The 55466-nt window shown below is 73.4% G+C and carries 60 protein-coding genes (1 of these 60 only partly in view); 25 read left to right on the top strand and 35 right to left on the bottom strand.

Annotation, left to right across the window (positions count from 1 at the left end; all coding sequences use genetic code 11):
* From ACPPVO_RS09265 to ACPPVO_RS09255, 3 genes are all read left to right on the top strand, one after another.
* Window positions 1–454: the end of a peptidoglycan DD-metalloendopeptidase family protein gene (locus tag ACPPVO_RS09265; protein WP_426510806.1), read on the top strand. It extends 680 nt beyond the left edge of the window; only the last 454 of its 1134 coding nucleotides appear in the window; its start codon lies beyond the left edge, outside the window; it ends in the stop codon at window positions 452–454.
* Window positions 455–700: 246 nt separating this feature from the next.
* Complete coding sequence (locus ACPPVO_RS09260) at window positions 701–1405, top strand: Clp protease N-terminal domain-containing protein (RefSeq protein WP_426510805.1); 705 nt, start codon at window positions 701–703, stop codon at window positions 1403–1405.
* Window positions 1402–2679, top strand: coding sequence for an asparaginase (locus ACPPVO_RS09255; RefSeq protein WP_426510804.1), 1278 nt, complete (start codon window positions 1402–1404; stop codon window positions 2677–2679). The genes ACPPVO_RS09260 and ACPPVO_RS09255 overlap by 4 nt, the downstream gene beginning before the upstream one ends.
* A gap of 540 nt (window positions 2680–3219) precedes the next feature.
* Here ACPPVO_RS09255 and ACPPVO_RS09250 read toward each other — a convergent pair.
* Window positions 3220–4230: a hypothetical protein gene (locus ACPPVO_RS09250; protein WP_426510803.1), complete on the bottom strand. Its 1011-nt coding sequence runs from the start codon at window positions 4228–4230 to the stop codon at window positions 3220–3222.
* A 65-nt stretch (window positions 4231–4295) separates the two neighbouring features.
* On the opposite strand from ACPPVO_RS09250, the gene ACPPVO_RS09245 reads away from it, so the two are divergent.
* Window positions 4296–4883, top strand: coding sequence for a TetR/AcrR family transcriptional regulator (locus tag ACPPVO_RS09245; protein WP_426510802.1), 588 nt, complete (start codon window positions 4296–4298; stop codon window positions 4881–4883).
* 157 nt (window positions 4884–5040) lie between these two features.
* On the opposite strand, the gene ACPPVO_RS09240 is transcribed toward ACPPVO_RS09245, so the two are convergent.
* A complete protein-coding gene (locus ACPPVO_RS09240) occupies window positions 5041–6015 on the bottom strand; it encodes a hypothetical protein (protein ID WP_426510801.1) in 975 nt (324 codons plus the stop codon).
* A gap of 322 nt (window positions 6016–6337) precedes the next feature.
* Between ACPPVO_RS09240 and ACPPVO_RS09235 the strand changes: the two genes are divergently transcribed.
* Window positions 6338–6478, top strand: coding sequence for a hypothetical protein (locus ACPPVO_RS09235; protein ID WP_426510800.1), 141 nt, complete (start codon window positions 6338–6340; stop codon window positions 6476–6478).
* Between the two features lie 50 nt (window positions 6479–6528).
* On the opposite strand, the gene ACPPVO_RS09230 is transcribed toward ACPPVO_RS09235, so the two are convergent.
* The 15 genes from ACPPVO_RS09230 to ACPPVO_RS09160 form a co-directional block, all read right to left on the bottom strand.
* The gene (locus tag ACPPVO_RS09230; RefSeq protein ID WP_426510799.1) at window positions 6529–6795 is read right to left on the bottom strand and encodes a diguanylate cyclase domain-containing protein; all 267 of its coding nucleotides are present in this window, start codon (window positions 6793–6795) and stop codon (window positions 6529–6531) included.
* A gap of 77 nt (window positions 6796–6872) precedes the next feature.
* A complete protein-coding gene (locus tag ACPPVO_RS09225) occupies window positions 6873–8078 on the bottom strand; it encodes a sensor histidine kinase (protein WP_426510798.1) in 1206 nt (401 codons plus the stop codon).
* The gene (locus ACPPVO_RS09220) at window positions 8075–8740 is read right to left on the bottom strand and encodes a response regulator transcription factor (RefSeq protein WP_360387718.1); all 666 of its coding nucleotides are present in this window, start codon (window positions 8738–8740) and stop codon (window positions 8075–8077) included. Before ACPPVO_RS09220 ends, ACPPVO_RS09225 begins: the two co-directional genes overlap by 4 nt.
* A gap of 80 nt (window positions 8741–8820) precedes the next feature.
* Window positions 8821–10200: a PQQ-binding-like beta-propeller repeat protein gene (locus ACPPVO_RS09215; protein ID WP_426510797.1), complete on the bottom strand. Its 1380-nt coding sequence runs from the start codon at window positions 10198–10200 to the stop codon at window positions 8821–8823.
* Window positions 10201–10218: 18 nt separating this feature from the next.
* Window positions 10219–11580, bottom strand: a complete 1362-nt coding sequence (locus tag ACPPVO_RS09210; protein WP_426510796.1) for a hypothetical protein — start codon at window positions 11578–11580, stop codon at window positions 10219–10221.
* Between the two features lie 12 nt (window positions 11581–11592).
* Entirely contained in the window at window positions 11593–13020 is a 1428-nt protein-coding gene (locus ACPPVO_RS09205) for a PQQ-binding-like beta-propeller repeat protein (protein ID WP_426510795.1), read from the bottom strand.
* Window positions 13017–14312, bottom strand: coding sequence for a PQQ-binding-like beta-propeller repeat protein (locus ACPPVO_RS09200; protein WP_426510794.1), 1296 nt, complete (start codon window positions 14310–14312; stop codon window positions 13017–13019). Before ACPPVO_RS09200 ends, ACPPVO_RS09205 begins: the two co-directional genes overlap by 4 nt.
* Window positions 14309–15703 (bottom strand): PQQ-binding-like beta-propeller repeat protein, encoded by a 1395-nt coding sequence (locus ACPPVO_RS09195; protein ID WP_426510793.1) that lies wholly within the window; start codon window positions 15701–15703, stop codon window positions 14309–14311. Before ACPPVO_RS09195 ends, ACPPVO_RS09200 begins: the two co-directional genes overlap by 4 nt.
* A 116-nt stretch (window positions 15704–15819) precedes the next feature.
* On the bottom strand, window positions 15820–17796 hold the full coding sequence (gene dxs, locus ACPPVO_RS09190; protein WP_426510792.1) for a 1-deoxy-D-xylulose-5-phosphate synthase: 1977 nt from the start codon (window positions 17794–17796) through the stop codon (window positions 15820–15822).
* Window positions 17797–17871: 75 nt separating this feature from the next.
* A complete protein-coding gene (locus ACPPVO_RS09185; protein ID WP_426510791.1) occupies window positions 17872–18432 on the bottom strand; it encodes a hypothetical protein in 561 nt (186 codons plus the stop codon).
* A gap of 98 nt (window positions 18433–18530) precedes the next feature.
* Entirely contained in the window at window positions 18531–19421 is an 891-nt protein-coding gene (locus ACPPVO_RS09180) for an ABC transporter substrate-binding protein (protein ID WP_426510790.1), read from the bottom strand.
* 70 nt (window positions 19422–19491) lie between these two features.
* Window positions 19492–20913 carry a hypothetical protein gene (locus ACPPVO_RS09175; protein WP_426510789.1) on the bottom strand — a complete coding sequence of 474 codons (1422 nt, stop codon included), beginning with the start codon at window positions 20911–20913 and terminating at the stop codon, window positions 19492–19494.
* 83 nt (window positions 20914–20996) lie between these two features.
* Window positions 20997–21713 carry a hypothetical protein gene (locus ACPPVO_RS09170; RefSeq protein WP_426510788.1) on the bottom strand — a complete coding sequence of 239 codons (717 nt, stop codon included), beginning with the start codon at window positions 21711–21713 and terminating at the stop codon, window positions 20997–20999.
* A complete protein-coding gene (locus tag ACPPVO_RS09165; RefSeq protein ID WP_426510787.1) occupies window positions 21710–22450 on the bottom strand; it encodes a type I 3-dehydroquinate dehydratase in 741 nt (246 codons plus the stop codon). The genes ACPPVO_RS09170 and ACPPVO_RS09165 overlap by 4 nt, the downstream gene beginning before the upstream one ends.
* A gap of 44 nt (window positions 22451–22494) precedes the next feature.
* Complete coding sequence (locus tag ACPPVO_RS09160) at window positions 22495–24204, bottom strand: TROVE domain-containing protein (RefSeq protein ID WP_426510786.1); 1710 nt, start codon at window positions 24202–24204, stop codon at window positions 22495–22497.
* Between the two features lie 65 nt (window positions 24205–24269).
* Between ACPPVO_RS09160 and ACPPVO_RS09155 the strand changes: the two genes are divergently transcribed.
* Window positions 24270–25031, top strand: a complete 762-nt coding sequence (locus ACPPVO_RS09155; protein WP_426510785.1) for an RNA ligase family protein — start codon at window positions 24270–24272, stop codon at window positions 25029–25031.
* An 80-nt stretch (window positions 25032–25111) separates the two neighbouring features.
* On the opposite strand, the gene ACPPVO_RS09150 is transcribed toward ACPPVO_RS09155, so the two are convergent.
* Together ACPPVO_RS09150 and ACPPVO_RS09145 are read right to left on the bottom strand one after the other, a co-directional pair.
* Window positions 25112–26293, bottom strand: a complete 1182-nt coding sequence (locus ACPPVO_RS09150) for a class I SAM-dependent RNA methyltransferase (RefSeq protein ID WP_426510784.1) — start codon at window positions 26291–26293, stop codon at window positions 25112–25114.
* The gene (locus tag ACPPVO_RS09145) at window positions 26290–28293 is read right to left on the bottom strand and encodes an APC family permease (RefSeq protein WP_360387683.1); all 2004 of its coding nucleotides are present in this window, start codon (window positions 28291–28293) and stop codon (window positions 26290–26292) included. The genes ACPPVO_RS09150 and ACPPVO_RS09145 overlap by 4 nt, the downstream gene beginning before the upstream one ends.
* Before the next feature lie 100 nt (window positions 28294–28393).
* On the opposite strand from ACPPVO_RS09145, the gene ACPPVO_RS09140 reads away from it, so the two are divergent.
* Both ACPPVO_RS09140 and ACPPVO_RS09135 read left to right on the top strand, forming a co-directional pair.
* Window positions 28394–29059 carry a potassium channel family protein gene (locus ACPPVO_RS09140; protein ID WP_426510783.1) on the top strand — a complete coding sequence of 222 codons (666 nt, stop codon included), beginning with the start codon at window positions 28394–28396 and terminating at the stop codon, window positions 29057–29059.
* The gene (locus ACPPVO_RS09135) at window positions 29056–29754 is read left to right on the top strand and encodes a potassium channel family protein (protein WP_426514587.1); all 699 of its coding nucleotides are present in this window, start codon (window positions 29056–29058) and stop codon (window positions 29752–29754) included. The genes ACPPVO_RS09140 and ACPPVO_RS09135 overlap by 4 nt, the downstream gene beginning before the upstream one ends.
* Before the next feature lie 160 nt (window positions 29755–29914).
* Here the strand turns inward: ACPPVO_RS09135 and ACPPVO_RS09130 are convergent, their stop codons facing one another.
* From ACPPVO_RS09130 to dut, 4 genes are all read right to left on the bottom strand, one after another.
* Complete coding sequence (locus ACPPVO_RS09130; RefSeq protein WP_426510782.1) at window positions 29915–30550, bottom strand: DUF3159 domain-containing protein; 636 nt, start codon at window positions 30548–30550, stop codon at window positions 29915–29917.
* A 96-nt stretch (window positions 30551–30646) separates the two neighbouring features.
* Entirely contained in the window at window positions 30647–31039 is a 393-nt protein-coding gene (locus tag ACPPVO_RS09125; RefSeq protein WP_426510781.1) for an OB-fold nucleic acid binding domain-containing protein, read from the bottom strand.
* Window positions 31040–31208: 169 nt separating this feature from the next.
* Window positions 31209–31994, bottom strand: coding sequence for a DUF3710 domain-containing protein (locus tag ACPPVO_RS09120; RefSeq protein WP_426510780.1), 786 nt, complete (start codon window positions 31992–31994; stop codon window positions 31209–31211).
* Window positions 31991–32470 (bottom strand): dUTP diphosphatase, encoded by a 480-nt coding sequence (gene dut, locus ACPPVO_RS09115; RefSeq protein ID WP_426510778.1) that lies wholly within the window; start codon window positions 32468–32470, stop codon window positions 31991–31993. Before dut ends, ACPPVO_RS09120 begins: the two co-directional genes overlap by 4 nt.
* Window positions 32471–32521: 51 nt before the next feature.
* On the opposite strand from dut, the gene ACPPVO_RS09110 reads away from it, so the two are divergent.
* A complete protein-coding gene (locus tag ACPPVO_RS09110; protein ID WP_426510777.1) occupies window positions 32522–32992 on the top strand; it encodes a DUF3093 domain-containing protein in 471 nt (156 codons plus the stop codon).
* On the opposite strand, the gene ACPPVO_RS09105 is transcribed toward ACPPVO_RS09110, so the two are convergent.
* On the bottom strand, window positions 32971–33813 hold the full coding sequence (locus tag ACPPVO_RS09105; RefSeq protein WP_426510776.1) for a hypothetical protein: 843 nt from the start codon (window positions 33811–33813) through the stop codon (window positions 32971–32973). The two genes, ACPPVO_RS09110 and ACPPVO_RS09105, sit on opposite strands and share 22 nt — an antisense overlap.
* Before the next feature lie 133 nt (window positions 33814–33946).
* Window positions 33947–34243, bottom strand: a complete 297-nt coding sequence (locus tag ACPPVO_RS09100; RefSeq protein ID WP_360387667.1) for a DUF4193 domain-containing protein — start codon at window positions 34241–34243, stop codon at window positions 33947–33949.
* Between the two features lie 382 nt (window positions 34244–34625).
* Between ACPPVO_RS09100 and ACPPVO_RS09095 the strand changes: the two genes are divergently transcribed.
* Entirely contained in the window at window positions 34626–35174 is a 549-nt protein-coding gene (locus ACPPVO_RS09095) for a LytR C-terminal domain-containing protein (protein ID WP_426510775.1), read from the top strand.
* A gap of 7 nt (window positions 35175–35181) precedes the next feature.
* On the opposite strand, the gene ACPPVO_RS09090 is transcribed toward ACPPVO_RS09095, so the two are convergent.
* Window positions 35182–35979, bottom strand: a complete 798-nt coding sequence (locus tag ACPPVO_RS09090; RefSeq protein ID WP_426510774.1) for an inositol monophosphatase family protein — start codon at window positions 35977–35979, stop codon at window positions 35182–35184.
* Between the two features lie 265 nt (window positions 35980–36244).
* Between ACPPVO_RS09090 and ACPPVO_RS09085 the strand changes: the two genes are divergently transcribed.
* On the top strand, window positions 36245–37933 hold the full coding sequence (locus ACPPVO_RS09085; RefSeq protein ID WP_426510773.1) for an RNA polymerase sigma factor: 1689 nt from the start codon (window positions 36245–36247) through the stop codon (window positions 37931–37933).
* Between the two features lie 305 nt (window positions 37934–38238).
* Window positions 38239–38472 (top strand): DUF7455 domain-containing protein, encoded by a 234-nt coding sequence (locus ACPPVO_RS09080; protein ID WP_360387657.1) that lies wholly within the window; start codon window positions 38239–38241, stop codon window positions 38470–38472.
* 83 nt (window positions 38473–38555) lie between these two features.
* On the opposite strand, the gene ACPPVO_RS09075 is transcribed toward ACPPVO_RS09080, so the two are convergent.
* Both ACPPVO_RS09075 and ACPPVO_RS09070 read right to left on the bottom strand, forming a co-directional pair.
* Window positions 38556–40280 carry a DEAD/DEAH box helicase gene (locus tag ACPPVO_RS09075; protein WP_426510772.1) on the bottom strand — a complete coding sequence of 575 codons (1725 nt, stop codon included), beginning with the start codon at window positions 40278–40280 and terminating at the stop codon, window positions 38556–38558.
* Between the two features lie 687 nt (window positions 40281–40967).
* Window positions 40968–41246, bottom strand: coding sequence for a DUF3039 domain-containing protein (locus tag ACPPVO_RS09070; protein ID WP_360387652.1), 279 nt, complete (start codon window positions 41244–41246; stop codon window positions 40968–40970).
* A 143-nt stretch (window positions 41247–41389) separates the two neighbouring features.
* Between ACPPVO_RS09070 and ACPPVO_RS09065 the strand changes: the two genes are divergently transcribed.
* Both ACPPVO_RS09065 and ACPPVO_RS09060 read left to right on the top strand, forming a co-directional pair.
* On the top strand, window positions 41390–42298 hold the full coding sequence (locus ACPPVO_RS09065; protein ID WP_426510771.1) for a pseudouridine-5'-phosphate glycosidase: 909 nt from the start codon (window positions 41390–41392) through the stop codon (window positions 42296–42298).
* 1 nt (window position 42299) lies between these two features.
* Window positions 42300–43163: a carbohydrate kinase family protein gene (locus ACPPVO_RS09060; RefSeq protein ID WP_426510770.1), complete on the top strand. Its 864-nt coding sequence runs from the start codon at window positions 42300–42302 to the stop codon at window positions 43161–43163.
* 197 nt (window positions 43164–43360) lie between these two features.
* Here the strand turns inward: ACPPVO_RS09060 and ACPPVO_RS09055 are convergent, their stop codons facing one another.
* Both ACPPVO_RS09055 and mscL read right to left on the bottom strand, forming a co-directional pair.
* Window positions 43361–43711 carry a DUF3099 domain-containing protein gene (locus ACPPVO_RS09055; protein ID WP_426510769.1) on the bottom strand — a complete coding sequence of 117 codons (351 nt, stop codon included), beginning with the start codon at window positions 43709–43711 and terminating at the stop codon, window positions 43361–43363.
* 38 nt (window positions 43712–43749) lie between these two features.
* Complete coding sequence (gene mscL / locus ACPPVO_RS09050; RefSeq protein WP_426510768.1) at window positions 43750–44199, bottom strand: large conductance mechanosensitive channel protein MscL; 450 nt, start codon at window positions 44197–44199, stop codon at window positions 43750–43752.
* A gap of 73 nt (window positions 44200–44272) precedes the next feature.
* Between mscL and ACPPVO_RS09045 the strand changes: the two genes are divergently transcribed.
* Window positions 44273–45106: a phosphotransferase family protein gene (locus tag ACPPVO_RS09045; RefSeq protein ID WP_426510767.1), complete on the top strand. Its 834-nt coding sequence runs from the start codon at window positions 44273–44275 to the stop codon at window positions 45104–45106.
* Window positions 45107–45312: 206 nt separating this feature from the next.
* Here ACPPVO_RS09045 and ACPPVO_RS09040 read toward each other — a convergent pair whose 3' ends face one another.
* From ACPPVO_RS09040 to ACPPVO_RS09025, 4 genes are read right to left on the bottom strand one after another with little or no spacing between them, the layout of a single operon-like run.
* Window positions 45313–45879 carry an HhH-GPD-type base excision DNA repair protein gene (locus ACPPVO_RS09040; RefSeq protein WP_426510766.1) on the bottom strand — a complete coding sequence of 189 codons (567 nt, stop codon included), beginning with the start codon at window positions 45877–45879 and terminating at the stop codon, window positions 45313–45315.
* Window positions 45880–45894: 15 nt separating this feature from the next.
* Complete coding sequence (locus ACPPVO_RS09035; RefSeq protein ID WP_426510765.1) at window positions 45895–46644, bottom strand: ABC transporter permease; 750 nt, start codon at window positions 46642–46644, stop codon at window positions 45895–45897.
* The gene (locus tag ACPPVO_RS09030) at window positions 46641–47612 is read right to left on the bottom strand and encodes an ATP-binding cassette domain-containing protein (protein ID WP_426510764.1); all 972 of its coding nucleotides are present in this window, start codon (window positions 47610–47612) and stop codon (window positions 46641–46643) included. Before ACPPVO_RS09030 ends, ACPPVO_RS09035 begins: the two co-directional genes overlap by 4 nt.
* A 31-nt stretch (window positions 47613–47643) precedes the next feature.
* On the bottom strand, window positions 47644–48690 hold the full coding sequence (locus tag ACPPVO_RS09025) for a thiamine pyrophosphate-dependent dehydrogenase E1 component subunit alpha (RefSeq protein WP_426510763.1): 1047 nt from the start codon (window positions 48688–48690) through the stop codon (window positions 47644–47646).
* Window positions 48691–48801: 111 nt separating this feature from the next.
* On the opposite strand from ACPPVO_RS09025, the gene ACPPVO_RS09020 reads away from it, so the two are divergent.
* The gene (locus ACPPVO_RS09020; protein WP_426510762.1) at window positions 48802–49281 is read left to right on the top strand and encodes a toxin-antitoxin system HicB family antitoxin; all 480 of its coding nucleotides are present in this window, start codon (window positions 48802–48804) and stop codon (window positions 49279–49281) included.
* Between the two features lie 8 nt (window positions 49282–49289).
* Here ACPPVO_RS09020 and ACPPVO_RS09015 read toward each other — a convergent pair whose 3' ends face one another.
* Window positions 49290–49700: an SRPBCC domain-containing protein gene (locus ACPPVO_RS09015; RefSeq protein ID WP_426510761.1), complete on the bottom strand. Its 411-nt coding sequence runs from the start codon at window positions 49698–49700 to the stop codon at window positions 49290–49292.
* Between the two features lie 62 nt (window positions 49701–49762).
* On the opposite strand from ACPPVO_RS09015, the gene ACPPVO_RS09010 reads away from it, so the two are divergent.
* From ACPPVO_RS09010 to ACPPVO_RS08970, 9 genes are all read left to right on the top strand, one after another.
* Window positions 49763–50230 carry a heme-degrading domain-containing protein gene (locus tag ACPPVO_RS09010; protein WP_360388644.1) on the top strand — a complete coding sequence of 156 codons (468 nt, stop codon included), beginning with the start codon at window positions 49763–49765 and terminating at the stop codon, window positions 50228–50230.
* Window positions 50231–50273: 43 nt separating this feature from the next.
* Complete coding sequence (locus tag ACPPVO_RS09005) at window positions 50274–50729, top strand: hypothetical protein (RefSeq protein WP_426510760.1); 456 nt, start codon at window positions 50274–50276, stop codon at window positions 50727–50729.
* Between the two features lie 27 nt (window positions 50730–50756).
* On the top strand, window positions 50757–51182 hold the full coding sequence (locus tag ACPPVO_RS09000) for a hypothetical protein (protein ID WP_360388650.1): 426 nt from the start codon (window positions 50757–50759) through the stop codon (window positions 51180–51182).
* 39 nt (window positions 51183–51221) lie between these two features.
* The gene (locus ACPPVO_RS08995; protein WP_360388652.1) at window positions 51222–51563 is read left to right on the top strand and encodes a hypothetical protein; all 342 of its coding nucleotides are present in this window, start codon (window positions 51222–51224) and stop codon (window positions 51561–51563) included.
* A gap of 17 nt (window positions 51564–51580) precedes the next feature.
* Complete coding sequence (locus ACPPVO_RS08990; RefSeq protein ID WP_426510759.1) at window positions 51581–53041, top strand: DUF7059 domain-containing protein; 1461 nt, start codon at window positions 51581–51583, stop codon at window positions 53039–53041.
* Window positions 53029–53451, top strand: coding sequence for a D-aminoacyl-tRNA deacylase (gene dtd / locus ACPPVO_RS08985; protein ID WP_426510758.1), 423 nt, complete (start codon window positions 53029–53031; stop codon window positions 53449–53451). The genes ACPPVO_RS08990 and dtd overlap by 13 nt, the downstream gene beginning before the upstream one ends.
* A gap of 118 nt (window positions 53452–53569) precedes the next feature.
* Entirely contained in the window at window positions 53570–54574 is a 1005-nt protein-coding gene (gene sigB / locus ACPPVO_RS08980; RefSeq protein WP_426510757.1) for an RNA polymerase sigma factor SigB, read from the top strand.
* Window positions 54575–54791: 217 nt separating this feature from the next.
* Window positions 54792–55145 carry a type II toxin-antitoxin system RelE/ParE family toxin gene (locus ACPPVO_RS08975; protein ID WP_426510756.1) on the top strand — a complete coding sequence of 118 codons (354 nt, stop codon included), beginning with the start codon at window positions 54792–54794 and terminating at the stop codon, window positions 55143–55145.
* Window positions 55142–55441, top strand: coding sequence for a helix-turn-helix domain-containing protein (locus tag ACPPVO_RS08970; RefSeq protein WP_426510755.1), 300 nt, complete (start codon window positions 55142–55144; stop codon window positions 55439–55441). The genes ACPPVO_RS08975 and ACPPVO_RS08970 overlap by 4 nt, the downstream gene beginning before the upstream one ends.
* Window positions 55442–55466: the final 25 nt, after the last annotated feature.

Raw genomic sequence — 55466 nt, 5'->3', positions numbered from 1 at the left:
CCGCTGGGTGAGCCCGCTGCCCGGCTTCTCGGCCCGCCCCGGCTTCCGCACCCCGACCAACCCCAACCACGTGGGCGTCGACATCATGTCGTTCGTCGGCACCCCGATCCACGCCGCCTCGGCCGGCACCGTGGTCGAGGTCGTGTGCAACATCGAGGCGGGGCACAGCTGCGACCAGACGGGAAGCGCCGCGATCGGCGGCTGCGGCTGGTACGTGAAGATCCTCCACGCCGGCGGCGTCTCGACCCTCTACTGCCACATGGTGCACCGGGGCGTGGTGAAGCCGGGCCAGAAGGTCGCGGCCGGCCAGGTGATCGGCTACGTCGGCAGCTCGGGCAACTCGTCGGCCCCGCACCTGCACTTCGAGGTCCACGTGAACACGCCGCCCACGTCACCGGGCAACGCAATCGACCCACTACCGTTCATGCGCACCCATGGCGCAGCAATCGGCTAAGGCTTTACTTACTGCTCGCTGGCGCTCGCGGGTGGGGGAGCTACGCTCCACCCACACCCCCTCAAGATCTACGCCGGCTCGTACCCCGCACGAACAGCGGCACGGTTCCATCGCGCCGACCGGACGCCCACGTCGGCGAACACTCACCGTCCACGAGCCGCCGCCGCGCGACGGCGCTCTCCGTGAGCCGCCCGACGCGGACGTGACCGACTCGACGTATAACCCCGATGGGGGTATACCTGAGGCGTGCCGAAAATCAACGTCTACCTGCCCGATGAGCTCGCGGAGGCGGTCAAGGCCGCCGGCGTACCCGTCTCGGCCATCTGCCAACGCGCCCTGGAGCAGGCCGTCCGCCGGGTGACCGCGATCCGCGAGACGGTCCTGGGCGACCTCGACGACGCCGCCCTGGCCGCGCGGCTGCCGCACTTCACCGCACGGGCCCGCACCGTGCTGCGCCTGGCTTCCGAGCGCGCGACCGCCGAGGCCGCTCCGGCGGTCGGGACGGCGCACCTGCTGGCCGGAATCCTGGCGGAGGGCGGCAACCTGGCCCTGCACGTCCTGCGCGCGATCGACGTCGAGCCGCCCCGGGTCACGGCCGCCCTGGCCGCCCAGTCCACAGTGGAGGCGCCGACCTCCGCCGCCCCGACCGCGGGCGCCCTCCGCTTCAGCACCCCGGCCGCGGCGGCCCTGGAGCTGGCGGTGACCGAGGCGACCGCGCTCGGACACAACTACGTCGGCTGCGAACATCTCCTGCTGGGCCTGATCTCCGAGCCCGACGGGGCGGCCGGGCAGGTGCTGCGCTCACTGGGCGCCGAGCTGCGCCTGACCCGCCGCGCGGTGACGGCCGCCCTGGCCGGCTACGTGCACCTGCAGGCCCAGGCCCCGTCGCTGGACTCCGCCCTGGCCCCGCTGCTGGAGCGCATCGAGCGGCTGGAGGCCCGCCTCCAGTGAGCCGCCGGGTCCTGCTACTGGCGACGAAGGACACCATCGCGTACCGCACCGGCTCGGTGGCCACGGGTGCCGAACTCCTGGCCGCCGCGAGAGCCACCGACACCGACGCGGCCCGCGAGGTCGAGGCCAGCCCCAGGCCCGACGCGCCTCATGGACTCGACGCGATTTCTGAGACCGACTCCGCCCGCGGCGACACGACCCACGGACTCGACGCGATTTCTGGGACCGACTCGGCCCGCGGCGACGCACCCCACGGACTCGACGCGATTTCTGAGACCGACTCGGCCCGCGGCGACGCACCCCACGGACTCGACGCGATTTCTGAGACCGGCTCCGCCCGCGGAGACACGACCCACGGACTTGACTCGACCTCCGGGACCGACGCCGCCCGCGGGACTGACGCGTACCCGGAGGACGATTCGGCCGGCGGGGTCGATGTGGTCGTCGAGGACGTCCTGGCCGAGCCCGGCTGGGACGCCTCCCCCGCGACGATGGCCGCGACCGCGCGCCGCGTCCGCGCGGCACTGGGCGAGGAGGGCTTCCACGGCGTCGTCGTCACGCACGGCGCGGACACCATCGAGGAGGCCGCCTACCTCACCGACCTCGTCGCCGGCGCGGCCGCGGCCCTGGGCGCGATCGTCTACACCGCCGCCCTGCTCCCCCTCGACGATCCGGACAGCGACGGCCCCGGCAACCTGGCCGCGGCCCTGACCGCGGCGGCCGACCCGGCGCTGACCGGCCTCGGCGCGGTCGCCTGCCTCGGTGGCGAACTGCACGCGGCGCGCTGGGTCCGCCAGGCCGCCACGTCGGGCCCGGGCGCGTTCACCTCCGCCCCGTACGCCCCGCTCGGCCACGTCACCGGCGGTCGCATCACCCTGACCGGAACGCCGCCCCTGCGCCCGCCGTCCCCACCGGGCGAGCCGGAGACGAATGTGGCATTGATCAGGGTATACCCGGGGATCGAGCCCACGCTGCTCACCGCGGCCACCGACGCCGGGGCGCGGGGCATCGTGCTGGAGGGCACGGGCGCGCTCAACGTCCCGGTCTCCCTCCTGGCCGCGATCACCGACCTGGTGGCGTGGGACATCCCGGTCGTCATCACGTCCCGCGCGCACGCGACTGCGCCCCCGCGCCCGCCCGACGGCCTCGCGGCCTCGGTCGGCGCCATCCTCGCGCCGGGGCTGACCGCCGGAAAGGCCCTGGCCGCGCTCATGGTGGCACTGGGCGCCGAGGGAGGCGTCGCGGCCGCGCGCGACTACTTCGCGAGAGGCTGAACCGCGCCCGCGCGCCACAACCCCGCGAACGCGAGACGCCGCGCCCGCGCGCCACACGCCGCAACCCACGCCGAGCCATTGAGCCTCACGCGCCCGCGCGCCGCAACCTCGCGAACGCAGACGCCGCGCCCGCGCCCGCGCACCGCACGTCGGGGCCGAGCGCGCCACGACCTCGTGAACATGAGACGCCGCGTCGCGCCCGAGCGCCGCACGTCGCGCCCGCACGTCGCGGCCGCGCGCTGCACGTCGCGCCGGTGCGCCGCAGCCGAGCCGCACGTCGCGGCCGAGCGCCGCACCTCGCGGCCGCGCGCCGCACGCCGCGCCCGAACGCCGCACCTCGCGGCCGCGCGCCGCGCCGGTGCGCCGCAGCCGAGCCGCACGTCGCGGCCGAGCGCCGCACCTCGCGGCCGCGCGCCGCACGCCGCGCCCGAACGCCGCACCTCGCGGCCGCGCGCCGCGCCGGTGCGCCGCAGCCGAGCCGGTGCGCCGCCGGGCGCCGCACGTCGCGGTCGAGCGCCGCACCCGTGCCGCCGAGGCCGGCTAGCTCGCTCGCCTCTGAGCACGCTCGCGGCCGTACGCGGCCAGGGCGTGGAAGGCGGCCTTCGGCGTCCACGAGCCGTCGGGCAGCACCCGCACGATTCCGCGCGCGGCCAGGTCGAAGTCGTGGTCCGGGTCGTCGGTGGTCGGCAGGTGGCGGTTCGCGAAGGTGTACACGAAGGCCGCCTCCGCGCCGCCGGACTCGTAGTCGCGCAGCAGGTCTACCACGTACCGGGCCTGGCCCTCCTCGTCTCGCTCCAGGCCCGGGCCCAGCTTCGAGGCGCGGCCCTTTTCGTCGTACGTCACCGGCTCGGACCCGCCCGCCACGTCGGGCGCGCCGCGGTAGGTGCAGCAGCCGAACTCGGTCGCGGCGTAGGGCTTGCCCTGGCTCACCGCGGCGGCCAGGGTCTGCGGGAACGCCGCGGCGTTTGTCGCGTCGCGGTACCCGGCGTCGCTCGCGATGATGTCGAACGGCGCCCAGTCCACGGCCTCCAGCGGGAGCGACGCGTAGCCGACCGGGCCGCCGAAGCGCTCCCGCACCGCCGGAAGGGCTTCGGCCAGGAACGCCTGCACCGCGGCGCGCGCGGCCGGCAGGGCCTCCCGCACGCGCGCCGGGTCGGTCAGCAGCGCCATGCGCTCGACCAGGTCGCGGCCGGGCAGAAAACCGTTGGTGAGCATGGAAAGCTCGGAGCCGGTGAGGTACACCACGCTGGCTCCGGAAAGGCGCAGCCGTTCGGCCCGCTCGGCGCCGTCGAGCACGAACGCCATGAGTTCGTCGCGGTCGAGGTCGTTGGTGAACGGGCAGTACCAGACCTCGAGGCCGGCCTCGGCGGCGTACCGCGCGGTCAGCTCCAGCCGGTCCTGGACGCCCCCGGTGATGCGTACCGCGTCGCAGTGCAGCTCGTCGCGGATGACCCGCAGGTCCCGGCGCACGGTCTCGGGGTCGAACGGCTCGTGCGTGGTGGAGCCGGCGCTGACGAAGCCGGTGTCGTAGTTCATGCCGAAGACGCGCATGGGATTTCCCTCCCTCGTAAGGTACTTCGCGTACCCTATAGGGTACGTCCAGTACCCTGCAAGGCATGAGTACGAGGCGCCGGGGCGAGGAGCTGGAGCGGGCGATCCTGCGCGCGGCCGCGGAGGAGCTCCGCGAGTCCGGGTACGCCGGGATGACCATGGACCGGGTCGCGGCCCGGGCCGGGACGAACAAGAACGCCATCTACCGCCGGTGGCCGCATCGGGCGGCGCTGGGCATCGCGGCGTACCGGCAGCTGTCCGACGACGTGATGCCGAAGCCGGACACGGGCACCCTGCGGGGCGACGCGCTGGAGATGCTGCGGCGGGCGAACGAGACGTGGTCGTCGCCGTACGGGGCGATCCTGCGCGGCCTGCTCGCGGCCGCGGCCGACGACCCGGACCTGCTGACGCTCATGCGGGAGCGCTCGGGCGCGGACACGATGGACCGCGCCTGGCTCGGGATGCTGCAGCGCGCCGCGGCCCGGGGCGAGGCACCGGCGGCGGCCGTGCACCCCCGGGTGGCGACGACGCCGATGATGCTGCTGCGCGCGGAGTACGCGATGCGGGGCATCCCGTCGGTGCCCGACGAGGTGCTGGTGGAGATCGTGGACGAGGTGTTCCTGCCCCTGGTGCGAGGCCGCGCGGCCGACTAGCCCCCGGCGAGGCGCGGCAGCGAGCGCCCGGACGCGGGGAGCGGCCAGCCGCCGCCCAGGTGCGGCAGCGAACGCGCGGGCGCGGAAGCCCAGCCGCGGCAGCGAACGCGCGCGCGGAAGCCCAGCCGCGGCAGCGAACGCGCGGGCGCGGAAGCGGTCAGCCCCCGCCCAGATGCGGCAGCGACCGCGCCGCCGTCTGCAGCGCGGCGGCCACGGCCTCGACCGCCTCGTCCGGGCCGCCCGGGCGCACCGTCAGGTGCACCTCGAAGGTCAGCGGGGCGTCGCCGACGATCGGCACCCACTTGAACCGGTCCGCGTACCGCCCGCCGAACTCCATCCCCGCCTTGAACGGCAGCGCCACGTCCGACGGCGCGACGAGCACCCGGCCGTCCCAGCGCGCGGCCGTCTCGTGGCGCAGGCGCAGCACGGTGGCCGCGGTGTCCCCCGTCGGCCGTCCGGCGCCCGCGCCCGGGTGCCGGTCCAGGCCCCAGGCCGAGCGGCGGTCCTCGGGGACGCCGGTGAGGTGCGGGATCGGACGGTACCGTCGCAGCAGCTCGGGCAGCGACAACCGCACGCCCGGGAAGTGCGCCGCGGGGACCATGGCCTCCAGGCGCGCGGTGTAGAGGCGCACCGAGCGGCCGCCCGGGGGCGGGACGGCCCCGATCAGCAGCGCGTGGCGGTGCAGTTCGACGCTCGCGTGCCGGTGGGGTTCGAGGTACTCCACCGCGACCCGCACCCGCCCGAACCGCTCGACCATCCGGGCCTGCGCGGGCGCGACGAACGCCGCGTGGTGGGGCAGGCAGGCCAGCCGCGGCAGCCCGTCGCCGGGGTCGGGGCGGCGCATCAGCTCGTACTCCCCGACGACGCTGCGGGCTGCGCGCTCGAAGTCCCGGCCCCGCTCGGTCAGGCGCAGCTGCCCGCGGTTGCCCTCGAAGAGCGGCTCCCCGCACCAGCGCTCGATCCGGGCGATGGTCTTGCCCACCAGCTGCCGCGCGTAGGGGCGATCGCGCAGGTGGGACGGGCGCGTCGGCGACAGCGCCTCCGCGGCTCTCGTGTGCTGCCGGTGTTCGGCGACGGCGAGGAAGACGCGGCACTCCCACTCGTCGGGCGCGACGTCGTCGCTGACGGCCATGTCCCGAGAACCTAGGAGGAGCGCGGGCACCGGCGGAAGCCGCAAAACGGATTTTCGCCGTAGGGGCAAAAACCGCCCATACCCCCTTGCGTTCGTGACCGTCGGTTACTTGACGTTCCGGCAACTTCGTGACGCTCTGTGAGATAGACCATAGCAACATGCGCACTCAGGAGCGCGTTGCACGCTGCGTGGACGGCGGATCACTCTACGCCGGGTAATGGAACCGCACGGGTGCGGACGACTTCGGCAACTACGGTGCGCACGCGGGACGGGAGCGAGTAGACAAGTGGACGGCGGCGGGTCCGGAACCGGAGGCAATCAGGTGACACCCACACGCGTCACGGCACTGCGGATCGAGCTCGTCCAGCACGGCGCCGTCCGCGCCACGCTTACCGTTCGCGCCCCGGCGACGGCGCTGGTCCCGCTCGGCACCCACCCCCCGGCCGCCGCCGCCTACAAATAGCCGTCCACAAATAGCGGCTCACAAATAGCCGCTCACGAATAGCCGCCAGGTCAGGCGCGATGCCGCCCGGGGCGGTCGGGCCGGTTCTTGACCACGTACATGGCCTCGTCCGCCGTCCGCAGCACCGCATCCGGCTGCTCGCCCGGCCCGGCCAGGTGCACCCCGATGCTCGCCCCGATGCGCACCTCCTGCCCGCCGATCTCGAACGGCGCGTACGCCGCTGCACGCAGCCGCGCGATCACCGTGCGCGTCTCGTCCTCGGTACCCACGCCCGGCAGGAGCAGTACGAACTCGTCGCCGCCGACCCGGGCGAGCACGTCGATCGGGCGCAGGCACGCGCTCAGCCCGGCGCGCGGCGTGTCTGAGGAACTGTGCGCGTCGTCACACGACGGGCTCAGGCCGCGGTGCGCACCGGCGCGGTCCCGCTCAGCACCGGCGTGACCGCGGCCGCGGGCAGCGAGACGGTCACCTCGAGGCCGCCGCCGTCGAGGGCGGCCGCGGACACGCCACCGCCGTGGGCCTCGCAGACGGCCCGCACGATCGACAGCCCGAGCCCGGTGCCGCGGGCCCCGGTGCGCTCCCGGCCGCCCCGGCGGAACGGCTCGAACAGCGCGGGCAGATCGGCCGGCTCGACCTCGAAGCCGGTGTTGCCGACCACGAGCCAGGCCAGGGTCTCGTCGGTGGCGGTGCGCACCCAGATCCGTCCGGCCAGATGGTTGTACCGCACCGCGTTCTCGATGAGATTGCCCGCCAGCCGCTCCAGCAGCCCCGGGTCGCCGACCACGTTGGCCGGCTTCAGGTCGGTGCTGACGTCGAGGTTGAGCCGCTTGACCTCCTTGCCCATCGCCGACAGCGCGACGGTGACCCCGGTGGCCAGGTCGGTGCTCACCTTGCGCCCGAGCCGCCGCCCGGCCTGGGCCTCGGTGCGGGCGAGCAGCAGCAGCGACTCGACAAGCGCGTTGGCCCGCATCGAGGCGTCCCGCACGACGGTGGCCATGCGCCGGTACTCCCCCACGTCGGCCTCGGGGTCGTCGAGCGTCACGTCGACCTCGGTGCGCATCACGGCCAGCGGGGTGCGCAGCTCGTGGGAGGCGTTGGCGACGAAGCGTTTCTGGGTCTCGAACGCGGCGGTGATGCGGTCGAGCATCGCGTCGAAGGTCTTGGCGAGCTCGGCGACCTCGTCGTCGGCCCCGTCGTAGTTGATCCGCGCGTCGAGCGACTCGCCGGACAGCCGCTGGGCCGTGGTGGTGACCCGCTGCAGCGGCCGCAGCGAGCGCCCGGCCACCACGTAGGCGCCGGCGACCCCGACGGCCCCGATGAGCAGCAACGCGAGGCTGCCCCGGGTGAGCAGCTCCCACTCGGCGGAGTCGACGAGGTCGGTCTGCCAGGTCTGGGCGTCGAGCTCGCGGCCGTCGGCGAGCACCACCCGGGTGCCGGGCTGCAGCTGGTCGGCCGGCTTGAGCGCGCCGTCGACCAGCAGGTACGCGAGCACGACCAGCACCAGGCCGGCGCCGACGAGCAGGATGCCGTTGAGCAGCGTGAGCCGCAGGCGCAGGGTCGGGCGGAAGGCGGCGGCGCGCCGGGCGTCGTAGATGGTCATTGCGGGGGCCGTGTCCGGTACCCGGCGCCGACCACGGTCTCGATGAGCGCCGGCTCGCCGAGCTTCTTGCGCAGCGTCATCATCGTGACCCGCACCGTGGTGGTGAACGGGTCGGCGTTGGCGTCCCAGACCCGCTCCAGCAGCTCCTCGCTGGAGACCACCGCCCCGCGGGCCTTGAGCAGCTCCTCGAGCAGCCCGAACTCCTTGCGGGTCAGGTCCAGCGGGTGCCCGGCCCGGGTCGCGACCCGCTTGGCCTGGTCGAGCACGAGGTCGCCGATGGTGAGCACGGGCGGGGCGGCCGGGGTGGCCCGCCGGCCCAGGGCCTGCACCCGGGCGACGAGCTCGTCGAAGGCGAAGGGCTTGGGTAAGTAGTCGTCGGCGCCGATCTGCAGGCCCTCGACCCGGTCGGCGACGCTGCCGCTGGCGGTCAGCATCAGCACCCGGGTCAGCGCGCCGGAGGCGACGAGGTCGGCGCAGATGTCGTCGCCGTGCACGCCGGGCAGGTCGCGGTCGAGCACCACGACGTCGTAGCGGGTGACCATCGCCATCTCGTGGCCGGTGGTCCCGTGGTAGGCGACGTCGACGGCCATGCCCTGGCGCCGAAGCCCCCGGACGATCGCGTCGGCGAGATTCGTCTCGTCCTCGATCACCAGCACGCGCACGCCCTTCACCCCCAGCCGATCCGGGCCAGTGTGGTTCACGGGGCGTGAAGTCCCCGTGAAAGCCCCGGCTGACAATGTATCTACCCGGGCAACCGCCACAGGCGCACCGAGTCCCCGCCGGCGAGGCAGGCGAGCCGGTGGTGGCGCACCGAGCAGCGCGACGGGATCGGGCTCACGTTGCCCAGCGGGGAGATGACGCCGGTACGCAGGTCGATGCGGGCCAGCCGGGAGCCGTCGCCCTCGGGGCGCTGGACGAGCACGGAGCCGGCCGGGGCGAAGCCGATGTCGTCGTCGTCCGTGCCGTCGCTGGCGGTCGGCACCACGGCCCAGCCCGCGAGGTCGGCGCGGTCGCGGCCGGTGGACCAGTCGACGATCCGCACGCGGGTGAAGTCGTCGCGGTCGCGGGCGACGAGCACGCCGGGGCCGGCCGCGTCGAGCTGCACCGGCCGCCGCCAGGCCTCCGCGCCGCTGTCCGGGTCGAGCACGGCGAGGTCGCGCCAGTTGGGCACGCAGATCATCGGGCCGCAGGCGACGACCACGGGGCCGTAGGCGATCTCGGCGATCGGCGCCTGCTCGGCCGAGGAGAACAGGATGTGCCACCGGTAGCTCAGGGTGTCCTTGCGGTACGCCGTGATGAGCGCCCCGTCCGAGCGGACCGCCACGATCATGAGCAGCCCGCCGACGATCCGGACGCTGGTCGGCGGCGTGTCGGCGAGCTCCGGCACGTCGGCCGCGACGTTCACGGCCCCGGTGACGGCGCTGCGGATCTCGGCCCGCCCGCCCTGGTACCACACCGCGAACCAGTCGCTGCCGGGAACGTCCGGCGCGACGATGCGGGCGCCGCCGGACAGGTCGAAGGCCCACCGGATCTCGCCGGACTCGGCGTCGAGGACGGCGAGGTGCACGGGGTTCGGGGTGGCGTTGCGCCCCGGTACGACCGGCGGGCAGACGGCGGCCCGGTCGTCGACGGTGAGCAGCCCGGGCGCGGCCCCGCGCGGCGCGGCGACGACCGCGATCGGGGCGCCGGCCCGCGACCACTGCTGCCGCCCGGTGGCCGGGTCGAGCCGCTCCAGGCTCCAGCCGACGGTCGCGGTGCAGGGGCGGTGCCGGACGTACGCGCGGTCGGCGGTCAGGTACGCCTGGCCGCCGCCGGGCCCGGACAGGGAGCGGGTCCACTGCACCTTGCCGGTGTCCCAGTCGTAGGCGGTGAGCGCGGGCTCGTCGCGCATGGCGTAGACGGCGCCGCGGTCGGCGACCAGGGCGGAGGCGTGCTCGGCGAGCGTGCCGGCCTCCTCGATGGCGCTCCCGGGCCGCGAGGCGGTGGCGAAGAGCACCACCAGGCTCAGCACGAGCGCGATCGGCCACGACCGGCGCCCGGTGCCGCGCGGGGGCGGCCACTCCAGCAGCGCCTCGCCGTCGACGGTGCCGTGCGATTCACCCAGATCGATCAGTTCACCCACGTTACCAGCGTCCCCGCCTCACTCCTTGGTCGCCAATCGGAGCAGCACGACCTCCCCGGTGTCGGTCGCGCAGGCGAGGCGGGGGCCCTCCAGCTCGCACGCGGTGAGACGGGCGTCGACGGTACCGAGGAGCGTCACCCCGTCGCCGGCCCGCAGCCCGAGCAGGGTCCCCTCCTCGCCCGCGGCGGTGCCGAGCAGCAGCCGGTCGGCGTCCGCGCCGAGCCGCTCCCATCCGGGCCGCGCGGGGGCGGCCACGCCGGTCTCGGGGTCGAGCAGCGTCAGCGTCCGCGCCCCGGCCACGGCCAGCCCGCCGCCGGGCGCCGCGGCCAGGTCGGCGCGCACGTTCGGGGTCCACCGCGTCGCCCCGCTGGCCGGGTCGAGCACGAACGTGCGCTGCCCGGCAACGCACAGCACCGGCCCGCACGGACGGACGGCGAAGCGGTCGGTGCGCCCGGACGCGGGCCCGGTCGGCACGGTGACCCGCCAGGCCGGGGCCGACCAGGCGTCGCGGCGGTACGCGGTCAGCACCGTGCCCCCGCGCGCCGGGTCGGCGTCGAAGTCGGCGATGACGAGCAGGTCGCCCGCGGCCGCGACGAGGTCGCCGGGGGCCGCGGTGAGCGCCCCGGCCGCCGAGCGCCGGCCGGTGACGAAGTCGGCGACGCTTATCGCGCCCTGCTTGTCGGCGAGCGCCGCCCAGGCCGCCCCGCCCTCGGCGGCGTCGAGGGCGACGCGGGTGCCGGCCTCGACGGGCAGCTCCCAGCGGGGCGCGCCGCCCGCGCCGAGGGCCTGCCAGCGCAGCCCGCCGCCGGTGGGCGCCCCCGCGGCCAGGGCGCCGCACCCGTCCGACCACAGGCTGCGCATGACGACGGTGCCGGGGACGGCGGCCGCGGTACGCACCGGCACGCCCGACGCCCGCCAGACCTCCTGCCCGGTGCGCCGGTCGACGGCGAACGTCGTGCCGGTGGTGCCGGAGCGGCACAGGTCGGGCCAGAGCACCAAGACGTCGCCGGCGCCGGGCGCGGACGCGGCGTAGGAGAGGGTGGCCACGCCGTCCGGCGTGTAGGTCCAGCGGTCCTGCCCGTCGCCGGTGTCGAACGCCGCGACGGGGGTCGGAGCCCGGTCGCTGTCGAGGACCAGCAGGAGGTTCCCGGCGAGCTGGAAGGCGCCGTTGCCCAGGGGCCGGCGGGTCACCTCGGCGACCCCTTCCGGCAGCGGTACCGCCGACACGAGCGACAGCACCAGCCCGAGCGCGAGCGCCAGCCCCCAGCCGCGGGGCAGCCCGACGGGCCCTCCGTCGGCGTCGGCGTCCCATACGGTCCCGGCGTCCCCGAGGTCGATCACGGCCGGGCCATCGGCGATCGGCAGCGTGCTCGGTGGCACGCCTCCATTGTGCTAACGCCGGGCGGCCGCCGGCAGCGGCCAGACAGTCAACTCTCCGGCCACGCCGCAGGCCACGACCCGCGCGTCGACCGAGCACGAGGGCATTCCGCCCCACGAGTCGCCGGTGCCGAAGACCGTGATCCGGCCGGTGCCGGGGTCGAGCAGCCCGAGCGTGGTGACGCGCTGCCCGTCCGGGCGCCGCCACACGACGATCCGGTGGCCCTCGGCCACGACCGGATGCCACCCGTCGATGCGGCTCCTGATCGCTCCGGTGCGCGCGTCGACGATCACTCCGGCCGCGAGGGACTGCCCGTTGTCGCCGAGCGCGCCCAGGGCGACCGTCTCCGCGCCCGCGCCGAGGACCGTGGTGAAGCCGTCGACGCGCCACGCCTGCCGCCCGGTGCGCGCCTCGTAGGCGACCAGCCCCGCGCCGTCGAGGCGGCACCACAGGCCCGGCGCGCAGCCGGAGAGCGGCCACTGGCCGATCGCGGCCTGACCGGTGTTGCCCACATTGACGAACGTGCCGAGCACGGGCGGGCCCGGGGCGGCGTGCCACAGCATCTGCCCGCTCGCCCGGTCGTAGACGTCGTCGCCGCGGTCGGTCGAGATCCTGACCTGCCCCGCCCGCGCGCCGGGCGGCCCGGCGGCGCCGTCCTCGCCGGTCCGGAGGGAGCCCGACTCCGCCGGCCCGGGCTCGAGCCGGTCGGTGCGGGCGACGGCGCCGGTGGCCAGGTCGTACTCGCGCAGGGTGCCGTCCGGGTCGCAGACGCTGAAGGAGGCCAGGTCGAACAGCGTGTTCCCGCCCCGGCCGAAGGCGACCATGGCGTTGACGGGCACGGCGAGGCTCCAGACCGGCGCGCCGGTGCGCGCGTCCACGGTCACCAGCTGGTTCGCCTCCCGAGGCTCCGCCTGCGGGTCCGCGCCGGCCGGCAGCGTCACCCGCCGGCTGGTGTCCACGAGCATGACCCGGCCGGGGAGCCGGCCCACGACCGACACGCCGCCGCGCTGCCACAGCTGGGCCCCGGTGCGCGGGTCGAGGGCGGTGACGGTCTCCAGTGCGGGGTTGTCGGGCAGCCGCACGCTGAGCAGCGCGGCGTCGTCGTCGGCGAACATGAACACCTGCGAGTCGCTCAGGTCGGTGTCCCACAGCCGGGCGCCGTCCTCGCCGTACGCCTCGAGCCGGTGCGGCCCCTCACCCCCGAACCGGGTGGCGTAGATGCGCCCGCCGCCGAGGGCGGTGGTGAGTGCCCCGCCAGCGAGGTGCAGCACCGGCCCGGCGGCGGCCGCGCTGGTGACCGGCAGCCCGGCGGCCAGCACGGCGACGGCCACCGCGGCCACCCAGCGCGCCGGCCCGGACAGGCGCCGGCGGGGGCGCGGGGTCTCCGGCGGCGCCCACGACTCCCCGCCTCCGAGATCACCGAGGTCGATCGTCGCCGTCACGGCAGCCTCCAGACGCTGAGCCCGTTTCCGGTGCAGTACAACACTTCGGCGCCCGCGACGCAGACCGGTGTGGGTCCGAGCCGGGCCCGGCCGAGGACCCGCACGCCGCCCGTGTGCGGGTCGTAGAGCCCGACGACCCCGAACCACTGCCCGGCGTCGGTGTGCGCGACGACCAGGCGGCCGCCGTGGCTGGAGTACGTGCCGATCCAGCCGTCGAGCCGGTGCGCGATCGCGCCGGTGCGGGTGTCGATCGTGAACACCACGGCCTCGTGCGACACCGATGCCGAGGTGCCGAGCCCACCGGCCATCAGCAGGTCCCCGCTGCGCCCGAAGACGTCGTTGTACTGCTCGATGCCCCACGCCGCCCGCCCGGTGCCCGCGTCGACGGCGTGGATCCCGTCGCCGCCCACGGTGCACCAGCGCCCGGATCCGCACGGGAGCAGCCCGTAGGACTGCTTCTCGTAGCGCCAGAGCAGCTCGCCGGTGGCCAGGTCGTACACCTCGATGCCGGGCGCGCCGACCCGGCTCACCTGGATTCGGCCGTCGCGGACCGCGAACCCGGTCACCGCGGTGCCGGACGTCGCGAACTCGCGCCGGTCGGTGACCGCCCCGGTGGCCGGGTCGCGGCGCTGGAGGACCGAGCCGGCGGTGAGCTCGTCGACGGCGACGAGGCCTTCCGACTCCTCCGAGTACTCGTAGTCGACGAGCGACGTGGCCGGCACCGTCTGCTGCCAGACGGTGGCCCCGGTGCGCGCGTCGACGCCGAGCAGCCGCGTCTCCCGGCCGGCCTCGCGCGAGTACGGCTCGCGCTGCCCGGCGACGTCCTGCAGCACCAGGCGGGGACCGGCGGCGCCGACGACCACGGCCCCGGGCCGGAGCCACAGCTGCGCGCCCGTGCGCGCGTCGAGCGCCGTGGCGGTCGCGTCGCGGGCCGCCGCCTGGCCGTACAACGAGGTCAGCACGGCCACCCCGGCCGTGACGAGCTGCGGGTACTCGCTGTCCCCGGCGCGCGGACGCGTCCACAGCAGCCGCCCCGTGGGGGTGTGCGCCTCGAACCGGCCGGGCCCGTCGGGCTCGTACCGCGTGACCAGCAGCGTCCCGCCGACGAGCCGCGCGTCGAGCACCCCGTCGCCGATGCTGAACAGCGGCTCGCCCCAGGTCGGCCCGGCCCCCGCGAGCAGCGTCGCGGCGAGCAGGGCCACGGCGAGCACCGCGACCGGGCGCAGGCTCCGGCGCGGCGGCGGCTCCGGCGGCGACCAGGGCACGGCGTCGCCGAGCTCGATGACGCTCACCGCAGCCGCCAGACGTACAGCACCCCGATCGCCAGGCACGCGACCCGGTCGGCGGTGGCCGTGCACTGCGGCGAGCCGTAGAAGTCGGGGGCGCGGCCGATGACCCGCACCGACCCGTCCTCGGGGTCGAGCCGGCCGATTATCGCGTCGGTGTTGCTGATCGGCCGCCACAGGAAGAACCCGGGCGACCGGCCGGCGACGAAGTACCCGTTGGCGACGTACCAGCCCCGCCGGTCCCACGCCACCGCGCCGTCCCCGTCGACCGCGAACGCCGTCACCTGGTCCGGGTGGTACTCGTCGCTGATCTGGCGGTACATCAGCAGCCGGTCGCCGGTGTCGCTCAGCAGTGCCGTGTAGCCGCGCGCCCGCCACAGCACCGCACCGGTGGCCGCGTCGAGCACGTCGGTCCCGCTGTCGCCGAAGACGCAGTAGTGCACGCGCAGGCAGGGCACCGGCCCGTTCCACGCCGGCGCCTCCCCCGACCAGCGCCAGAGCCGCCGCCCCGAGGCCAGGTCGTACACGTCGGACCCGTTGCGCCCGGCGGCCAGCACCACCTCCTGGCCGGGCAGGCCGGCCTGATGCCGCGAGACGGCGCCGGAGAAGTCCAGGTGGTACCGCCCGGTGACCTCCCCCGTGCGCAGGTCCCGGATGCGCAGCGTCCCGTCGCGGTCGAGCTCGCGCAGCCCGTCGAGCCCCGGGTACCCGTTCGTGTCGAACCCGGACTCGGTCCCCGGCGCCAGCTCGGCCGTCCAGCGCAGCGCGCCGGTGAGCTGGTCGAGCCCCAGGTACCGCTCGTGGTGGGGCAGGCGCGGCAGCGCGACGGACGAGTCGTCGGGACTGCCGTACGAGGCGTCGAAGCCGTCGTCCTCGTCCGGCCAGGCCTGCTCCTGCACCACGAGGAGCCCGCCGGCCAGCCCGGTGAACCGCACCATGTCCCGCCGCCACAGGTCCCGGCCGGTGCCCGCGTCGTAGGCGGACACGTGCCCGGTGTACGCCCCGTCGGCATCGGTCCGCTCGACCTGCACGAACGCGGCCCGGTCGGTGAACGCCGCGTACGACTCGTCGGCCTCCCCCGGCCGCCGCCACAGCAACGCCCCGGTCCGCGCGTCGAGCGCCTCGGTCACCGGGTCGGCGCCCACCGACTGGTACCGGTGCACGATGATCCGCCCGCCGGCCGCGTCGAGCGCCAGCACCTGGAAGTCGGCCGAGTACAGCGGGTCGAGCCCCGGCCGCAGATCCGCCCCGCCGGGCAGCACCGCGACGAGCCCGAGCACGGCCGCGCCGGCCAGCCCCCGCCACCGGGAACGCCGCCGCCGCGCGACGGCCGCCCCGGGCCGCTCAGGCGGTTCCCAGGGAGCGCTGACGTCGAGCTCGATCATCGCGTCGGGCACGGGCCCCCTCTCCTCGCCAGAAGAGAGTCCCACGGCCCCGCGCTTGGTTGCGTGGATGCATCACCAAAAGAAACCGGTCGCGGGCCGAGTGGCCCGCGACCGGGAACGGAACGCGATCAGCGGCGGGGGGCCCGCGCACGCGAAGGGGGCGACGACGGGGCGCCCGGCAGCGGCGACGGCTCGTCCATGCGGCTCACCCACTCGGTGACCTGACGCGCCACGTCCTGGGCGGTCAGGCCCAGGTCGGCCAGGATCTCGTTGCGCGAGCCGTGCGGGTGCCAGCCCTGCGGCACGCCCAGGTCCCGCAGCGGCACCCACACGTCGGCGTCGCGCAGGGTCTTGGCCACGGCGTCACCCACGCCGCCGGTGCGCACGCCGTCCTCCAGGGTCACCACGAGGCGGTGCTCGCGGGCGAGGCCCACGAGCTCGACCGGCACGGGGCGGACCCAGCGCGGGTCGACCACGGTCACCCCGTAGCCCTGCTCGGCCAGGCGCGCGGCCACGTCCACGGACATGTGGGCGAAGGCGCCGACGCTGACGAGGAGCACGTCCTTGCGCTCGTGCTCGGCCAGCACGTCCACGCCGCCGAAGCCGTCCACGCCGCCCACGCGGCGCAGGGCCGGAAGGTCGGCCGGGACGGAGCCGGTCGGGAAGCGCAGCACCGTCGGGCCGTCGTCGATGCCGACCGCCTCGCGCAGCTCCTCGCGGACCGTCTGGGCGTCGCGCGGGGCGGCCAGGCGCAGGCCCGGTACCACGCCGAAGACCGACATGTCCCAGATGCCGTAGTGCGACGGCCCGTCGGGGCCGGTGATGCCGGCGCGGTCGAGCACGAACGTGACCGGCAGGCGGTGCATGGCCACGTCCAGGAGTACCTGGTCGAAGGCGCGGTTGAGGAACGTGGCGTAGACGGCGACGACCGGGTGCAGCCCGCCGATCGCCAGGCCGGCCGCCGAGGTCGCCGCGTGCTGCTCGGCGATGCCCACGTCGTAGGCGCGCTCCGGGTACTTCCGCATCAGCTTGGCGATCCCGGTCGGCTCGGCCATGGCGGCGGTGATGCCGACCACGTCCGCGCGCTCGTCGGCGATCGCGACCAGCTCGTCGGCGAAGACGCCGGTCCACTTGAGCGAGGCCGGGGCGAGCAGCTTGCCGGTCTCGATGTCGAAGGCGCTGCTCGGGCCGTGCAGGCAGTCGGCCTCGTCCTCCATCGCCGGGCGGTACCCGAAGCCCTTGCGGGTCACGGCGTGCACGATGACCGGGCCGCCGAAGTTCTTGGCCTTGCGCAGCGCCTTCTCGACGGCCTCGAGGTCGTGGCCGTCGACCGGGCCGACGTACTTGATCCCGAGGTCCTCGAACATGGCCTGCGGCGCGACGGCGTCCTTGATGCCCTTCTTGACCGCGTGCAGCACCTCGAACAGCGGCGGCCCGACGAGCGGGGTGCGGCCGAGGGAGTCCTTGACGAGGTCGAGCACCTTCTCGTACCCGGGGTTGAGCCGCAGGTTCGAGAGGTGGTCGGCGAGCCCGCCGATCGTCGGCGAGTACGAGCGGCCGTTGTCGTTCACGACGATCACGAGCGGGTTCCGGGCGGACGCGATGTTGTTCAGCGCCTCCCAGCACATGCCGCCGGTGAGCGCGCCGTCGCCGACGACGGCGACCACGTGCCGCGGCTCGCCCCGCAGCGCGAAGGCCTTGGAGAGCCCGTCGGCGTAGGACAGCGCGGTCGAGGCGTGCGAGTTCTCGATGATGTCGTGCTCGCTCTCGGCCTGGCTCGGGTAGCCCGTGAGCCCGCCGCGGCGGCGCAGGAGGTCGAAGCCGTCCTGGCGGCCGGTGACGATCTTGTGCACGTACGCCTGGTGGCCCGTATCGAACAGGATGCGGTCCTTCGGCGAGTCGAAGACGCGGTGCAGGGCCAGCGTCAGCTCCACGACGCCGAGGTTCGGGCCCAAATGACCGCCGGTGCGCGAGACCTTCGCGATGAGGAAGTCGCGGATCTCCGCGGCGAGCACATCGAGCTGCTCGGCGGTCAGGCTACGAAGATCACCCGGGGCCCGGACCGAGCTCAGCAGGGACGGGGCCTCGTTCTCTTCTGTGCTCATGACCGCCGAGTCTAGTGGGGCCGCGCAGCCGCGCACCTTGGCCGATCGAATCTTGACAGGTTCCACACATCCGGCTCAGTTGTGCCCGGCCGCGACCGCGCGGGCGAACTTGCCGGCGTCCTTGTCCAGCACGAACGCGGCCAGCGTGGTGTCGATCGCGGCGTTCCACTCGGTGTTCGCGACCACCCCGTGGGTGAGGGAGCCGACCACCCGGGTGCCGGCGTCGGCCCATTCGACGACCGCGGCCGCCAGGTAGCCCGTGTACTTCGACCGGTCGGCGTCCGTGCGCGCGGGTACCGAACCCTTCTGGGGGTTGAACGCGTCCTGACCGTCGACCGAACCGCACTCGACCAGCCACTTGCGGGCCGCGCCGGGGTGGGGCGCACCCTTCGGCAGCGTGAAGGAGTCGGAGAGGAAGTTGTACACGCGGTCCGTGCCCGGGCTCGCCACGACCCCGTAGCCGTCGGTGAACACCAGGCCCTTGGTGCGCAGATAGGCGTCCGCCCAGTCGCCCATGAGGTTGTACGCCGCGCCCCCGGCCACCACCTTGTCCAGCGCGGGCTGCCAGTCCCCGTTGGCCGCGGCCAGGTCGGTGCGGGCCATCACGTCGGTGAACAGCCGCAGCGCCGCCAGCACCGCGGCGCCATCACGTCGGTGAACAGCCGCAGCGCCGCCAGCACCGCGGCGCCATCACGTCGGTGAACAGCCGCAGCGCCGCCAGCACCGCGGCGCCATCACGTCGGTGAACAGCCGCAGCGCCGCCAGCACCGCGGCGCCCTCCCGTCGGTGAACAGCCGCAGCGCCGCCAGCACCGCGGCGCCCTCCCGTCGGTGAACAGCCGCAGCGCCGCCAGCACCGCGGCGCCCTCCCGTCGGTGAACAGCCGCAGCGCCGCCAGCACCGCGGCGCCCTCCCGTCGGTGAACAGCCGCAGCGCCGCCAGCACCGCGGCGCCCTCCCAGTCGGTGCCGCCGGTCCACAGCTCCGCGTAGGTCTGCGCGCCGAGCTGGCCCAGCAGGACGTTCTCCAGCAGGTGCTTCAGCGTCCAGGCCGGCCCGATCGACAGCGGCGTGAGCCCGCGCGCCGCGATCGCGTCGGCCTGGGTCAGGAAGTCGGCCCAGGTCGACGGGGGCGTGAGGCCCAGCCCGGCCAGGGTCTTCGGGTTGTACCAGAGCAGGTTGGACCGGTGGATGTTGACCGGGACGCAGTAGATCGTCCCGTTCACCGTGATCGCCTGGACCAGGCCCTCGGGCAGCTTGTCCAGCCAGCCCTGCTCCTGGAGGTCCTCGACGTAGCCGCTGGTGATGTCGGCGGTGAGCTCCCGCCCGGCGTGGGCCTGGTACGAGTCGGGCGGGTCGTCGTTCTGCAGCCGGGTGGCGAGCACCGTGCGCGCGATGGTGCCGGCGCCGCCCGCCACGGCCGCGTTGTCGAAGGCGACGCCGGGGTTGTGCCGGGCGAAGTCGGCGACCAGCGCCTCCAGCCCCTCCTTCTCGCCCGGGCCGGCCCACCACGAGAAGACCTCGACCTTGCGGTCCGGGGCCGCCTGCGTCGCTCCGCCGCCGCCGCACCCGGGCAGGGCCAGCGCCGCGAGCCCGGCGGCGAACAGGCCCCTCCGGCTCACTCCCATGCATGCAGTATTAACCGACAATTAGGGCTATTTCGGCTGTACCGGAAAAGCGCTCCCGGCCCCCGGAGGCTCAGGCGGCCGCCGGGGGCGGCGCGACCCACTCGGACGCGGGCGCCATCTCGATGCCGGCCTCGGACGCGAGCTGCGCGGTCGTGAGCGGCTCGTTGCGGGCGCGCATGTCGGCGTACGCGGTCACGGTGAGCACGTCGGTGAGCATCTTCATGCCCGTCTCCAGCAGCGTGGTGACGATCCGGCTCACCGCGATCGTGACGATCACCGTCGACGTCAGCGCCGTGCTGCTGACGGTGCCGTCACCCACCGTGATCTGCTGGACACCGCCCATGGCCAGCTCGATGATGCGGCCGACGAAGTACGACACGATCCCGGCCAGCACCGTTAGGCCCACGATGCTCGCGATCCGGGCGATGGCGCTGCCGAAGTCGCGGTGGAACAGCTGGAAGCAGCGGGAGATCGCGCCCGAGCCGCGCTCGAAGGTCACCACGGCCGGCAGGATGAGGAACACCGCGTACAGGTAGATGCCCGGCAGCACGCACAGGCACAGCCCGACGCCCATCATGAGCGCGGACAGGATCTGCCAGCCCCACAGCGGCAGGAACCGGCGAACGGCCACGGCGAGGGCGGGCCCGAGCCGCGGCGGCAGCCCGGCGGCGACCGTCACCGCGATCTGGTTGCCGGCCACCGTGATCAGCGAGCCGACCATCCCGGCCACGACCGCGCCGAGGAAGAGCAGCGCGAACGGGGCGATCAGGGGCGTCAGCGAGGCGTTGCCGTTCGCGTCGGCGGAGTCGATCACGTCGGCGGTGGCCTTGATCGACCAGATCGCCTCGGGAATCACCACGGCGAGCGTGAGGACGAACCCGATGAACTGCAGGACCGCCAGCTGCTTCCAGGCGCCCTTGAAGATCGTGAGGCTGCGCTGCCACCAGCCGCCGTAGTCCGGGCTGATCATCGGGTCGAAGCCGGCCTGCTGCCCGGCGGCCGGCACGCCGTAGCCGAACGTGGGCGCCGCCTGGTAGACCACGTACGCCTGCGACGGGTCGTACGTGGGGTCCACCCCGTACTGCGGCACCGCGGGCGGCTGCCCTCCGGCCGGGGGCTGCGCTCCGTAGGGCGGCTGGGCTCCGAACGGCGGCTGGCCGCCGAGCGCCGGCTGCGATCCGTACGGCGGCTCGGACCCGTACGGCGGCTGCCCTCCGACCGGCGGCTGCGCTCCGTACGGCGACTGATCCCCGGCCGGCGACTGCGCTCCGTAGGACGGCTGCGCTCCGTAGTGCGACTGATCCCCGGCCGGCGGCTGCGCTCCGTAGGGCGGCTGCGCTCCGAACGACGGCTGGGCCTCGTACGGCGGCTGGGCCGGCGGCGGGGTGTACAGCGGTGGAGGCTGATCGTCCGCGGGCCCGCCCGGCGTGGACGGGCGCAACGGGTATCCCGCCGGCTCGTCGGGTCCCGGCGTGGTCGGGGGCTGGGTCATGACTCCTCCGTATCGCGATCGGCGCGCTGCCGCACGACACAGAAGATAGGGCCCGCCCGCCATTCCCGCTGCCCGCCCCTCGGTCAGCGGGTCGGGACGGGCACCATCTGCGAGTACACGAAGGCGAAAACGAGGCCGAGCACCCACACGCCGCCGGCCAGCCACGCGGCGCGCTCCCCCAGCGCCGCGGGCGCCTTGCCGCGCAGCGCCTGCACCGCCAGCACCGAGGCCGCAACCATCAGCGCGACCCCGATCCCCCACACCGTCCAGGCCGCGGGGCTGCGGTCGACCTTGAGCTTGCCGAGCCCGAACACGGCCCGCCCGATCGCGAACACGAACGGGATGGTGAACACGACGACGGTCTGCGCGATCGTCTTGCGCAGCGCGCGCAGCGGATCACGCCGCGGCGCGTCGTAGTCGGGCTCGGACGCGTCGGACTCGAACGCGCGCGGCTCGGACGCCCCGCGCTCGGACGCGCGCGGCTCGGACGCGCGCGGCTCGGACGCGCGCGGCTCGAACGCGCGCGGCTCGAACGCGCGCGGCTCAGACCCGTCGGGCTCGGACGCGCCCGGCCTCGGCGCCCCGGGCTCGGACGCGCCCGGCCTCGGCGCCCCGGACTCGACCGCGCCACGCTCGGACGCGCGCTCAGACTCGCCACGCTCGGACGCGCCACGCTCAGACTCGCCACGCTCGGAAGCGCCCGGCCTCGGTGCCCCGGGCTCGAACCCACGCTCAGACTCGTCACGCTCGGACGCGCCGGGCTCGTGCGCCCCTGGCTCGGGCGCCTCGGGCTCGGTCACGCGCCGGCCCCGCGCGCGGTCGCGTAGCCGGGCGAGAACGTCGCCAGCAGCCGGGCCGTCTCCGAGAACGGCAGCTGGCCGGGGGCGGAGGGGCGCTCACCGTCGGCCGCGTAGGTGATCCGCGAGCCCAGCACGGGGAAGAACACGCGCGTCGCGGCGCCCTCCGCGCCCATGCCGATCACGACCATAGAGTCGTACCGCAGCAGGAGAGCGGCCAGGCGGCGCAAATCCTCGGGGCCGTGCGCCATGGTGCTGATCTTCACCAGGTCGGCGCCGGCGGCCCGGGCGGCCTCGACGGTGCCGCGCAGGAAGTCCTCGTCGGGGGTCTTGTCGAAGTCGTGGTACGACACGACGACCAGCCGGTCCGCCGCCCGCGCCGCGGCCACCACGCCGGGCAGGATCTCGGTCGAGGACAGCTCGACGTCGACCGCGTCGACCGCGGGCAGGATCGCCTCGAACAGCCGCCTCCGCGCCGTCTCGTCGCCGGGCCAGCGGCCGCCCTCGGCCTTCGAGCGGATCGTGGCCAGGATGCGCAGGCCCGCGGCCCGGAAGGGCGCGATCGCGGCCAGCACGTCGGCCGGCTCGACGCTGCGGTTCCAGTCGATGCGCAGCTCGGCGAGGTCGACCCCGAGCTCGCGGGCGCGCGCGGCGTCGCCCGCGGGGTCGTCGTCGCCGAAGCTGACCGCGACCAGCGGCGCCCCGCCGGATAGCCGCTCCCGCAGCGTCTGCGTTGCCAACTGAGACTCCCCCTGCCGATTTCGGACAGGGGGAGTCTACGGGCTCAGAACGGCCAGGTGCCGTCGCGCCCGGCCTCCAGCAGCGGGATCATCCCGAAGCCCGCGTCGGTGAGCCCGCCGAAGGTCCAGCGGTTCGCGACCGCGGGCGTGTGGCCCTGCCGGTAGCCCGCCAGGTTCCAGGTGAGGAGCGGAACCTTCGCGGGTACCGCATCCGTCACCGCCCCGTCGTAGGAGGCCTGCTCGTCCGTCAGGATGACCACCCGGTCATGGCCCTTGAAGTGCTTGCGCGCCGCGGTCGCGGTGTTGGTACCGCCGCCGTGGAAATGCCCCTCCGCGCGGAACCGCTCGATCGCCTTGAGCACCGACTCGCCCCGGCGCAGCGCGAACACCGTCGAGCCCGTCGAGAACGACACCACGTCCGCGGCCGCGCACCGGCTGGCCAGCGCCACGCCGAAGACCACCGCCGCGTCCCAGCGCATCAGCGTGCCGTCGCGCGAGAAGCCGGCGTGCATGGAGCCCGACGTGTCGATGAGCACCAGCGTGCGGCCCGGCAGCGCGGGCACGCTCGCCAGGCTCAGCGTCAGCGCCCGCTCCAGCGCCCACGACCAGCGCAGCGACGGCGCGGCCCGGTACGCCGAGAGGAACCGCATCGGCAGCTGCCGCGACCGCGCGACCTCGTCCGGGTCGGCCAGGCGCGCCGCGACCCCGGCCGCGACGTCGTCGGCGACGCCGGCCTGGTCGAGGTTGCGCAGGTTGCGCAGCCGCGCCATGTACCCCATCGACGGCAGCAGCGCGGTCCACAGCGCGGCCCTGGACAGCCCCGTGCCACCGCTCAGCGACAGCGCGTCCTCCCAGGTCATGCCCGCGGCCCGGAGCCGGTCGGCGTCCAGCAGCACGCCCGGGTCGGCGGCCGCGTCCGCGCGCAGGCGCTCGTTGGCGGCCAGGACGGGCAGCGACGCTGGCACCGTGAGGTCCTCGCGGGCGTGGCGGCGGCCGAGCGCGAGGGCGAACAGGTCGCCCTGCCAGGGCGCGGCCGGGGCCGGGTGGGTGAGCTCGATGACGTCGCCGAAGCGGAAGGCGTGGCTCGCGGTGTCGTACTTGAGCAGGTTCCGCTCGGTGTAGAGCCGCCGGACGGCGTCGGCGATGCCGCGCTTGACGGGCTTGGGCACGGCGCGGCCGTACCGCGACATCCAGTACGCCAGCAGCTCCCCCGGCTCGTCGGCCCGCTGCAGCACGCCGGCGACGACGCGGCGGTTCTCGCCCCCGCCCGCCGCCGCGGCCACGGACCGGCGGCTCCCGCCCCCGGCCACGGACCGGCGATCCCCGCCCCCCTCGGCCGCCGCCTCGACCACGGACCGGCGATCCCCGCCCCCCTCGGCCGCCGCCTCGACCACGGACCGGCGATCCCCGCTCTCGGCCGCCGCCGCGGCCACGGACCGGCGGTTCTCGGCCCCGGCCGCCGCGGCCTCGAGCCGGCCGTACACGAACTCGGCCGCCCCGACGATCGCCGCCGTGCGCATGTTCGCGCCCGTGCGCAGCCACATCAGGAACCGCTCCGTCCACGCCGGGTCGGCGACCGCGGCCGCGCGCACCAGGCGCGAGTAGCGCTCGTCGCGCTCCGCGGCCGCCTCGTAGAACGTCCGCTCGCCGACCATGTTGGTCACGGCCAGCAGGAACAGCTCCGACCGGAGGTCGCGGGCATATCCGGCGCCGCCCTCGTAGGTGCGGCGCGCTCGCACATTGAGCTTCGCCATGCCGCGGACGCTAGGCCGCCGAAAACCGGGTGCTCCAGCGTTTATCGATGCCTCATCCTGGCCCGATGACTCGCTTCGACCTGCGCGCGGCGGATCTCCGGGCGCTGAACTCGCTGACGAAGTACCCGTCGATCCCGACCTACCACGAGCTCGACCCGCGCAACGGTGGCCTGCTGGAGTCCCCGACGGCGTTCCCCGGCGACGTCATCGCCACCGAGAAGGTCGACGGCACCAACAGCCGCATCGTCCTGCTGCCCGACGGCAGCTACGTGATCGGCTCCCGCGAGGAGCTGCTCCACGCGCGCGGCGACCTCATCGCCAACCCGGCCCTGGGCATCGTGGAGCAGCTGCGCCCGGTGGCGGACCGCCTGGCCGCGCCGGGATCGCTGCGGGTGTACTACCTGGAGCTCTACGGCGGCAAGGTCGGCGGCGCGGCGAAGCAGTACACCACCGACGCGACCCGCTTCGGCTGGCGCCTCTTCGACGTGATGCTGCTCGACGACTGGGCGACGGCCCTGACGTGGCCGCAGCCCGCGATCTCGGCGTGGCGCGAGTCGGGCGGCCAGCCCTTCGCGACCGAGGAGGAGCTGGCCGAGCTGGCACCGGCTGCGGGGCTGTCGCTCACGCCGCGCCTGTTCCGCACCGGCTCGCTGCCGGAGTCGATCGCGGGCATGCAGGCGCTGCTGACCGAGCGCCTGCCGGAGACCCTGGTGGCGCTGGACGGCGCGCGCGGCCGCGCGGAGGGCATCGTCTTCCGCTCCCCCGACCGCAAGGTCATCGCCAAGGCGCGGTTCCAGGACTACGCCCGCACCCTGCGCCGCCGTTAGGGCTGTCTCGAAGTGGGTGGCCGGGCTGCGTCGGACTCGGGCGCCGCCGGGAACCACGCCGTCACACTTCGAAACCGCCGCTAGCGGGGCGTCAGGAGCCCGACGGTCTCGAAGTGCTGGGTCATCGGGAAGCTGTCGAACGCCCGAAGGCCCGTGAGGTCGTACCCGAGCTCGCCGAACGTGCGAACGTCGCGGGCGAACGCGGCCGGGTCGCAGGCCACGTACGACACGGCCCGCGGCCCCCGCGCGGCGATCGCCTCGACCACGGCGCGGCCGGCGCCCGAGCGCGGCGGGTCCAGCACCACGAGGTCGACCCGCCGCCAGCGGGGGTTGGCCAGCACCTGGGCCACGTCGCCGCGGGCGAAGGTGACGTTCGTCAGGTCGCGCAGGGCCCGGCGGCCGGCCGCCACCGCGCGGCGGTCGGCCTCGACCACGGTCACGGGGCCGCAGTGCGGGGCCAGCGCGGCCGCGAACACGCCGGCGCCGCCGTAGAGGTCCCACGCGCGCTCGGCCGGCTCGGGCGCGAGCTGGGCCAGGACGGCGCCGGTGAACGCCTCGACGGCGTGCGGGTGGACCTGCCAGAAGCCGCCCGCGTCCAGGAGCCACTCGTGGCCGGCCGCGCGCTCGCGGATCGGCGGCACGGGGCCCGTCGGCGGGCCGGTGCGGGCGGCGCGGGTCAGCACCGCGGTCTCACCCGCCGACGACGCCGTCGCCTCGACGGTCGAGCCCGGCGGCCAGGCCCGGTCCAGGATCGGCAGGGCCTGGATCGCGGGGTGGGCGATGCGGCACCGGTCGACCGGGATCACGTCCGAGGAGCGGTGGCGGTGCAGGCCCGGCCGGCCCTCCCCGTCGACGGCGTACTGCACCCGCGTGCGCCAGGAGAGCGGGCCGCCCGGCAGCGGCTCCACGAGTACCGACAAATCGTTTAAATCGGAAATGCCGCCCAGCCGGGCCAGCTGCTCGCGGAGGACCTGCGACTTCAGCTCCCGCTGGGCGTCCCACGACGCGTGCTGCCAGTCGCACCCGCCGCAGGCGCCCGGGCCGGCGAAGGGGCACGGCGGGATCACCCGGTCCGGCGACGGGAGCAGCACCTCCACCGCGTCCGCGCGCAGGAAACCCTTGCGGCGCTCGGTGACCAGCGCTCGGACGCGCTCCCCGGGCAGGGCGTGGCGCACGAAGACCGCCTGGCCCTCGTGCCGCGCCACGCAGAAGCCGCCGTGCGCGACCGGCCCGACCTCGACCTCGAGCAGTTCCGGGGTCACGAGTCGGGCGACGCCGCGGAGCGCGGCCCCCGCTTCGGCCCGCGGCTGAGCGTCGCGTCGAGCCGGTCGATGTCGACGTCGCCGATCGAGCTGAGCTGCCAGGGCACCGACGTGACCATCACGCCGGGCTCGAACAGCAGCCGGCCCTTGAGCCGCAGCGCGCTCTGGTTGTGCAGCAGGTGCTCCCACCACTTCCCGACCACGTACTCGGGGATGAACACCGTCACCACGTCGCGCGGCGAGTCCCGCCGCTTGCTGCGCACGAAGTCGAGGATCGGCCGGTTGATCTCCCGGTACGGGCTGTCGACCACGGTCAGCGGCGCGGGAATCCCCCGGCGCTCCCACTCCTCCTGCAGCGCCCGCGTGTCGTGGTCGTCCACGTTCACGGTGAGCGCGGTCAGCGAGTCCGGCCGCGTCGCCTGCGCGTAGGCCACGGCGCGCAGGGTCGGCCGGTGCACCTTGGAGACGAGCACGACGGCGTGGTTGCGCGCCGGCAGCACCGGCCGGTCCTCCGAGGGCGTCAGCTCCCGCGCGACGGTGTCGTAGTGCTTCTTGATGCCGACCATGAGGAAGTAGATGACGATCATCGCGATGATTGCGATGTACGCCCCGAGCAGGAACTTCGTGATGAGCACCACGATGAGCACGGCGCCGGTGAGGGTCAGGCCGACCATGTTGATCGTGCGCGACCGGATCATCCGGATGCGCGCCTGCTTGTCACGCACCGTGCGCAGCAGCCGGTTCCAGTGCCGGATCATGCCGGCCTGGGAGAGCGTGAAGGACACGAAGACGCCCACGATGTACAGCTGGATCAGCCGTGTCACCTCGCCGTTGAACCCGACGATGAGCACCATCGCGGCCAGGGCGAGCAGGATGATCCCGTTGGAGAAGGCGAGCCGGTCGCCGCGGGTGTGCAGCTGGCGCGGCAGGTACCGGTCCTGCGCGAGGATCGAGCCGAGCACCGGGAAGCCGTTGAAGGCCGTGTTCGCCGCGAGGAACAGGATCAGCGCGGTGATGACCGCCACGACGTACAGCAGGACCGACCCGGCCCCGAACACCGTCTGCCCGAGCTGGGTGGTCACCGTCTTCTGCACGTAGTTGGCCGGGCCGCTCTCGATCTGGCTCGGGTCCTCGACGAACTTCAGGCCGGTCCGGTTGGCCAGCAGGATGATGCCGAGCAGCATGGTGATCGAGATCGTGCCGAGCAGCAGCAGCGTGGTCGCCGCGTTCTTGCTCTTGGGCTCCTTGAACGCGGGCACGCCGTTGGAGATGGCCTCGACGCCGGTGAGCGCCGCACAGCCGGACGAGAATGTTCGCAGGAGCAGGAAGGCCATGGCCGCGCCGGTCATGTTGGTGTGCTCGGCGTGGATGACCAGGTCGGCGCTGGGCGCCCGCAGGTCCTGGCCGAGCACGAAGATCTTGAAGAAGCCGGTGAGGACCATCCCGATCATGACGATCATGAACCCGTAGGTCGGGACCGCGAACGCGCCCCCGGACTCCCGGATGCCGCGCAGGTTCATGGCGGTGAGCACCGCGATGGCGATGATCGAGATGGCGACCTTGTGGGTGGCCACCCAGGGCACGACGGAGCCGAGGTTGGCCACGCCGGACGCGGTCGACACGGCCACGGTGAGCACGTAGTCGACGAGCAGGGCGCTGGCCACCGCCACGCCGAAGCGCGGGCCCAGGTTGACCGAGGCCACCTCGTAGTCGCCGCCGCCGGACGGGTACGCATGGACGTTCTGCCGGTAGCTCGCGACGACTGTGAGCATCACCACGGCCACCGCGAGACCGATCCAGGGCGAGATCGTGAGGGCCGAAACGCCCGCGATCGACAGCGTCAGGAGGATCTCGTCGGGGGCGTACGCGACCGACGACAGCGCGTCGGAGGCGAACACCGGCAGCGCGATGCGCTTGGGCAGCAGCGTGTGTTTCAGCCGGTCCGAACGGAACGGTCGGCCCAGGAGCAGCCGCTTCATCAGGGAGGTGGGACTGGCCACGACGCCTAAGCGTACGGGTCGGTCCGGCTCCCGGTGCACCGGTCGGGGCCGCGCATGACATCCTCGTGTCTGAGTGCTTCAGGACACCGGAGGCGGGGACGTGCACGTCGTGATCATGGGCTGCGGCCGCGTGGGGTCCACGCTGGCGCAGAGTCTCGAACAGCGCGGACACACGGTCGCGGTGATCGACGTCGACGCGGACGCGTTCCGCCGGCTCGGCGGGGAGTTCCACGGCACCACGGTGAACGGGGTCGGCTACGACCGCGACGTGCTGCTGCAGGCGGGCATCGAGCGGGCCGACGCGTTCGCGGCGGTGTCCTCGGGCGACAACTCGAACATCATCTCGGCCCGGGTGGCCCGGGAGACCTTCGGCGTGGACCGGGTCGTGGCCCGCATCTACGACCCGAAGCGCGCGGAGGTCTACGAACGCCTCGGCATACCGACCGTGGCGACTGTGCGCTGGACCGCCGAACGGATGCTGCGCCAGCTGGTGCCCGAGGGCAACGTCGAGATCTGGCGCGACCCGACGAGCACCGTGTCGATCGTCGAGGTGCCGATGCACCCGGACTGGATCGGCCACACCGTGGGCCAGCTGGAGGCGCGCAGCGGCGCCCGGCTGGCGTACCTGATGCGCTTCGGCCTGGCGATGCTGCCGACCGAGTCGACCGTGATCCAGGACGGCGACCTGGCCTTCATGCTGCTGACCGACGAGTTGGCCGGCCCCGTGACAAAGGTCACCGGTTCGGCGCCCGAAGGGGGACACTGACCATGCGCATCGCGATCGCCGGGGCCGGCAACGTGGGCCGCTCCATCGCCAAGGAGCTCGTCGACAACGGCCACCAGGTCATGCTCATCGAGCGCGTGCCGCGGATGGTGCGCCCCGAGCGGGTGCCGTCCGCCGAGTGGATCCTGGCTGACGCCTGCGAGCTGTCGAGCCTGCAGGAGGCCGACCTGTCCTCCTGCGACGTCGTGGTCGCGGCCACCGGCGACGACAAGGTCAACCTGGTCGTGTCGCTGCTGGCCAAGACCGAGTTCGCGGTACCGCGGGTGGTGGCCCGCATCAACCGGGCCGAGAACGAGTGGCTGTTCAACGAGCAGTGGGGCGTGGACGTCTCGGTCAGCAAGCCCCGGCTCATGGCCGCCCTGGTCGAGGAGGCGGTGTCGGTCGGCGACCTGGTCCGCCTGATGACGTTCCGGCAGTCCGAGGCCAACCTGGTGGAGATCACGCTGCCGGAGACCGCGCCGTACGTCGGTCACCCGGTGCGCGACGTCCCGCTGCCGCACGACTCGGCCCTGGTGGCGGTCCTGCGCGGCCGCCGCGTGCTGGTGCCGACCCCCGACGACCCGCTGGAGGCGGGCGACGAGCTGGTGTTCGTCGTCACGTCGGAGATGGAGGACACCGTCCGCGCCGTGATCCTCGGCGAGGACAGCGTCGAGAGGACCCGCGGAAAGGCCCTCTAGGGCTGTATCGAAGTGGGGGTCGGAGCGAGGCGAGGCTCAGGCGTCGGCTGGGGCCGCGCCGGGCGCGCCCCGATACCGGGGTTGTATCGGGGTGTGACCGGCGTGGTTCCAGCCGGCGTCTGAGTCCGCCGCAGCCCGGCCATCCACTTCGATACAGCCCCTAAGCCGGCTCGGCGTCCGGCGCGACCTCGGGCTCTTCCCGGAGGATGCGCCGGGCCCGCCAGACGGTCAGGGCGGCCAGCAGCGCGTAGGGCGGCCACCCGAGCGCCAGGCGCGCGATCCCGAGCAGGTCGTCGGAGTCGGCGCTGTTGTCGCGGTAGATAAGGATCTGGACCCCGAGCTTGAGCGCGTAGACGACCGCCCACAGCACCGTCAGCCACATGAAGGCCCGGCGCAGCCGCACGTTGTCGTACCAGCGCGTCGTACCCCCGTCGAGGGTCACGGCCCACAGCCAGCCGACCAGCGGCCGGCGGATGGCGACCGAGATCAGCATGCCGGCCACGTAGCCGACGGTGATCAGCATGCCGGGCAGGTACACGTCCTTGGCGTCGCCGCTCTTCCAGGCGATGTAGGCCCCCAGCGCGATGCCGAAGACGCCGTTGAGCGCGTGCCGGATCGACTCCCGGCGCGCGAGGCGGTACACCGCCAGCGACAGCGCGGCCCCGACCGCGACGACGAGCGAGGTCTGCAGCGACCACCACTTGAAGTGGTCGCCCAGGAAGTTGACCACGATGAACAGCGTGATCGGGATGCTCGACTCCACGAGCCCGCGCACCCCGCCGAGCTGCTGCGCCATCTGGACCGAGAACGGGGGAAGCGGTTCTTCCTCTTCCGTGTCCGGCTCGGCGGCAGGACTGGTCCGGCTACCTGGGTTTCCTGGCTGCATCCGCCCTCATCGTGGTGTGTCGAGCTCGTAGTACGGGTTGTAGAGCACCTTACGGCCCTCCCGCAGGGCGATGCGCCCCTTCGCCGTGATCGCTCGACCCGGCTCGATCCCTGCGATGTGCCGCCGCCCCAACCATACGAGGGTGACCAGGTCACTGCCGTCGAACAGCTCGGCCTCGAGCGTCGGCAGGTTGGTGCGCGGGGTGTACACCACCGTGCGCAGCCGTCCCTTGAGCCGCACGATCTGACCCCGCTGGCAGGTCAGCGCGGCCATGCTCCCGCACTGCTTCGCGTCGCGCTGCAACTCCTCCGCGTCGAGCTCGGCGTCGCTCGCGGTCAGCCGGCGAAGAAACTTGCGCAGGCCCCGTTCCCCGACTGCGCTCTCACTGTCCGTGGCCATAGTGACGGTGCCACCCTCCCGCTCGGCTGTCATGACACCCTTGTCAAAACGGTACGCGCTTTTTCGCAGCTTGCGAGGTGGCCCCGATGACGGCTTTCGACACCGGGGCCGGGTTGCTCGGGGCTTTGCTTCGCCGTACTCGCGGCGCTTCGCCGTACGGCGCTCTGCGCTACTTGCGGCGGGGTCGCGGCGACGGCCGGCGGCGGGGCTCGTCGGCACCGTCCGTCCCGTTCGCCCCGGCGGCCGCCGGCCCCCCGTCCCCGTCCGCGGCATCGCCACCGGCGTCGGTGACCTCCTTGGGCAGGTGCAGCGGGAGCGGCTCGCGCACCGGCATGGCCTCGTGGCCGCGGTCGACGACCAGGTTGCGCAGGCACTCCAGCAGCGGCGGGGCGGCCTCCGGGTCGATCGCGGCCGGCCCCTGGAAGACGGCGCGCACGAGCCAGCGCGGCCCGTCGACGCCGACGAAGCGGATGTCGGTAAGCCCCTCGGGCGTGCGCACCCGGGCGCGCAGCTCGGTGCCGTAGTCGCCCTCGGCCTCCTCGGCCGCGACGCCGTCGGTGAACAGCTGCTTGCGGATCTCGGCGCGGACCTCGTCCCAGATGCCCTCGCTGCGCGGGGCCGCGAACACGCCGAGCTGCAGCGCGCTCTCCTCGAAGACGAGGACGATCTGCTGGATCTTGCCGTCGTTGTCGGCCTGGACCCGCACCTCGACGTTCTCCACCGCGGGCACCTTGAGCGCGCCGAGGTCGAGCTGGGCGATGCCCTCGGGGGCCTCGCTGACGTCGTACGGCCCGTCGGCCCGGTTGGACTTGCCGGTGCGCGCCCCGCCGCCGTCCGCGGCGTCCACGTCGTCGTCCAGCTCGTCGATGTCGCGGTCGAACGTCTCCCGGCCCGCCGATCCGCGCGGGTCCGACTTGGCGTGCCGGCCGCTCCCGCGGTTGCGCGAGAAGATCACTGCTCTGCCTCCAAGTTCGCTGCCGGGGCGAGCCCGGCATGCCCGCCGGTGGACCCATGGCCACCAGCCCCGCGCACAGTATCGGGAAGGTCGTCGACCGCGTGGAAGTGTGCCCGCTCCACGCGCTGAATCACAAGCTGGGCGATTCGGTCACCACGGGATATCTTCGCCGATATCACTCGATCGTGATTGATGAGGTTCACCAGGATTTCGCCCCGGTAGCCCGAGTCGACGGTGCCCGGGGCGTTGACGATCGTCACGCCCATCTTCGCGGCGAGGCCGGAGCGCGGGTGCACCAGGCCGACGTACCCCTCCGGCAGCGCGATCGCGATCCCGGTCCGCACCAGGGCCCGCTCGCCCGGCCCCAGCTCGACGTCCTGCGCCGCGCAGAGGTCGGCGCCGGCGTCGCCCGGGTGTGCGTAGGCGGGTAGCGGCAGGTCCGGGTCGAGCCGCCGCACGAGCACGTCCATCCCCATGCCTCCATCCTGCCGGGTCGGGTTCCGGCCCGTTCACGTACCCTCGCCTACGTGGCCCTGCCGAACCCGTACCGCGAACGGCTCAGCCTCTCGTGGTGGCTGTGGCTGCCCGCCGTGGCCGTCGCCGGCGCACTCGCCGCCGAGGTCAAGCTGGGCGCCCCGGGCGCGGCGACGTGGGTCGCCTACCTGGTGCTGCTGCCGCTGACCGTCGCCGGGCTCTGGTGGCTGGGCCGCATCCGCATCGAGGTGTCCAACGGGGAGTTGCGGGTCGACGACGCGCACATCCCGCTGCGGTACGTCGGTGAGGTGACCCCGCTCCCCCAGGCCGACAAGCACGACCTGCTGGGTCCGTACGCGGACCCCGAGGCGTTCGTCATCCAGCGCCCCTGGATCGGCCCGGCCGTGCGGGTCGAGGTGCGCGACCCGGCCGACCCGACGCCGTACTGGCTGATCAGCACCCGCCACCCGGACGCTCTGGCCGCGGCGATCCGCGAGGCGGCTCAGGCCTCGATCACGCGCTGACCGTCGGGCCCGGTGTTCTTGAGGTCCTTGCGGATGTCGTCCCCCAGGCCGAGGGTGGCCCGCCGGTTCAGGAAGCCGCCGACGGCCGCGCCGGTCAGGAACGGCCCCATGGTGCTCAGGTTGCGCCCGAAGCGCTTCAGGAGGCGGTCCCGCAGCTCCTTGCGCAGCGCGGTGCCCATCGCCGCGGCGACGCTGCCGCCGACGCGCAGCGGGTTGATGCCCCGCCGCTCGGCCCAGGCCTGGATCAGCGCGAGCGCGCGCTGCCCGCCCGTGCCGGAGATCGGGCGGCCGTACACCGCATGCAGCTCCCCGATCAGCTTCATCTCCACCGCGACCACCGCGACCGTCTCGGCCGCCAGCAGGACGGGCGCGGACAGCAGGGTCGGGGTCGCGACCCACTCGACCGCGGCGACGCCGCCGCCGGCCGCGCCGATGCCGGCCGTGACCCGTGCGGCGTTGCGGATGAGGCGCTCGGCCAGCGCGTCGGCGTCGAGGCCGGGGTAGTGCGCGCGCAGGGTGTCCAGATCGCGCACCGGAATGTGCGGCGCGACGCTGGTCACCGAGTCGGTGACCCAGCCGATCGCCTTGCGCGGCCGGAACAGGTCCTTCACGCCACGCTCGCCGATCTCGAGGCGCACCAGGCGCCCGAGCAGGCGCCGCCGGTCCTGGACCGGCACGTCGTCACCGGTCAGCGCGACCACGGCCCGCGAGAGTTCCGCCTCGTCCGCCGGGCCGGCCAGTGATCCTGGCCCGGCCTGCCCTTCCGGCTGGACGGGAGCGTTCTCGGCCGCCTCGTCGGCGGGCACCGGCTGCTGGACCATGGTGAACCTCCGTGGAGTGGATCGCCGCTGCCACTACTGAAACACGCCGGCGCCAGTTCCGCGTGATCAACTCACCTCGCGCGGAGCCACCATTTTCATCCCCTTTTCACCTCACGGGCATGCGTGACGACACTCACGCACACTCGCGGCAGATCAGCTCCCCATTGCGCTCCACCGCGAGCTGGCTGCGGTGGTGCACCAGGAAGCACCGCGAACAACGGAACTCGTCGGTCTGCATCGGCAGGACCTTCACCGTCATGTCCTCGTCGGCGAGGTCGGCACCCGGCAGCTCGAAGTTCTCGGATACGTCGGACTCGTCGACGTCCACGGTCGCGGATTGCGCGTCCGTGCGACGGGACTTGAGCTCCTCGAGGCTGTCCTCCCCGAGGTCGACCTCGTCGCGACGTGGCGCGTCGTAGTCGGTGGCCATCGGTGTTCACACTCCCAATTTCATGTCGCCGGGTTGGTTGGGCGCCCGAAGCATCGTCATCTTCAACGTCCAAAGGCGGCGTACCTTACCGCCCCCGGCCGTTTGTTGTACGCCCGCACGCGGAAAGTTGTTCCCACTGTGACCGAAGCGACACCACGATCATGCCCTGCCGCGGGTAGAACGCGCGCGCCGAACCCGCCCGGCGGCGATGGAACGATACCTTCCGGCGGCGATCTCCGTGGGGAGTCGTAGCGCAACGGGGAGTAGGAACTTTGCGGTATGTCCGGTGGGGACTTCAGCACTTCTGCGGCGCAGGCGCTAACCTCTCCGGCAGCCAGAGCGTCTTCTCTGGTGACAGCACGGAGCGGCGCGGGGAGCAGCCATGAGTTTTGCGCGGGTGAGAGCACTCGCGGTGGTCGGCGTCCTCATCGTCGCCGCGGCGGTGTTCGTGATCGTCGCCGTGGTCAAGGACCACCAGGGCGGACCGGCCGCCGAGGCCAAGAAGTGCGCCGAGGGCTCGGTGATGGCCGACGCGAAGCTGCCCACCCAGGAGCAGGTCAAGGTCACGATCTTCAACGCCACCAACCGCTCGGGGGCGGCCTCCGAGGTCGCCAACGACTTCCTCAGCCGCCGGTTCAAGGAGGCGAAGGTGGTCACCGCCGCGCCGAACCCGCCGGTGAACAAGGCCAACGACGTGGTCGCGGTCATCCGCTACGGCCCGGCGACGGTGGGCGCGGCGTGGCTCGTTCGGGCGTACTTCCTGGACCAGGCCCGGCCCGAGTTCGACAAGGCCCGCCAGGACGACAAGGTGGAGATCATCCTCGGCGGCAAGTTCCGGCAGCTGCCGACCACGACCGAGGTGAACCAGGCGATCGCGGCGCTGGGCAACCCGGAGCTGCCGGAGGGCACCTGCGCCAAGGATGAGAGCTAGCGGCCGGTCAGGGACCCCCCGCGGCGTCCAGCTTGCTGAGCAGGTCGTGCAGCGGCTGATGGAGGGACGGCGGGGCGGCCACCACCATGTCCAGGCCCGGCGGGTTGCCGTCCAGGCCGGTCACCAGGGCGCCCGCCTCGGCCGCGACCAGGCCGCCGGCCGCGTGGTCCCAGGGGTTGAGACCTTTCTCGTAGTACGCGTCCAGGGTCCCCTCGGCGACCAGGCACAGGTCGATCGAGGCGGCGCCCAGGCGGCGGATGTCGCGGATGTGCCCGATCAGGCCGCCGAGCACGCGCGCCTGGTGCCGCCGGCGCTCGGCCGCGTAGCCGAAGCCGGTGCCGACGAGGGCCTGGCCCAGGTCGGTCTCGGTGGAGGCCCGCAGGCGCCGCGGCCCGCAGAAGGCGCCCCCGCCCCGGGTCGCGGTCCACTCGCGGCCGGTGGCGGCGTTGCGCACCACCCCGGCCACGACCACCCCGTCGACCTCGGCGGCCAGCGACACCGCGTACTGCGGCAGGTCGTAGAGGTAGTTCACGGTCCCGTCGATCGGGTCGAGGATCCAGCGCACGGCGGTCTGGTCCTGCCCGCCGCCGTACTCCTCCCCCAGCACGGCGTCGCCCGGGCGCGACTTGTGCAGCTCGTCGCGGACGAGCTGTTCGACGGCGCGGTCCGCGGCGGTGACCACGTCGGTCGCGGTCGACTTGGTCGCCACGGCGTCCACGCCCTCGGCTCGCATGCGGTTGGCCAGGTCGCTCGCGGAGCGGGCGACGGAGACGGCAAGGGCCAGCAGTTCGGCCGGGTTGTCCATGGTCACCATCCTGGCAAAGCCCGGGAAAGTCCCTCACAGCCCATCCGTTCGGTCACAAGACGCGCGTACAGCCCCCTCAAGAGGGGATGTTGGGGCGAGGGAGCGTTACAATTCACGCGCTGCCCGCTGTCGTTCGTGAATCCGCCCGGAGTCACGGCGCACACGGGCGCCACCAGACAAGCAACCCGGCCACTCAGCACGGCCGCGCCGTGCGCGAACCCGGCCGCATCGGCCGTCGCTCGCTCATCGCACCGGAAGGTCGTTCGTGACAGCAGCTCACCAGCCCAGCGTTGACGTACGTTCCCTCGCCGACACGCTGATCGCGCGTGCCGCCGCCAATGGCGGTCACTTGACGTCGGCGGAGGTCGCGCAGGCGGTCGACACCGCAGACGTAACTCCGGCGCACGCCAAGAAGCTGCTCAGGAGCCTGGCCGAGGCGGGCGTGACCGTCGTGGTCGACGACTCCGCCAACAGCCGTCGCAGGGTCGCCGCCGCACGCTCAGCCACTCCCGCGTCCAAGGCGGCCACCGCCAAGGCCGCCCCGGCCCGCAAGGCACCCGCTGCCAAGCCGCTGACAGCCGTCGAGTCCGTTCCGGACCCGGCGGCGGCGAAGAAGGTCCCTGTGAAGAAGGCCGCGCCATCGGCGCCCACCGCATCCGTCGCGGCTGCCGCCGCGCCCGCCGCCGCGGCTCCGGCCGGGGCACCGGCGAAGAAGGCCGCGCCGGCCAAGAAGGCGGCGAAGAAGGCCGCGCCGGCGACGAAGGCGGCCCCGGTCGCCGCCAAGAAGGCATCGCCGGGCGAGGCGGCCGATCCGGCCAACCCGACCGGCACGCCGGGCGAGGAGCCGGAGCTCGAGGAGATCGACGACGCCGCCCTGGCCGCCGAGATCGAGGACGTCGTGGTCGACGAGCCGGTCGAGGCGACCCAGGCCGCCGAGGCCGACGCGGAGGCCACGGCCACCGACGACGACTTCGCGTGGGACGACGACGAGTCCGAGGCGCTCAAGCAGGCCCGGCGCGACGCCGAGCTCACCGCCTCGGCCGACTCGGTCCGTGCCTACCTCAAGCAGATCGGCAAGGTCCCGCTGCTCAACGCCGAGCAGGAGGTGGAGCTGGCCAAGCGCATCGAGGCCGGGCTCTACGCGGCCGAGCGGCTGCGCGCGGCCGAGGACGCCGGCGAACCGATGCAGATGCCGGGTCGCCGCGACTTCCTGTGGATCTCGCGCGACGGCGAGCGGGCCAAGAACCACCTGCTCGAAGCCAACCTTCGTCTGGTGGTGTCGCTCGCCAAGCGGTACACCGGCCGCGGCATGGCCTTCCTCGACCTCATCCAGGAAGGCAACCTCGGCCTCATCCGCGCCGTCGAGAAGTTCGACTACACCAAGGGCTACAAGTTCTCCACCTACGCCACCTGGTGGATCCGCCAGGCCATCACCCGCGCCATGGCCGACCAGGCCCGCACCATCCGCATCCCGGTGCACATGGTGGAGGTCATCAACAAGCTCGGCCGCATCCAGCGCGAGCTGCTCCAGGACCTGGGCCGCGAGCCCACCCCGGAGGAGCTGGCCAAGGAGATGGACATCACGCCGGAGAAGGTGCTGGAGATCCAGCAGTACGCGCGTGAGCCCATCTCCCTCGACCAGACCATCGGCGACGAGGGCGACAGCCAGCTCGGCGACTTCATCGAGGACTCCGAGGCGGTCGTGGCCGTCGACGCGGTCTCCTTCTCGCTCCTGCAGGACCAGCTCCAGCAGGTGCTGCAGACGCTCTCGGAGCGCGAGGCGGGCGTGGTGCGGCTGCGTTTCGGCCTCACCGACGGCCAGCCGCGTACGCTGGACGAGATCGGCCAGGTGTACGGCGTGACCCGCGAGCGCATCCGCCAGATCGAGTCGAAGACGATGTCGAAGCTGCGCCACCCGTCACGTTCCCAGGTGTTGCGCGACTACCTGGACTGAACGATCGTTTTTCGCTCTGCGCGAACCCGGGCCGCCCCTTTGAGGCGGCCCGGGTGTGTTTCGGGTCACCGGGGGCATTACAGACCCGTGGCGGCGCGCCAACCCACTTGTGATCGCAAGCTCGGCGCGATAGGAAGCACGTAGCGGGTATTCGGTTCGAACCGGAACGAGCGCCCGTCGGGTACAACGTAAATGTGACATCGGACGCGCACACCAGGCGGGAACGATGTCGGGCAACACGGTGTTGAACCACCTGTGAACGACGCAAGGAAGCGTTCGTCGGTGACGATCAGAGGAGGAAGGCGATGACCCCGACCCTCACGCCGCCGCCGGAGACGGCAGCGCCCCCCGCCGCCGAGGAACGGTGCGACCGCTGCAACGCGGCAGGGAAACTTCGAGTTCGGCTCGCCGAAGGTGGCGACCTGATCTTCTGTGGACATCACGCCAACAAGTACGCTGACCAGCTGGTCAAGATCGCTGTCGAGTACGCCGTAGCCCCGGACTTCTCGTGGCGCGGCACCGAACTCTCGACCGGCTGAGACCAATACGCCGACCGCAGGGCGGCCCTCCGGGGTCCCCTGCGGTCTTTTTTTGTGCGGCGTAACCACCCGCCCAGGGCGCGTCAGAGCGTCTGGATGGTGGCGATCCGCTCCTCCAGCTGCTCGATCGTCGCCTGTGCGCTCGGCGGCCCCCCGCACAGCCGGCGCAGCTCCGCGTGGATCTTGCCGTGCGGCAGGCCGGTGCGGTGGTGGTGGGCCGCCACGAGGGTGTTGAGCTGCCGGCGCAGGACGATGCGCCGCTCCCCCGCGGTCCGCGGCTGGGGCGGGATCTCCGGCGCGGCGGCGGCCGCGGGCGCGGCGACCCCGCGGCGCTTCTCGGCGGCCATCTGCTCCGACTGGCGCTTGTTCAGCAGCGCCGTGACCTGGTCGGGGGTGAGCAGGCCGGGCAGCCCGAGGTACTCCTCCTCCTCGGCCGTCCCCGTCGCCGCCGGGAGGCCGAACGTGGCGCCGTCGAAGATGACCTGGTCCAGCTCGGCGGTCGCGCCCAGGGCCTCGAAGGCGCCCTCGAGCTCGCCGCCGGCCTTCTCCTCGCGGTTGGCCCGCTCCAGCTCGTCGTCGTCGTAGCCCTCCTTGGTCTTGGGCTCGCCGAGGACGTGGTTGCGCTGGGCCTCCATCTCGCTGGCCAGCTCCAGCAGGTGCGGGACGCTCGGCACGAAGACGGTGGCCGTCTCGCCGGTGCGGCGGGCGCGCACGAACCGGCCGATGGCCTGGGCGAAGAACAGCGGGGTGGAGGCGCTGGTGGCGTACACGCCGACGGCGAGCCGCGGGATGTCCACGCCCTCGGACACCATGCGCACCGCGACCATCCACTTGTCCTTCGACGCGGAGAACGCGGCGATGCGGCCGGACGCGCCCACGTCGTCGGAGAGCACGACGACTGCCTTCTCGCCGGTGATCTCGCCGAGCGCCTTGGCGTACGCGCGCGCGTTCTGCTGGTCGCTGGCGATGACCAGGCCGGCGGCGTCGGGCATGCCGCCGGAGCGGAGCCGCTCGAGGCGCGCGTCGGCGGCCCGCAGCACCTGCGGCATCCAGTCGCCCTTGGGGTCCAGGGCGGTACGCCAGGCCTGGGCGATGAGATCCTGCGTCATCGGCTCGCCGAGCCGGGCGGACAGCTCATCACCGGCGGAGGTGCGCCAGCGCGTCTCGCCGGAGTACGCCAGGAAGATCACCGGCCGCACGACCCCGTCGCGCAGGGCCTCGGAGTATCCGTAGACGGTGTCGGAGCGTGAGCGCTGGATGCCGTCGGGCCCGCGCTCGTACTCGACGAAAGGGATCGGGTTCTCGTCGGACCGGAACGGCGTCCCCGTGAGCATCAGGCGCCGGACGGCGGGCTCGAACGCCGACTTCACCCCGTCGCCCCAGGACTTCGAGTCGCCGGCGTGGTGGATCTCGTCGAGCACCACGAGGGTTCTTCGGGTGACGGTCCGCCGTTTGTGTACCGCGGGAGCGACCCCCACCTGCGCATACGTGACCACGGTGCCGTGGAAGTCGCTCGACGTGTGGACGTCGGCGTTGCGGAACCCGGCGTCGAGGTCGATCCCGACCCGGGCGGCGGCCTGCGCCCACTGCGTCTTCAGATGCTCGGTCGGGGTCACCACGGTCAGGTTGTCGATGGTGCCGTCGCCGAACAGCTCCAACGCCACCCGGAGCGCGAACGTGGTCTTGCCGGCACCGGGCGTGGCGACCGCGAGAAAGTCCTCGCGCTTGCCCCGCAGGTACTCCATGAGCGCCTTGCGCTGCCACTGCCGAAGCGTCTGACCTTGCTGCACCACCGGACGCGGCGGCATGCGGCACCCCTCCCCGATACGACTTACGTCCCGGACACTCCCCCGGACCGTGCAACGCCCGCGCACACCCCCGCGCGACGAGCCCACACGGCCCCGACACCGCCGGACCCACCTGGACCCCGACACTGCCGGACCCACATCGCGCCCGACGCCGCACAGACCCGCACGACGACCGACGCCATAGAGGCCCACGGCACCCGGCGCCACACGGTCCCGACACGGCCGGACCCACACGGCACCTGACGCCACACGGAACCGGACGGCGCACGGCGCCACACGGAACCGTAAGGCGCACGGCACCGCAAGGCACCCGCGACGCCGCACGGAACCGCCCGGCAATCAACGCCGCACGACAACCGCACGACACTCGACCGCCGCACGACAAACCACACAGCCGACACCGACATACGGCCATCGCATCGACGCCGCACAGTGAACAACCCGTGCGACAACCGAACGCGACAACCGCAACGACATCGACGCGTGCGAAACCCGCACGGCCGACGGCGACGCCGCCCTATGGCTGAACCGCGCCGCATTGTGCACGCAACGGCGCGGCGCACATCACCCGGCGCGCAGGATCACGGCCGGGCTGGCGCATGAAAACGCCCTCGCGTCAGCGCGGACCGCGAAGGCGTTGACAGCCTAGCGGGCATCGGCCGGCGATGCGCCGAACCGAGCCGAACGTCACGAACTCGGGTCGTCGTTCTGCACGACGTTTTCGTAGATCTCCTTGCACACCGGGCAGACCGGGAACCGCTTCGGGTCGCGTGAGGGCACCCAGAGCTTCCCGCAGAGTGCCCGCACCGGCGTGCCCTCGATCATGGCCTGCATGATCTTGTCCTTGGGGGCGTAGTGCGAGAACTTCTCGTGGTCGCCTTCGTCGTAGCGGTAGTCGGTGCTGGTCTGCTCGTCGACGCGCTCGTCGGTGAGAGTCCCGCCACCGTTCTCGGGAGTGGTCGTCACGCCCCCCAGTCTGCCAGGCCCGGCCGGAATTGGCCCGCACCGCCATCGCCCTGTGGATAACCCGGCGAAGCCTGTGGATAACCCCGCGCCGGGGCGGGAACGAGCGAGACTGGAGGGGAACCGCCGCAGGCTATCGTGAGCTGGTGATCAACCACGCCATCCGGTTCGGCGCCGACGTCGAGGCCGCCCGCCACAGCGGCGCGCCCGTCGTCGCGCTCGAGAGCACCATCATCTCCCACGGCCTCCCGCGACCGGCCAACCTCACGGTCGCCAAGGAGATCGAGGCGACCGTCCGCGCGGCCGGCGCCGTGCCCGCCACGATCGGCATGATCGCCGGCGAGATCGTCGTCGGGCTGTCCGAGGACGAGATCCGGCACCTGGCCGAGCGCGACGACGTGGTCAAGCTGTCGGTGCGCGACCTCGCCCCGGCCGCGGCCGCGCGCGTCGACGGGGCCACGACGGTCGCGGCGACCTCGGCGATCGCGGTGCGGGCCGGGATCGCGGTGTTCGCGACCGGAGGCCTGGGTGGGGTACACCGGGACGCCGCCTCGACGTTCGACGAGTCCGCGGACCTGACCGCCCTGTCGCGCCTGCCGGTCACGATCGTCTGCGCGGGCGTGAAGTCGATCCTCGACGTGGGCGCCACGCTGGAGCGCCTGGAGACCCTCGGCGTCGGCGTGGTCGGCTACGGTACCCGCCGCTTCCCGGGCTTCTACCTCACCGACGCCGGCTTCGACCTCGACTGGTCGGCCGACGACCCGGCCGCCGTCGCCGAGATCATCCGCGCCGCCCGCGGCCACGACGTGCACCGCGGCGCCCTGGTCGTGGCCAACCCGCTGCCCCTCGGCGAGCAGCTCGACCCGGCCCTGCACGACCGTGTGCTGGCCGAGGGCCTGGCCGGGCTCGAGCGGGAGGGGGTCACGGGCAAGGACGTGACGCCGTACCTGCTGTCGCACTTCCACACCGCGACCGAGGGCAAGAGCCTGGACGTGAACGTGCGCATCATCCTGCGCAACGCCGACCTGGCCGCCCGCATCGCCGCCGCCGTCTGACGTGACCGTCCTGGTCATCGGTGACGTGGTCACCGACATCCTCACCGTGCACGAGGGCCCGCTCGCCATCGGCTCGGACACCATCGCCGCCGTCCGCATCGCCGGCGGCGGCTCGGCCGCGAACACCGCGGCCTGGCTCGCCGCGGCCGGCTGCCCGGTCACGTTCGCCGGGGTCGCGGGGCGGGACGAGCCCGGCGACGCCCGCGTCGCCGAGCTGGACCAGGCCGGCGTGGCCACGAGCGTGCGCCGGGTGGAGGGCATGGCGACGGGCACGGTGGTCGTACTGACCTCCGACGCCGAGCGCACGATGTTCACCGACCGCGGCGCGAACCGACTGCTCGGTCCGGCCGACGTGGAGCGCGCGCTCGACCGGCCGGGCCTGCGCCACCTGCACCTGTCGGCCTACGTGCTCTTCGACGCCGACTGCGCCCCGGCGGGCCGGTTCGCGCTGGCCGAGGCGCGGCGGCGCGGGCTGACCACGAGTCTCGACGCGGCGTCGGCGGCCCCGTTGCGGGAGCGCGGCGGGGCCGGGTTCCTGGCGACGGTACCGCGGCCGAATCTCCTTTTCGCCAACCTCGACGAGGCCCGGGTTCTCGGCTCGGAGGACCCCGCGCAGCTGCTCGCCCACGCGGACGCGGTGGTGGTGAAGTCGGGCGCGGCCGGAGCGGCCTGGGCCGACGCGAACGGCACCGCGCGGGCGCCCGGTCGGCGGGTCGCGGAGATCGTCGACCCGACCGGGGCGGGCGACGCGTTCGCGGCCGGCTTCCTCGCGGCCTGGCTGGCGGGGCAGAACGCCGCGGCGGCGCTCGAGGCCGGGAACGAGCTCGGAGCGCGCGCGGTCGCCAAGGTGGGCGGCCGACCGTAGCCCGCGCCCGGGCGGAACGTCTCGCGCCGCCCGAGGCCCACGTCCCGGCGGGACGTCTCGCACCGCTCTGAGTGGACGGCCGACCCGAGTCCCGCCCGGGCGGGACTTCTCGCGTCACCCAAAGTGGTCGCGCTCCACCAGCGCGCCGTGCGCGTCCGGGCGAGAGGCCTCGCTCCGCCCAAGGCGGGCGACCGGCCCTAGTCCGCGTCGATGACCTTGTGCTCGCGCTCGGTCAGCGCGTGGTCCGGGTCCGGGTGGGACGTCGGCTTGCGGCGCTTGAAGCGGTTCCGGAGCCGGTTCTCGGGCCGCACCGGCGCGTCGTTGGCCAGCAGGACCGCGATCATCGGCAGGAAGACCGCGCCCGCGATGCAGAGCGACAGCCACAGCCACAACAGCGGCGGGCGGGTCGCCACCAGGATGGCGGCGACAACCACGCACGCGGCGCGCAGGAGCATCATGGACACATAGCGCACCTCACGGGCGCGAAGCTCCTGCTCGGGGCTCCGCGCCGCGTCGGTGATCAGCTGTGGGCGATCCCTGCGGGCCATTGGTTCGAGTCTGCCACGCGCAAGGGGTGTGTGGTGGGTCAGGTGTCCGTGGGTCTGATCGGCGCGCCCGGGTTCGTGCCGCCGGCCGGGCCCCGGTCGCGGTCGGTGGTACCGGTGGCCAGCAGGTCACGGATCTCGGTGAGCAGCCGGATCTCGTCGCTGGGCGCGGCCGGCTCGGGCTCCAGGCCCCGCTTGCGGCGCTCGGCGAGCTTGTTCATGGGCAGCACGACGAGGAAGTACACGGTGGCGGCGGTCAGCAGGAACGTGATGAGCGCGTTCACGAAGCTGGGCCACGCGAGCACCTGCTTGCCGATGTGGAGGCCCTGCTTGTCGTCGACCCCGATGCCGCCGGTCAGGCTGATCAGCGGCTTGAGGAAGCCATCGGTGAACGCGTTGACGACGTTGGTGAAGGCGGCGCCGATGACGACCGCGACGGCGAGCTCGATGACGTTGCCACGGGAGATGAAATCCCGGAATCCCTTCAGCACGCATGCACCTTACGGCCGGTTGGCCCCATCCGCATCCGTTGCCGCGCCACATGTCGGCGTGCCACAGTCTGGCGTGGACGGGTTACCGGAGGCGGTGGCGGCGCGGCACGGGGTGCCGCCCGAGAAGGTACAGGCCGGACCCGCGGGCGGGGCGAACCACCTTCACCTGCTCGGGGACGACCTGGTCCTGCGCGTCCCACGCACCCGCCCCGACGCCGCGCGGCTGTTCACCGAGGCGGCGATCATCCCCGCGGCGCGCCGCGGCGGGGTGCTCACGCCGGCCGTGGTCGAGTTCGACGCCACGGTGCCCTACCTGCTCACCGAGCGGGTTCGCGGGGCGGATGCGGAGGCTCAGCGGGTACCGACGCCGAAGCTTTTCGAGCAGGTGGGCCGGGAACTGGCGAAGCTGCACCGCGTCGCACCCCCGCCCGGGCTGCCCGTCGCCGCGCCGTCCCCGGACCCGTGGGCGCTGGTCTCGGATCTGCGGGCCGAGGGCCGCCTCGACCAGGAGGGCGCGGAGTGGCTCGGCGGCTGGTTCGACCGGCTCGCCCCGCGGGTGCCGATCGCGCCGCTGCCCGTGCCCGTGCACGGCGACGTGGCCCCGCAGAACATCATGACCGCGGGCGGCACCCTGACCGGGCTGGTCGACTGGGGCGACGCGATGCTGGCCGACCCGGCCACCGAGTTCGCGAAGCTGCCGCTGACCGTCGTGCCGTGGGCGCTGCGCGGGTACGGCGGGATCAACATGGAGCCGCGGGTCCTCTGGCACCACCTGGTCTGGGCCCTGGCCCGCCTGCGCGACCCCACCCCGTCGCACGCGCGCCACTGGACCGCACCTCCGGCGAGCCGGCTGCTGGGCCTGGTGCGCTTCTTCGCCACGTCCGAGCAGTGGCGCCACCTCGCTTAGGTCCTGTCCTGCCGGTCATGTCGAGCCGAGACGAGGTCCAGATTTCGCCTGCGTGTGCCCCGCGGAGGCCTGGCTACCGGTGTTGTAACCCGGCCTTCGCGGGGTGCGCGCAGCGCCTTGGGCGGGCCGGCTTGGCGCAGCGCGCCGGGCCGGCCTGGGCGAGGGTCTGGGCCCGGCGCAGGCCGGCATGATCGGCAGGACAGGGCCTAGCCCTTGGCGGCCGCCTTCATCTGCTTCTTGTACTCCCGCACCTTCGCCAGCGACGGCCCGTCCACGATGTCGGCGACCGAGCGGTGCGAGCCCTCCTCGCCGTACCCGCCCGCGGCCGCGCGCCACCCGTCGGGCTGCACGCCGTACTGCTTGCCGAGCAGCGCCACGAAGATCTGCGCCTTCTGCTTGCCGAAGCCGGGCAGCCCCTGCACGCGGCGCAGCAGCTCGCCGCCGTCGGCCACCCCGTCCCACAGGCCGGCCGGGTCGCCGTCGTACCGCTCGGTCAGCACCCGGCAGACCTCCTGCACCCGCCCGGCCATGGCTTTCGGGAAGCGGTGCAGCGCCGGCGGGGTCGCGAAGATCGCGATCAGCGCCGCGGGGTCGAACTCGGCCAGCTCGGGCGCGGCCGGCTCGTGCCCGAGGCGCTGCGCCAGCACGTACGGGGAGGAGAACGCCTTCTCGAGCGGAATCTGCTGGTCGAGCGTCATCCCGATGAGCAGCGCCAGGGGGCTGCGGGTGAGGTACTCGTTCGCCGCATCATCGATCGGCAGCGTGATGGCCATGCCGACCATCCTGCCTCACCGCGGGGTCGGCGGGCGCGTGAAGCGGGCCCGGGCCCACAGGTACCCGCCCAGGGCCATCGCCACCGACCACCCCACGGCCCACCACAGGTGCGCGCCGATCGGGGTCCCGTTCAGCGCGCCCCTCAGGGTCTCGATGATCGGGGTGTACGGCTGGTGCTCCGTGAACGCCCGCACGCCCGGCGACATGCGGCCCGTGGGCGAGAACGCGCTGCTCAGAATCGGCAGCAGGGTCACCGGCAGGGCCGCGTAGCTCGCGGCCACGACGCTGCGCACGGACAGGCCCATCGCCGTGGTCAGCCAGGCCGCGGCGAACGCGGCGAGGGCCACGATCCCGGCCACGACGAGCCAGCCGGTCACGCCCGCGTGGGGGCGGTACCCCATGAGCACGGTCAGGCCCAGGATGATCGCCACGCACAGCAGCGTGCGCAGGACGGTGCCGAGCACGCGGCCCGTCAGCACCGCCGCGCGGGAGATGCCCATGGTGCGGAACCGGTTGATGATGCCCTCGTTCATGTCCGTGGCCACGGCCACGGCGGTCTGCCCGACGCTGTAGCCGATGCAGAGCACCAGGATGCCCGGCACCACGTAGCCGAGGTAGTCCTCGCCGAGGTCCGTGGCGGCCCCGAAAATGTAGACGAACATGAGCAGCATCAGCACCGGGGCGATCAGGGCGCCGAACATCGTCGACGGGTTGCGGCGGTTGTGCCGCAGGTCGCGCCGCAGCATGGTCAGGGCGTCGCTCATCGCACGGTCTCCGTTTCGGGAAAGGCGGCGGCGGAGGGGACGGCGTGCCCGGTCAGGGCGAAGAACACGTCGTCCAGGTCGGGTGTGTGCACGGTCAGGGTGTCGGGCTCGACCCCGCCGGTCTGCAGGCGGTCGAGCAATTTCCGCAGATCCGCGGCGGTACCGTCGCCCGGCACCCGCAGCTCGAACGCCCCCTCGCCGAGGAGCACGGTCGCGGCGGGCAGGAGCGCGGCCGCGGCGTTGAGCGCCTCCGGGCCCGCGAAGCCGAGCCGGACGTGCGCGCCGGGCACGCGGCGCTTGAGCTCGTCGGGGCGGCCCTCGGCGACGATCCGGCCGCGGTCGAGCACGGCGACGCGCCCGGCGAGCTGGTCGGCCTCGTCGAGGTACTGCGTGGTCAGGAAGATCGTCACCCCGTCCGCGGCGAGCCCCCGGACGATCTCCCACACGGTGCGGCGGCTGCGCGGGTCGAGGCCGGTCGTCGGCTCGTCCAGGAAGATCACGCGCGGGTCGCCGACCAGGGTCATGGCCAGGTCGAGGCGGCGCCGCAGGCCGCCGGAGTACGTCGCCGGGGTCCGCCGCGCCGCGTCGGTGAGCTCGAAGCGCTCCAGCAGCTCGGCCGCGCGGCGCCGGCCCGCGCGCCGCGGCAGGTGCAGGAGGTCGGCGATGAGCAGCAGGTTCTCCTCGCCGGTGAGGAGGTTGTCCACGGCCGAGAACTGGCCGGTGACGCCAATGGCGCCACGGACCCTCCCGGCCTCGGTGGCGAGGTCGTGCCCGGCCACCGTGGCGCCGCCCGCGTCGGGCGGGATCAGCGTGGCCAGGATGTGCACCATCGTGGTCTTGCCCGCGCCGTTGGGGCCGAGCAGCGCGAAGATGGTCCCGGCCGGGACGTCGAGGTCGATGCCGTCGAGGACGACCTGGTTGCCGTACGACTTGCGCAGCCCGGTGACCGTGATGCCCGAGTCAGTCATGACATCACTATGGCGCCATCATGGCGCCAAATCAAGCCAGCGTGGCGTGGTACGCCTCCATCCACTCCCGCTGGCGCCGGACGAGCTCGCTCTCCTCCTGCAGGACGTGCGCGAACATGTCCCCGAGCACCGGGTCCGGCAGGGCCAGGCAGGCGGCGCGGGTCTCGGCGGCGACGGTGCCGGACTCGGCGGCCAGGGCCGCGAACCAGTCGTCGTCGGCCCAGCCGCGGTCCCGCACGAGCCGCTCGAGGCGGGCGATCGGGTCGCGCTGGCGCCACGCCTCCACCTCGGCGTCGGAGCGGTACCGGCGCGGGTCGTCCGAGGTGCTGTGGCCCGCCATGCGGTACGTCATCGCCTCGATCAGCACCGGCGGGCCGCCGCTGCGCACCGACGCCGCGGCCCGGGCCGTGACCGCGTGCACGGCGAGCGCGTCGTTGCCGTCGACGTGGTACGACTCCAGCCCGAAGCCGACGGCGCGCCGATGCAGCGGCGCGGCCATCTGCCGGCTCGTCGAGGTGGAGATCGCCCACTGGTTGTTCTGGCAGAAGAACACGATCGGGGCGCCCGCGACCGCGGCCCAGTTGAGCGCCTCGTTCACGTCGCCCTGGCTGCTCGCGCCGTCGCCGAAGTACGTGAGCACCACCTCGTCGGAGCCGTCCAGTCGTACCCCGACCGCGTACCCGGTCGCGTGCAGCGCCTGCGTGCCCAGCACGAGGCTGTAGATGTGGAACTGGTACCGCCGCGGGTCCCAGCCCGAGTGGGTGATCCCGCGCCACTGGGCCAGCAGCTCGGCCGGGGTGATGCCGCGGCAGCGCGCGGCGGCCTGCTCGCGGTAGCTGGGGAACACGTAGTCGCCGGGCTCGAGCGCCCGCATCGAGCCGACCTGGGCCGCCTCCTGCCCGAGCGCCATCAGCCACAGGCCGAGCTCGCCCTGGCGCTGCAGGGCGTGCGCCTCCTCGTCGAACCGGCGCGCGAGCACCATGTCGCGCAGCAGGTCGCGGCACAGCTGAGGGGTCACCTCGAGCGGTGCGTCCGCGTCCGACCGCAGGGTCCCGTCCGGTGCGAGCAACTGGATCATCGAGCGTCTCCCGTGTGTCGCCTGGGTACATCACCCATCCTGCCGTGCGCGGGCCCGTCGATGGCGCCGGTGGCGCCATGGAATTCGCCATAGTTGCGCGATACTGGCGGCATGGACCTGACCCGCTACGTCGACGGCCTGCGCGCCGAGCTGCTCGCGGCCGCGGGTCCCGAGGAGACCGCGCTGGCCGAGCGCCTCGCCGCCGCGGTGGCCTCGGCGACCCGGCTGGCCATGTTCGACGTGCTGTCGGACGCGGCCGACGAGATCACCCGCGACCTGGCGCCCGGCTCCGTCGAGGTCCGCGTGCGCGACCGCAACCCGTACTTCGTCGTCACCACCGCCGACGGCGAGCCCACGGCGGCGCCGTCGCCCGTGAGCGCGCCCGAGCCGTCGCCCGAGGGCCCCGTGGGCCGCATCAACTTCCGCCCGCCCGAGCAGCTCAAGCAGCGCATCGAGGAGGCGGCCGCACGCGAGGGCCTGTCGGTGAACGCCTGGCTGACCCGGACCCTGTCCGCCGTGGTCGCGAGCGAGACGTCCCCGGCCCCGGCGCCCCGCTCCGCCAAGGGCGCCTTCGTGGGCTGGATCGGCTAGCCGGACCGTCAGGTCGTCCGGAACATGACGTCGGTCTCGAGGACCGTCTTCAGGCCGCTCGCCACCCGGGCCCACGCCTCGTCACGCTCGGGGTCGGGCCGCGCGTCGAGGTCGTCGCAGCTCAGCGCGACGCGGGTCAGGCCCGGCTCGACCGCCGCGACGTCCCAGGTGAGCCAGCACTGGGCCGCGTGCAGGCTGTGTATCAGCTGTTCCCCGGGTATCACGTGGAGGATCTCGCCGTAGAGGGCCTCGGCGACCGGGCCCTGGTCGGTGCGGAACACGATCGGGGCGCCGGGCTGCCAGGTGGAGTCGACGGCGAGGCCGAGGTAGTACTGCCGGGTGAGCTCCGGCTCGGTGAGCGCCCGCCAGACCAGCTCGGGCGTGGCGGCGATGTACAGCGTGAAGGTCCGTGTCCTCATGCTGCAGAATTCTGCGGGCCGGACTTGCCGGTGACTTGAGAGCGGCTTGGGAGCATGTGGTGATGGACGATCTGATCAAGGAGCTGGAGGCCCAGGAGGCCCGGCTGCTGTTCGACCGGTTCGACAACGACGACGCCTGGGCGCTCGGCTGCCTGCTGGTGGAGACGGCCCAGGAGCGCTCCCTCGCCATCACGGTCGACATCCGCCGGGGCGGCCAGCAGCTGTTCCACGCCGCCCGGCCCGGCACCGCACCCGACAACGACCGCTGGATCGAGCGCAAGATCCGGGTGGTGGAGCGGCTGCACGCCTCCTCCTACCTCGTGGGCCGGCGACTGGCGGCCCGGGACAAGGTCTTCGACGCCGCGTACGGGGTCGACCCCGCCGAGTACGCCACCCACGGCGGCGCCTTCCCCATCCGTGTCCGCGATGTGGGCGTCGTCGGGGTCGTGACGGTGTCGGGTCTGCCCCAGGCCGACGATCACGCGCTGGTCGTCGAGGTGCTGGAGCGCTTCCTCGCCCGGGTGTCGTGAAGCCGACTCGACCGCGGGGCGGCCAGGCCCCACCATGCCGCGTGTGAAGATTCGATTCGCTCTTGCGGGTTTGTCGCTCGCCGCGGCGGCGCTGGCCGGCTGCTCCGATGACCCCGCGGCTCCGGCCGCCTCGAACGCCGCGGCAGCCCCGCCGGCCACCAGTGCCGCGGCGGCGGCGCCCAGCAGCCCGGCGGCCCCCAGCCCGGTGACGGCCCCGAGCAGCTGCCCGGTCACCGCCGCCACGCTGGAGAAGGCGTTCAAGGCCAACGCCGAGATCGCCGGCGCCATCGTGCTCGGCAAGGGCTTCAAGGACGTCAGCTGCTACGCGGGCTGGGCCACCGCCTCCGCGCAGCCGACCAACCTCGAGGCGGCGGTCGTGCTGTTCAAGTACGACGCCGCGAAGAAGACCTGGGCCGCGGTCTCCGGCGGCACCGACGGCGTCTGCCGGGACAAGGTGCCCGCGGATATCGCGACACACCTCAAGGGTTGCCAGAACTAACCCGATCGAGTGTCGTAAATTGCCGGGGTGAGATACACACTCCTCGCTGTCTTCGCCGGGGCGGCCGCCACCCTCGCGGCCTGCTCCGGCGGGACCCCCCAGGCCCAGTCCACCCCCAACCTCCCCACCCCGGACCAGACCTCCCTGCTGCCGCAGACCGGCCCCGCGCCGCTCAAGCCCGGCGTGAGCGCGGCGAGCGGCTGCCCGGTCGACGCGCCCGCGCTGGAGAAGGCGCTCGTCACCGACCCCCAGCTCGCCGCGGCCGTGCAGCTCGGCAAGGGGCTCACCGACGTCAGCTGCGTGCTGCAGTACGCCACCGCCCGCACCGAGGGCGACCGCGCGACGGTGCTGTTCCATTTCGACGACGCCAAGGCCATGTGGGTCGCGGTCGGCACGGGCTCGTGCGACAAGGCCCCCGCCGACGTGCGCAAGCAGCTCAAGAACTGCAGTTAGGAACCTGGTCAAATCCCGTGCTTTGTGGTCATATTGCTCATGGAGCGTGAAGCACTGCTCCGGCTCCTCGCCGAGGAGCCGGGGGCGGCTTTCCAGGCGTGCCGCGCCGCGATCCGCGCGGGCGCGGAATACGTGGTCTGGGACCACACCCTGCCCGCCGACCAGCTCGCGCGCAGCTACACCCGCCGGGCCCAGCACATGGAGCGCATCGGCAACCCGATGCTCGGCAGCGCCGAGGCGATCGACGTGCTGGCGACCTCGGGCGACCGGCCGCTGCGCGTCGGCGAGGCGAAGATCGAGAACCCGCCCACCCACTTCCAGCTGTTCCTCACCGCCGACGCGTCGCGGGTCGTGGCCTGCATAGGCATCGACCAACGCTGACGTACCAGGATGGCAGGGTGGACGCACTGCTGGACAACACCGCCCTGGCTCAGCTGCGCGAGGCGCTCGGCTCGGCCGGGTACACCTCCGAAGGTATCCGGAAACATCTCGGCGAGGACGCCGCGGCCGCGGCCGCGCGCAACGACTTCCGCGCCGCGCTGCGCATCACCGAGGCCGGGGGCCGGCTCGACACGCTGATCCGGCTGTTCATCTGCGGCCAGACCGAGCCGCTCGACCGGGTCGCGGCCGCGCTCGCCCCGCTGCCCCTCGAGTCGGCGGCCCCGCTGCTGGAGGCCGCCGCGCAGGGCGTCCGCGCGGCGCTGGAGCTGGAGCCGTACGGCGACTGGTGGGTCGTCGCCGACCTCTCCGCCGGCATGCGCCCGGGCCGCCCGCTGCCCGGCGACCACGTCCTGGGCATCGGCGGCGCGTCGAGCACCCTCGCCGCCGCCACCCTGCGCCGCCCGGTCGGCACCGCGCTCGACCTCGGGACCGGCTGCGGCGTGCAGGCCCTGCACCTGTCCACCCACGCGCAGCGGGTGACCGCCACCGACGTACTGCCGCGGGCCCTGCGCTTCGCCGCCACCACCGCCGCGCTCAACGGCCTCGACTGGGAGCTGCTCGAGGGCGACCTCACGCGCCCGGTCGCGGGCCGCCGCTTCGACCTCGTGGTCAGCAACCCGCCGTTCGTGGCCGGCCCCGGCAGCACCGCGCACACGTACCGCGACTCCGGCCGCCCCGGCGACGCCGTGTGCGCCGAGCTCGTCGCGGCCGCGCCCGGCCTGCTCGCCGCCGGCGGCCACATGCAGTTCCTGGCCAACTGGCTGCACGTGGCGGGCGAGGACTGGACCGAGCGGGTGAACGACTGGCTCGCCGGCACCGGGCTCGACGCGTGGGTGATCCAGCGCGAGGTGTCGGACCCACTCGCGTACGTCAACCTGTGGCTCGCCGACGCCTCCGAGGACCCGTCCCGCCAGCCGGCCCTGGCCGCGGCCTGGCTCGACTGGTTCGACGCGCAGCGCGTCGAGGCGGTCGGCTTCGGCCTCATCACCCTGCGCGCCGGCGGCCACGACGACCCGACGGTGCGCATCGAGGACCTCCGGCAGACCGTCGGCGGCGACCTCGGCCCGCTCATCGGCGACTGGTTCGACCGCCAGGACTTCCTGCGCCATGCCGACCTGCTGCACAGCCGCCTCGTCGCCGCGCCGGGCCTGACGCTGCGCCAGGAGGCCGCGCTCGGCGCCGAGGGCTGGGAGGTCGGGCAGCAGCTGCTCGTCCTGCCCGACGGGCTGCGGTGGGTCGAGGAGGTGGACCCGGTCGCGCTGACGCTCGTGGGCGCGTGCGACGGGTCGGTGACCCTGCAGGATCAGGTCGACGTGCTGGCGGCCGCCCATGGTGTACCGGCTGAGGTTCTCGCCGACGTCGCGGTCCCCCTCGTGTCCCATCTGGTCGAGCGGGGCGTGCTCCTGTGCGCGCCCTAGTCCAGACCGTTTCACGCGCGCACGTGACAGTGGACGGCGTCGTCGTCGGATCGATCACCGACGGGCTGCTCGTTTTGGTGGGGGTAACGCATTCCGACAATGCGGATACTTCCGAAACACTCGCCCGCAAGGTGCACGAACTACGGATCCTCGACGACGAGAAATCCGCCGCCGACACCGGCGCGCCACTCCTCGTTATCTCGCAGTTCACCTTGTACGGCGACGCGCGCAAGGGCCGGCGCCCGACGTGGATCGCCGCCGCCCGCCCCGAGGCCGCCGAGCCGCTCATCGAGCAGTTCTGTACCGCCCTGCGAAACCGGGGCGCAATCGTAGAAACCGGTCGATTCCGCACCCACATGCTTGTCGAAAGCGTGAACGTGGGACCGCGGACAGTACTACTCGAGGTCTGAGACTCACGGTTTCGTGCCACGGCTACGCCGCCTCACCGCCACTTCACGCCCGCTCAGCGAAGCTATTTCTCGCAGGAGTGATCGCGCCACTTGTCAATCCACACGGGAGGCGAGCGAAGTGGCCCAGCCGCTGAGTGAGAACACGGATTTCAACGCCGTCGACGTTGAGGCCGACGAACAGCACGAGCAGGAGCACGCGCTCGACAACACGGGCGTCTCAGCGGATCTGGTTCGCGCGTACCTCAACACGATCGGCCGCACCAAGCTGCTCACCGCCGAGCAGGAGGTCGACCTCTCCAAGAAGATCGAGGCCGGCCTGTACGCCGAGGAGAAGCTCGCCACCGGCATGGTGCACCCGGCCTGGATGAAGACCTACGACGTCGTGGTCCGCGAGGGGCGCGCCGCCAAGGCCCACCTCCTCGAGGCCAACCTGCGCCTCGTGGTGAGCATCGCCAAGCGGTACACCGGACGCGGCATGGCCTTCCTCGACCTCATCCAGGAAGGCAACCTCGGCCTCATCCGCGCCGTCGAGAAGTTCGACTACACCAAGGGCTACAAGTTCTCCACCTACGCCACCTGGTGGATCCGCCAGGCCATCACCCGCGCCATGGCCGACCAGGCCCGCACCATCCGCATCCCGGTGCACATGGTCGAGCAGGTCAACCGCATGGTCCGCGTCCGCCGCGACCTGGCCGCGAGCCTCGGCCGCGAGCCCGTGGTCGCCGAGATCGCCGCGGCCCTGGGCGTCGAGGAGTACCAGGTCATCGAGCTGATCTCCTACGACCGCGAGCCGGTGAGCCTGGACCAGGCCGTGGGCGAGGACGGCGAGAGCGCCCTGGGCGACTTCGTGGCCCGCATCGACCCGCGCGAGGAGCCGGCCGACAGCGTGTCGCAGGGCATGCTCCGCTCCGAGGTCGAGATCGTCCTGTCGACGCTGTCGCAGCGCGAGCAGGCGGTCATCCGGCTGCGCTTCGGCCTGGACGACGGCCGCCAGCGCACCCTGGACGAGGTGGGCCGCGAGTTCGGCCTGTCGCGGGAGCGCATCCGCCAGATCGAGAAGGTAACCCTGCTGAAGCTGCGCCACCCCTCCCGGGCGAAGCGCCTCGAGGCCTACGCGTCCTGAATTTCCTGGGGCCCGAGCCCCAGACCCCACGATCGCTGGCTGGGCTCCGCGGTGGTGATCCGCCGCGGAGCCGCCTCGACTCATATCACCGCTTCGCGAAGGGCCGCCCCTCCCGGGGACGGCCCTTCTGCACGTTCCTGGAGCCCGAGCGCCAGGCTCCTTCAAGTTGGTTCATCGGGGCCGGCAGATTCCGCGCCGCCTACATAGCATCGATGCTATGTCCTGGGGTACTGTCGAGTTGGAGCCAGAAGTTCAGGAGTGGCTCGAAGAACTCACCACCGTGCTGTTCGCACGGGTGGCCTTCTACATCGACCTGTTGGCCGACGAGGGGCCGCTACTGGGCGAGCCGTACACGAAACAGCTCGACGGCAAGCTTCGAGAGCTGCGGTTTTATCTCGAGCGTGACGCGGTACGAATCACGTACTGGATCGCCTCGGGAGAGCGGATCGTTCTCCTGACGGTATTCAGGAAAACCCGCGACCGTGAGACCCGCGAGGTCGAGCGGGCTCGACGGGCGCTGGCACGGTGCATCGCCGAGAGGCACGCCCTTGAGGAAGGTATGGAAGCGTGAGCGGTCGCGGCGATTGGAACGAACTGCGCAGCCGCCGGATGGCCGAGCCCGGTGCGACCGAAGCCTACGAGTCGACGAGGCTCGCCTTCGAGCTGGGACGGGCGGTTCGGGAGCTCCGTGAACGCCGTGGTTGGAGCCAGAGCGAGCTCGCCGAGGCGGCGTCGATGACGCAGTCGGCCGTCGCGCGCTTCGAGGCCGGCGGGACGGTGCCGACGCTGCCCGTCTTGGAGCGGCTGGCCCGCGCCCTCGACGTCGAGCTGGCGGTTGGGTTCCACGCCCGGCCGGACGCGGCCTGACCGCATCGGCCGGCCCGCGTCTGAG

This window comes from Dactylosporangium sp. McL0621 (assembly GCF_049995355.1).
In the GTDB taxonomy this organism is placed as follows: domain Bacteria; phylum Actinomycetota; class Actinomycetes; order Mycobacteriales; family Micromonosporaceae; genus Dactylosporangium.
Note: the sequence above shows the minus strand (reverse complement) of the source record. Positions and strands in the feature narration are given on the sequence as shown.

Bases quoted from the DNA above. Each gene is read 5' to 3' on its own strand.
- ACPPVO_RS09100 (WP_360387667.1), bottom strand. From the start codon at position 34,243: ATGGCCACCGACTACGACGCGCCACGTCGCGACGAGGTCGACCTCGGG.
- ACPPVO_RS09250 (WP_426510803.1), bottom strand. From the start codon at position 4,230: ATGCGCGTCTTCGGCATGAACTACGACACCGGCTTCGTCAGCGCCGGC.
- ACPPVO_RS09055 (WP_426510769.1), bottom strand. From the start codon at position 43,711: ATGGCCCGCAGGGATCGCCCACAGCTGATCACCGACGCGGCGCGGAGC.
- dut (WP_426510778.1), bottom strand. From the start codon at position 32,470: ATGGGGATGGACGTGCTCGTGCGGCGGCTCGACCCGGACCTGCCGCTA.
- ACPPVO_RS09175 (WP_426510789.1), bottom strand. From the start codon at position 20,913: ATGACCCAGCCCCCGACCACGCCGGGACCCGACGAGCCGGCGGGATAC.
- ACPPVO_RS09245 (WP_426510802.1), top strand. From the start codon at position 4,296: ATGAGTACGAGGCGCCGGGGCGAGGAGCTGGAGCGGGCGATCCTGCGC.
- ACPPVO_RS09075 (WP_426510772.1), bottom strand. From the start codon at position 40,280: ATGCCGCCGCGTCCGGTGGTGCAGCAAGGTCAGACGCTTCGGCAGTGG.
- ACPPVO_RS09025 (WP_426510763.1), bottom strand. From the start codon at position 48,690: ATGATCCAGTTGCTCGCACCGGACGGGACCCTGCGGTCGGACGCGGAC.
- ACPPVO_RS09080 (WP_360387657.1), top strand. From the start codon at position 38,239: ATGACCCCGACCCTCACGCCGCCGCCGGAGACGGCAGCGCCCCCCGCC.
- ACPPVO_RS09030 (WP_426510764.1), bottom strand. From the start codon at position 47,612: ATGACTGACTCGGGCATCACGGTCACCGGGCTGCGCAAGTCGTACGGC.
- ACPPVO_RS08975 (WP_426510756.1), top strand. From the start codon at position 54,792: ATGTCCTGGGGTACTGTCGAGTTGGAGCCAGAAGTTCAGGAGTGGCTC.
- ACPPVO_RS09225 (WP_426510798.1), bottom strand. From the start codon at position 8,078: ATGACCATCTACGACGCCCGGCGCGCCGCCGCCTTCCGCCCGACCCTG.
- ACPPVO_RS09155 (WP_426510785.1), top strand. From the start codon at position 24,270: ATGACTCGCTTCGACCTGCGCGCGGCGGATCTCCGGGCGCTGAACTCG.
- ACPPVO_RS09020 (WP_426510762.1), top strand. From the start codon at position 48,802: ATGGACCTGACCCGCTACGTCGACGGCCTGCGCGCCGAGCTGCTCGCG.
- ACPPVO_RS09010 (WP_360388644.1), top strand. From the start codon at position 49,763: ATGGACGATCTGATCAAGGAGCTGGAGGCCCAGGAGGCCCGGCTGCTG.
- ACPPVO_RS09040 (WP_426510766.1), bottom strand. From the start codon at position 45,879: ATGGCCATCACGCTGCCGATCGATGATGCGGCGAACGAGTACCTCACC.
- ACPPVO_RS09180 (WP_426510790.1), bottom strand. From the start codon at position 19,421: ATGGGAGTGAGCCGGAGGGGCCTGTTCGCCGCCGGGCTCGCGGCGCTG.
- ACPPVO_RS09240 (WP_426510801.1), bottom strand. From the start codon at position 6,015: ATGGCCGTCAGCGACGACGTCGCGCCCGACGAGTGGGAGTGCCGCGTC.
- ACPPVO_RS09160 (WP_426510786.1), bottom strand. From the start codon at position 24,204: ATGGCGAAGCTCAATGTGCGAGCGCGCCGCACCTACGAGGGCGGCGCC.
- ACPPVO_RS09130 (WP_426510782.1), bottom strand. From the start codon at position 30,550: ATGGCGCAGCAGCTCGGCGGGGTGCGCGGGCTCGTGGAGTCGAGCATC.
- ACPPVO_RS09090 (WP_426510774.1), bottom strand. From the start codon at position 35,979: ATGGACAACCCGGCCGAACTGCTGGCCCTTGCCGTCTCCGTCGCCCGC.
- ACPPVO_RS09015 (WP_426510761.1), bottom strand. From the start codon at position 49,700: ATGAGGACACGGACCTTCACGCTGTACATCGCCGCCACGCCCGAGCTG.
- ACPPVO_RS08995 (WP_360388652.1), top strand. From the start codon at position 51,222: ATGGAGCGTGAAGCACTGCTCCGGCTCCTCGCCGAGGAGCCGGGGGCG.
- ACPPVO_RS09035 (WP_426510765.1), bottom strand. From the start codon at position 46,644: ATGAGCGACGCCCTGACCATGCTGCGGCGCGACCTGCGGCACAACCGC.
- ACPPVO_RS09105 (WP_426510776.1), bottom strand. From the start codon at position 33,813: ATGGTCCAGCAGCCGGTGCCCGCCGACGAGGCGGCCGAGAACGCTCCC.
- ACPPVO_RS09095 (WP_426510775.1), top strand. From the start codon at position 34,626: ATGAGTTTTGCGCGGGTGAGAGCACTCGCGGTGGTCGGCGTCCTCATC.
- dxs (WP_426510792.1), bottom strand. From the start codon at position 17,796: ATGAGCACAGAAGAGAACGAGGCCCCGTCCCTGCTGAGCTCGGTCCGG.
- ACPPVO_RS09125 (WP_426510781.1), bottom strand. From the start codon at position 31,039: ATGGCCACGGACAGTGAGAGCGCAGTCGGGGAACGGGGCCTGCGCAAG.